Below are 56,454 nucleotides of genomic sequence, written 5' to 3' on the forward strand. Positions count from 1 at the left end.
AGGTCCTGGCCCGCTGGGGCATCAGCACGGTCGCCCAGCTCGCCGACACCGACGTCGCGGTGCTGCAGGCCGCCGTCGGCCGGGTCTCGGGGGCGCACCTGCACGACCTCGCCTGGGGGCGGGACCCGCGCCCCGTGGTCGCGGGACGCGCCGAACGGAGCATCGGTGCCGAGTCCACGTTCGGCCGGGACCTGCACGACCTCGCCGAGGTGGCGCGGCGGCTCCGCGAGCTCAGCGACCGGGTGGCGGGCCGGATGCGCCACCAGGGAGTGGTGGCGCGGACCGTCGCCCTCAAGGTGCGCACCAGCGACTTCCGGACCATGTCACGGTCCCGCACGCTCGAGGTACCGACGGACGTGGCGCAGGACGTGTACACGGTGGCTCGCGGGCTGCTCGCGGCGGTCGACCTCGAAGGGCTGCCGGTCCGTCTCGTCGGGGTGCGGGGTGAGAATCTCCGCGCCCGGGCAGAGCTCACGTCTCAGCCGTCGCTGTTCGACGACGACTCGCAGCTCGGGGCGCGACGCGACGCGGAGCTGGCGGTGGACGCCGTGCGAGAGAGGTTCGGCTCGGCCGCCATCGCCCTCGGGGCGTCGCCGACTACCGTCCAGCGCCCGGCAGGCATATCCTAGGGGCAGGCCACGAAACTACAGCGAGATCGGGGGGCCCGATGCCTCTGTCAGAGTACGAGCAGCGCGTCCTGGAGCAGATGGAGCGCGCGCTCGAGAGCGATGACCCCCGGCTGGCCACGACGCTCCAGCGTTCGCGCCATCGTTCACCGCTGCGGTACGTCCTCGCAGGGCTGTGCGTGGTGCTGGGCCTGGTGCTCCTGGTGATCGGGGTCGCATCGTCGTTGACCCTGCTGGGTGTCGCAGGATTCGTCCTGATGTTCGCGGGCGTCGTCTACGCGTTCTCGGCGCCGCGCAAGAAGGGGCCGCAGGGGGTCGTCGCTGCGGACGGCACCGTGGACCCCTCCTCTGCCGCTCACGCGGGTTCGGGCGAGCGCCGGAACCGGGCTGCGGCACCGAGCAAGGGCCCGGGCTTCCTGGCTCGCCTCGAAGAGCGCTGGGACCGCCGGCGAGACCAGGGTCGTTAGACAGGGCCGCGAGGCGCTGGGCTGACGCACCAGGCCGACGACCAGGCCGACGACCAGGCCGACGGGCTCGGCTCGGCGCGACCTACGAGGTCCGCCGGACCGGTTTGCTCACGACCTGTCGGTCAGGCGCTGGGTCACCCGCGCCGCCACCTCGGCGAGGTCCGGCTCGGTGACGTCCGGCCGGCCCGGCTCGACGTCGTCGGACGCGCCGCCGGTCATGTCGCCGCTCTGGTCTGCCGGCCCGGCGTAGCGCGCCCGTTCGACGGCCTCCGCGAGCGTGGTGAGGTCGTCGTGCACCTCCGGCACCGGCGCCCTGCCGCGCGCCCTGGTGACCGCGTCGACCACGGCCCCGGGGGCCTGTCGCGGTGTCGTGGGCGGGGGCAGCGACACCCCCTCGCGAGCCAGCGCCGCGACCACCTGCTGCCACGCCTGCTCGGCGTCGACCGGGCCTGTGTGCCGCCGTCGCCGTAGCAGCAGGAGCGCCGTCGTCCCCGCTCCCGCGAGCAGGCCCGCGGCCAGCGCCACCCAGGCCCACGCGGGCAGGGTGTCCGCGGGCTCCGGCTCGACCGCTACCGGCGGCTCGGTCGGCACCGGCTCCGTCGGCTCGCTCAGTTCAGGCTGCTCGGCGGCCGGTGGTGGCACCTCCCGCTGAGGGGCCGGGTCGGCCGGGGCGTCGATCTCGGCGGTGGTGTAGGCGGGGGCGGTCCCGGTCTGCGTCGCGGGCGTCGGTTCGAAGCGCACCCAGCCGGCACCCTCGAAGTAGAGCTCCGGCCAGGCGTGGGAGTCCTTCCCGGTCACCTGCCAGCGGGAGCCGTCGCTCGCTGCGTCGTCGACGGCCTCGCCGGGGAGGAAGCCGACCCCGAGCCGCGTGGGGATGCCCAACGTGCGAGCCATCACCGACATCGTTGTCGCGAACTGCACGCAGTACCCGGTGCGGTGCTGCAGGAAGTCCCAGACCGGGTCCCCGGTGCCGCCCCGGGGCAGCTGCGTGGAGTAGGTGAACGTGGCGGGGTCGCGCAACCACTGCTGGAGGGCGACGGCCTGCTCGTAGGCGTTGTCGGTCTCGCCGACGACCTCCACCGCAAGGGCTGCCACCTCCTGCGAGTGCTCCGTCTGCGGAACCGTGAGGTAGGCGTCCTCGGTGACGCCGGCGCCCGCGTCGCGCAGGAGCTGCGGGTCCAGGTCACGGGGACGCACGCCCATCGTGTAGACGTCGCCCACGTCGGTCCGGTCGCCGACCACCTCGTCACGCAGCGGGTCGTAGCCCCAGGTGCCGCCGGCGTCGACCCGCCGGGGCTCGATGGCGACGGGCAGCTGGTCGTCCCTCAGCGAGCCCACGGTCACCGACAGGTCCTGCCGCTCCTGCAGCCCGCCGGTGGCGAGGTCGTCCGGCCACAGCAGCTCGTCGCCGGCGAACGGCCGGCCGTCGCGCTCCTCCCCGCGCTGCCACCGCCGGCCGTCGAAGGCGGTGGCCGTGTAGGTGCGCAGCGGCCCCACGTCCTCCTCGACGCCCGTGTAGGTGAGCACCACCTCGCCCGACCGTTCGGTGAGGCTGCTCAGCACGTCGAGGTCCTCGGAGAGCTGGATGGTGTCACCCGTGGTCGTGAAGTTCTGGTACCAGGCCCCCGCGTACCCGGGCAGGCTGCTCGACGCCGCGGCCACGAGGCCGGCCGCCACCGCGACGACGAGGGCGACGGCGGTGGTGACGACGCTCCGCGCGCTCTCGGCCCGCCGCACCGCGGCCGGCGGACGTTCGGTACGCGGCCGCCGACGTTCGCCGGCCGCGACCGAGAGCAGCAGGAGCAGCGCCGCGACGACGACGACGAAGACGGCGGGAGGGACCGACCCGACGAGGACGAGCGGAGGGCACCACAGGGCGAGCAGCGGGATCCCGACTGCCGCCGGCCAGCGCAGACCTCCCGCGAGGGCGTCGCCGAGGAGCAGCACGGCGAGGGTGCCGCCAACCGTCAGCAACGTGATCGGCAGCGTTCCCGGTACGGGGGCGACCTCGGACCGGATGATCTCGCCGGCGTCCCCCAGGCGATCCACCACCCGGCCCACGGCGTCGGACCCGATGAAGAGCTGCGGCTGGGAGGTCGGAGCACCGTAGGTGGCCAGCACGTACCACGCGGCGACGGCCGCGCCGCAGAGCGTCGGGACGACGGAACCTCCCGCGGTCTCGCCGCGTCCGCGTCCGCGTGCACGCCGTTCGAGCAGGGCCCGCGTGATCCCGGTGGTGGCTGCGACCAGCGCGATGCCGACGAGTCCGGTGCGTACCCAGTCGCCCGGCAGCACGAGGGCGGTGAGCGCGAGCATGGAGGCGCCGACGGCTACCGCCACCAGGACGGTCGTGGCGATCAGCCGGGCCGTCGGGCCGGCGTACGACGGGATCATGCGACGCTCTCCGTCAGCGTCGACCACGCCCGCTCCACGGGGGTGCCGGGGGTGCACGGCGCGACGCGCCACCCGGCGGCCCGCAGGCCGTCGGCGGTCGGGCCGACGTCGTGACGCATCCCGGCGGCACGGGGGACCACGAGGAAGGCCCAGCCGACGCCGTCGGCACCGAGGGACGCGAGGGCGTGGCGCTGCGGTCCGCCGCTCCTCGGCCCGATCACGGCGACGGTGACCTCGGACCCCGTCCGGTCGGCGCGCAGCGACCGGACGGTGGTGGTGAGGGCCCGGTCGGCCTCGCTGCCGCGCAGGCCCGTGAGGTCCACGGTCGCGTCGAGCAACTGTGCGCGGCCGCTGCGGCGGCCGGCGGCGTGCTCGGTGCGTCCCGGGGTGGTCGTCGTGGCGACCAGGCGGGTCGGGTGCCCGGCCTCGAGGAACGACGTCGCCACCGAGGCGGCGAGCTCGACGGCCCATTCTCCGTCGTCGACGACGTCCCGGGCGGGCGGACGCGCTCCGGGGCGGTCGTCGGGCGGTGGGGCCAGCAGCTCGCGGTCGAGCAGCACCGTGACGGGACGCAGCCCGGCGCTCTCGTCGGCGCGGACCATCAGCCGGCCCTGGCGCGCCGAGCCGGCCCAGTGGACTCGGCGGGGGTCGTCGCCGGGGACGTACTCGCGCAGCACGGAGTCGTCGCTGGAGGCGAGGCGGGCGCCGACTGCCGCGCGGTCGACGTCTCCGAGCGCCGCGGCCCGCGCTGGCAGGGCGGTGGTCCGCGGCCAGACCGAGACGCGCGTCGCCCTGCCGAGGGGCTGGGTGGTCCGCGCCAGGCCGAAGACGTCGGTGCGGGTGGTGAGCACCGGGCCCAGCGGCCAGCGGCCGCGGCGCACGGGTGCGAGGGAGTACTGCACGTCGATGCGGTCGGGGCGGGCGCGCACGCGCGCGTGGATCCCGGACGGTCCGGCGAGCTCGTGGGCGGCCTGCTCGGACAGCCGCAGCCGGGCGAGTCTCTCGTAGGCCGCGCCGGTGCGCGCGCGGGCCCGGACGGTCAGGCGGGTGGTGGCGGGACGACCGGCGACCACGGGGTCCGGCTCGATGGCGCGCTCGACGTCGAGCGCGCCACGCCCTGCGTCGAGCCGCTGCCACCCGAGCGTGGCGCACGCGGCCGTGACCGCCAGGACCGCGGCGGCACCGAGCCCGACGACGTCGGGCAGATCGAGGACGATGCCGGTCGCCACGAGCACCGCCCCTGCCACCAGCAGCGCGCCGCCACGCCCGGTCGGTCGTACCCGGGCCAGGCGTCGGAACGCCGACCCACCTCCCTGTCCTGTCATGTCAGTGGCTCGGGTTCGCGGCCCTGCCGAGCGTCGCGCGACGCTGCGCCGCCGCGGGTGAGGTGACCCCGGCCGGGACCACGGTGCGGTCGACCACGTCGCGCACGATCTCCACCGCGCTGACGCCGGCCAGCCGTGACTCCGTGGACAGGATCAGCCGGTGCGCCAGGACCGGTACGGCGAGCGCCTGGACGTCGTCGGGCAGCACGTGCTGGCGGCCCACCATGGCCGCGTGGGCCTTGGCGACCCGGAGGAGCTGGAGGGACGCTCGCGGTGAGGCGCCGAGCCGCAGCCCGTCGTGCTCACGGGTGGCCACGACGAGGTCGATGACGTACTGCTTGACCGCGGGGGCGGCGTGCACTGCGCGGGCCCAGGCCGCGTAGCGGATCATGGCTTCCGCCGTCGTGACGGGCTCCAGGTGCGCGAACGGGTCGGTGGCCTGCTGGGAGTCGAGCATGCGCATCTCGGCGTCGTTGTCGGGGTAGCCGATCGCGAGCCGGGCCATGAAGCGGTCGCGCTGGGCCTCCGGCAGCGGGTAGGTGCCCTCCATCTCGACCGGGTTCTGCGTGGCCAGCACGAGGAACGGCCGCGGCAGGGTGTACGTGGTCCCGTCGACGGTGGTCTGGCCCTCCTCCATGCACTCGAGGAGGGCGGACTGCGTCTTGGGCGACGCACGGTTGATCTCGTCGCCGATGACCACGTTGTTGAACACCGGGCCCGGCCGGAACTCGAACTCTCCGCTCGACGAGCGGTAGATGTTGACCCCGGTGAGGTCGCTCGGCAGGAGGTCCGGGGTGAACTGCACCCGGCCGACGCGGCAGTCGATGGTCCGGGCGAGCGCCTTCGCGAGGGTGGTCTTGCCGACGCCCGGGACGTCCTCGACGAGCAGGTGACCCTCGGCCAGGAGGACGGCGACGGTCAGCCGGGCGAGGTCGGGCCGGCCCGGCACCACGGACTCGACGGACGCACGGACCCGTGCGGTGGCGGCGACCAGCTCACCGAGCCCGGCGCGCAGCGCATCGGGGCCGGTGTTGGTCTGCTGGACCGGGACAGGACCGCCGCTGACGGCGCTGGTGGCGTGGTCGGTCTGCACAGGGAGGGCCTCCGGTCGTCCGTCATGGTGCTGCGAGCAGCCTAGTCGGTCCGTGACCTGCACGTGATGTCGATCACGTGGTGGACGCCGAGGCCCTCCACCACGCTCCACCGCAGCACCGATCCGCTGACCTGCGTGGACGTTCGTCAAGTCCCGCGGATGGGTAGTTCCACCCATGTCAGACCGCGCCTGGTGGAGGAAAGTGGAGTAGCGTGGAGGGAGCGGGAGCCCGAGGGGAGGTGCGGACCGTGGCAGCAGCACTGGGGGACCAGTTCCCGGGTACGGGGCTGCTCCTCGGCACGTACACCCCTCGGCTCGACGAGAAGGGCCGGTTGATCCTCCCGGCGAAGTTCCGCGCCCGGCTCGCCGCAGGGCTCGTCATGACGCGAGGTCAGGAGCGTTGTCTGTTCCTGCTGCCGATGGACGAGTTCTCCCGCATGTACGAGCAGGTCCGGCAGGCGCCGGTCACCAGCCGGCAGGCACGCGACTACCTGCGCGTGTTCCTGTCGGGGGCGAGCGACGAGGTGCCGGACAAGCAGGGCCGCGTGGTGATACCCGCGGCGCTGCGCGAGTACGCCGGCCTCGGCCGGGACGTCGCCGTGATCGGCGCCGGTACCCGTGTCGAGGTCTGGGACGCGCAGGCGTGGGAGTCCTACCTGGCCGAGCAGGAGTCGTCGTACTCCGACGTGGCCGAGGAGATCTTCCCCGACCTGCAGTTCTGACGGCACCGGACAACAGCACAGGCACCATCGGCCCGCACGACGAGGCCTCCTCCCGCGAGGGTCTGGCGCACTTCCCCGGCGCCAGAACGACGCGGAGGGAGACCTGGTCGGGCGGGCCGCAGCGAACCGGCACGACCTCGGAGAGGGGGCAGCATGAGCACGGACGACGACGGAGCACGGCCCGCGCAGGACCGGCACGTGCCCGTGCTGCTGCAGCGCTGCGTGGACCTGCTCGCGCCGGCGCTCGCCGAGCCGGGCAGCGTGCTCGTGGACTGCACCCTCGGGATGGGCGGGCACACCGAGGCCGTCCTCGAGCAGCTCCCCGGGGTCCGCGTGCTGGGCGTCGACCGCGACAGCCAGGCCCTCGAGCTCGCGTCCGCGCGGCTGGCGCGGTTCGGCGAGCGCTTCGTGCCCGTGCACGCCGTGTACGACGAGGTCGGCGACGTCGCGGCCGACCACGCCGGCACGTCCGACGGGCTCGTCCAGGGCGTGCTGATGGATCTCGGGGTGTCGTCGCTCCAGCTCGACGAGGCCGGGCGGGGCTTCGCCTACGCCCAGGACGCGCCCCTGGACATGCGGATGGACCAGTCGCGCGGGATGACGGCGGCGGACGTGCTCAACACCTACGACGAGCGCGACCTCGCGCGGATCCTGCGGGTGTACGGCGAGGAGCGGTTCGCGCCCCGCGTCGCCCGGGCACTGGTCCGCCGGCGCGAGGAACGGCCGTGGGAGCGGACGGCGGAGCTGGCCGACGCCGTGCGTGCCGCCATCCCGGCGGCGGCACGCAAGACGGGCGGCAACCCGTCGAAGCGGACGTTCCAGGCGCTGCGCATCGAGGTGAACGGCGAGATCGAGGTGCTCGAGCGTGCAGTGCCCGCCGCGATCGAGACGCTCGCCGTCGGTGGCCGGATCGTCGTGGAGTCGTACCACTCGCTGGAGGACCGGATCGTCAAGCGGGCCATCGCCCGCGGCACCACCTCGAGTGCGCCGTCGGGGCTGCCCGTCGAGCCGGAGACGCACCGGCCCTACCTGGAGGCCCTGACCCGGGGCGCCGAGGTGGCCGACGCCGTCGAGCTCGAGCGCAACCCACGGTCGGCGTCGGTCCGCCTGCGGGCCGCGCGCCGGGTGCGTCCCACACCCGACCACCTGATCACCAGCCCGACCCGGAAGGAGCCGCGATGAGCGCCCTGCGAGCACCCGCCACGTTCCCGGAACGCCGCGGCGAGCCGACGCCGCGCCGGGCACCGCTCACCGCCGTCGAGGGCGGGGCCGGGCGCCGGCTCGACGCCGTCCGGGCGCCGCTGCAGGCGGCGTCGGGGCTGCCGTTCATGGTCCTGTGCGCCGTCGTGCTGGTCGGGGCACTGCTCTCCGCCCTGCTGCTCAACACCTCGATGGCGCGCGGATCCTACGAGATGTCGCGCCTGCAGCGTGAGGTCGGTCTCGTGGCCCAGGACGTCCAGGAGGTCCAGGCGGAGCTGCGGGAGGCCGAGTCGTCGCTGCCCCAGCAGGCCAATCGGCTGGGCATGGTCCCGGCCGAGGACATGACGATGCTCTCCGTGCTCGAGGGCGAGATCCTCGCGGGGGCCCCGGAGGGACCGTGAGCGCGACACGCCCGGCGCGGCCCCGACGATCCGGCCCGACCCGGACGCAAGATCGAGGGGTGACGAGACAACCCGCCGGCCGGAGCCGCGCGACGCGGAGCGCCGGTGCGGCCGGCCGGAAGGCCGCCACGAGCCGACGGCGGCCACCACCGTCGCCACCGGCGAAGGGGCGGACCCCTCGCCGGCGCGAGCCGGGGGACCCCGCACGCCGGCAGCGGTGGCTCATCGTCCTCGCCGCGATCGTCCTGACGGTGTTCGTCGGCAGGCTCGTGCAGGTCCAGGTGGTGCAGGGGGCGGCGCTCGCCTCCGACGCCCAGCAGGACCGGCTCGCCACGCAGGTGACGCCGGCGCACCGCGGGGACATCCTCGACCGGGACGGCACGGTCCTGGCCACGTCGGTCGACCGGTACTCGATCATCGCGGACCAGGAGTCGATCCAGAACTTCCGGGGCAACTCCCGGCACGACGCCGAGGGAGACCCGGTCCAGGACGGCGCCCTGGGCATCGCCCAGCTCCTGGGGCCCGTGCTGGGCGAGACGGAGGAGACGCTCGCCGCCAGGCTCAACGGCGAGGACCGGTACGTGAAGCTCAAGGAGGGCGTCGTGCCCGAGGTGCAGCGCGCCGTCACCGAGCTGGACCTGCGGGCGTATATCCGCACCGAGCTGAGCTCGAAGCGGACCTACCCGTCGGGCGCGGTCGCCGGGCCGATCCTGGGGTACGTGAACTCCGAGATGGACGGCCAGGGCGGGGTCGAGGCGGCGTTGGACGACGTGCTGGCCGGGACCGACGGCACGCGCACGTACGAGCGGGGGCGCGACGGTGTGCCGATCCCCGCCTCGGAGATCGAGTCCGTGGTGGCGGTGCCCGGCCAGGACGTGTGCCTGACGATCGACGCGGACGTGCAGTGGAAGGCGGAGGAGCTCCTCGACGACGCCGTCCGCGACACCGGCGCGGCGTACGCCATGGCGATCGTCCACGACCTGCGCACGGGCGAGGTCGTCGCGATGGCCGACTCGGGCGACGTCGACCCGAACGACCGCACGACCGACGCCGTCGCCGACGGCTCCCGCGCCGTGAACGTGGTCTTCGAGCCAGGTTCGACCGGCAAGGTGATCGCGATGGCCGCGGCGCTCGAGGGCGACTACTGGGAGCCCACCGACCAGTTCGAGGTGCCGGACACCTACACCGTCGACGGCGAGACCTTCAGCGACTCGCACCCGCACCCGGTCGAGCGGTGGACGCTGGCAGGGATCCTGGCGCAGTCCTCCAACACCGGCACGGTGATGATGGGCCAGGAGATCCCGTGGGCCGTGCGGTACGACTACCTGCGCAAGTTCGGCCTGGGCGAGCGGACGGCCCTGGGGCTGCCCGGCGAGAGCGCCGGGCTGCTGCCGGACGAGAACATCGACGAGATCGAGAACCGCACGCCGTACACGGTGCTCTTCGGGCAGGGCGTGGCGGTGAGCGCGATGCAGGCCACGCAGGTCTTCTCGACGATCGCCAACGACGGCGTCCGCATGCCTGCCACCGTCCTGGCGGGCACGCAGACGCCCGACGGCGTCCGTACCGACGCGGAACCGGGCGAGGGTGAGCGGGTCGTCTCGGAGCGGACGGCCGACGACGTGCTGACCATGATGGAGGCCGCGACCAGCGAGGAAGGGACCGGATCGGCCGCGCAGGTGCCTGGTTACCGGGTGGCCGGCAAGACCGGCACCTCCCAGATGTTCGAGGGCGGCGGCACCACCTACGTGGCGTCGTACATCGGCGTCGCGCCGGCGGACGACCCGCGCTACACGGTGTCCGTCTTCCTCAAGAGCCCTCGGTCGTCGATCTACGGCGGGGTGGTCGCTGCGCCGGTGTTCTCCGAGCTGATGGGCTACACGTTGCGCAAGGAGGGCGTGCCGCCCTCGACGCGTCCCGTCGACCAGTTCCCGCTGACCTGGTGACCTGTCAGCAGCAGGTAGGTTCTACCCCGTGACATCCCCGACCGATCGCATCCGTCCCACGGATCCTGTCCCGCGTCGGCTGGCCGACCTCGCCGCGGCCTTCGGGCTGACCGCCGCGTCCTCCGGACCACCCGCCGACACCGTCGTGACGGCCGTCGCCAGCGACAACCGGGCCGTGGTCCCGGGAGACCTGTTCGTCGCCCTGCCCGGTGCACGCAGCCACGGTGCGGCGTTCGCCGCGGACGCCGTGGGTCGGGGTGCGCCGGCCGTCCTGACCGATGCCGCCGGGGCCGGTCTGCTGGCCGGTCTGGACGTCCCCGTGCTGGTCGCCGCCGACGTGCGCGCCGTCCTGGGGCCCGTCGCGGCCTGGGTGCACGGCGCGCCGGCCCAGGACCTGACGACGTTCGCGGTGACGGGGACCAACGGCAAGACGACGACGACGTACCAGGTGGACCACCTGCTGCGCGCCCTCGGGCACCGTGGCGGGCTGGTCGGCACGGTCGAGACCCGCGCCGGCGACCAGGTGCTGCCGAGCAGGTTGACGACCCCGGAGGCCGCCGATCTCCAGGCGCTGCTGGCCCGGATGCGCGAGATCGGCGTCGACGCCCTGACGATGGAGGTCTCGTCGCACGCCGTGACGATGCGCCGGGTGGACGGCATCGTCTACGACGTGGCCGGCTTCACCAACTTGAGCCAGGACCACCTGGACTTCCACGGCGACCTGCCGACCTACTTCGCGGCCAAGGCCGAGCTGTTCACCCCGGCACGGTCGCGGCGCGGCGTCGTCGTCGTGGACGACGCCTGGGGCGAACGGATGGCCGCGTCGGCCGGCGTCCCGGTCGAGACGGTGCGCACCCTCCCGGCCGAGGGCGGCGCCCCCGCGGCGGACTGGACGGTCTGCGACGTCGCCCCGCACGGCACGGGGTCGGCCTTCACGCTGACGCACACCGACGGCCGCTCGCTGCGGACCTCCACGTCGCTCCCGGGCGGCTTCAACGTGGCGAACGCGGCGCTCGCCGTCGTCATGGTGCTGGCCTCCGGTGCCGCGCTGGAGGACGTCGCGACCGCACTCGACACGGCGCAGGGCCTGTCCGCCCGGGTGCCCGGCCGCATGGAGGTGGTCGGCGCCGGTGGTGCGGGGCACCCGCGCGTGGTCGTGGACTTCGCGCACAACACCGACGCGCTCGAGCTCGCGCTGGCGGCGCTGCGGCCGACGACGGCGGGCCGCCTCGTCGTGGTCTTCGGGGCCACGGGCGACCGCGACCCGGGCAAGCGGCCCGCGATGGGAGCCGCAGCCGTGGCGGGCGCCGACGTCGTCGTGCTGACGGACGACGACCCGCACGACGAGGACGCCGCGAAGATCCGCTCCGAGGTGCTCCCCGGGGCCGAGGCCGCCCGGGCGAGCGCCCGTGCGACGGGGCGCGACGTCGTCGTGCAGGAGGTCGCCCCCCGCGACGAGGCCATCCGGCGAGCCGTGCTGGAGGCAGGTCCGGACGACACCGTGCTGGTCGCCGGGCGCGGCCACGAGACCATCCAGGAGGTCCGGGGCGTCGACGTCGCCCTGGACGACCGTGTCGAGGCCCGCAGCGCCCTGCGTGCCCGTGCAGAGAGGACCCCTTCCGCATGATCGAGCTCACTGCCGCCGAGGTGGCCGACGCTACGTCCGGGACGCTGCTCGCCGAGGCCGGCGTGGCCGTGACCGGGCCCGTCGTCGTCGACTCGCGGCTGGTCGAGGCGGGGTCGCTCTTCGTCGCGGTGCCGGGGCAGAACGTCGACGGCCACGACTTCGCGGCGGCAGCCGTCGCGGCCGGTGCCGCGCTCGTGCTGGCGACCCGACCGGTCGACGGCGTCCCGTGCGTCGTCGTGGGGGACGTCCAGGTCGCGCTCGGCGAGCTCGCCCGCGTGGTGCTGGAGCGGGTGCGCGCGGCGGCGGAGGTCCGCGTGGTGGCCGTGACGGGTTCGGTCGGCAAGACGACCACGAAGGACCTGCTCGGCCAGCTCCTCGGGCCGGACGTGGGTCCGGAGGCGATCGTGGTGCCCGCCGGTTCCTTCAACAACGAGATCGGGCTGCCCCTGACCGTGCTGCGGGTCACCACCGCCACCCGGGTGCTGGTGCTGGAGATGGGCGCCGACGCGCCGGGCGACATCACCGCACTGACCCGACTGGCCCCGCCGGACGTCGGGATCGTCCTCGCGGTCGGCACGGCACACCTGGGCCGGTTCGGCGACGTCGAGACGATCGCACGCACCAAGGGCGAGATGGTCGAGGGTGTCCGCCCGGGCGGGACGACGGTCCTCAACGTGGACGACTCGCGGGTCGCCGCGATGGCCGCCCGGGCCGCCCCGACCACCGCCGTGGTCACCTTCGGCACGATCCCGGCGTCGAGCGTCCGCGCGCGCGACGTCGTGGTCGACGGCGGACGGGCACGGTTCACGCTGACCACCGCCGACGGCTCCGCCCCGGTGACGCTGCGGCTCGTCGGCGCTCACCACGTGACCAACGCGCTCGCCGCTGCGGCGGCGGCTCTCGAGCTCGGTGTGCCCCTCGACGCGGTCGCCTCGCGGCTGTCGGAGGCCGGGCCGTTGAGCCCGCACCGCATGGCCGTCGTCGAGCGGTCGGACGGGGTGACGATCGTCGACGACTCCTACAACGCGAACCCGGACTCGATGCGGGCGGCGTTGCGTACGCTGGCCGTGATGGCGGGGCGCACCCGCCGGTCGGTCGCCGTCGTCGGTGAGATGCTCGAGCTCGGCGACGCCGCGCGCGTCGAGCACGACGCCATCGGGCGGCTCGCCGTCCGGCTCAACGTCAAGCGCCTCGTCGTCGTCGGCGAGGGGGCGTACCACGTCCACGAGGGGGCCCAGCAGGAGGGCTCCTGGGGAGAGGAGTCGGTGTTCGTGCCTGATCTGGAGGCCGCGCGGGAGGTGCTCTCCGCCGAGCTGACCGAGGGCGACGTCGTCCTCGTCAAGGCGTCGCAGGGCTCCGGCCTGTGGCGGCTCGCCGACCAGCTCGTGGAGGCAGACGCGTGATCGCGGTCCTCGCAGCCGCCGGCGTCTCGTTGCTGGTCGCGCTCCTCGGCACGCCCCTGTTCATCAAGTTCCTGGTGCGTCGCAACTACGGCCAGTTCGTCCGCCAGGACGGCCCGACGGCGCACTTCACCAAGCGCGGCACGCCCACCATGGGCGGCGTGGTCATCATCGGGGCCACGCTCCTGGGGGTGGCGGCGTCGATGATCTTCGCCGGTCGGCCACCGAGCGCCTCGGCGCTGCTGGCGCTGTACCTCATGACCGGCCTGGGGCTGGTCGGGTTCCTGGACGACTTCACCAAGATCCGCAAGCAGCGGTCGCTCGGTCTGACGGCGCGGGCCAAGATCATCGGCCAGGGGTTCGTCGGCATCTCCTTCGCGGTGCTGGCCCTGGAGTTCCCCAACGCGAACTCCCGGACGCCCGCCTCGACGCGGATCTCGTTCCTGCGCGACACCAACCTGGACCTCGCCTTCGCCGGTGCGACCGTGGGCCTGCTCCTGTTCGTGATCTGGGCGAACTTCCTCATCACGGCCTGGTCGAACGCGGTGAACCTCACCGACGGTCTCGACGGGCTGGCCACCGGGTCCTCGCTCATCGTGTTCGGTGCGTACGTGCTCGTCGGGATCTGGCAGCTCAACCAGTCGTGCCAGCGGGTCGCTGCGGCCGGACCGGGCTGCTACGAGGTCCGCGACCCGCAGGACCTCGCGATCGTCGCGGCCGCGATCATGGGCGCCTGCGTGGGCTTCCTGTGGTGGAACGCGAGCCCGGCCAAGATCTTCATGGGCGACACCGGCTCGCTGGCCCTGGGTGGCGCGCTCGCCGGGCTGTCGATCCTCAGCCGTACCGAGATCCTCGCGGCGATCATCGGCGGCCTGTTCGTCATCATCGTGATGAGCGACATCATCCAGATCGGGTCGTTCAAGCTCACCGGCAAGCGGGTCTTCAAGATGGCGCCGCTGCATCACCACTTCGAGCTGTCCGGGTGGGGCGAGGTGACGATCGTCATCCGCTTCTGGCTCATCGCCGGGTTCTTCGCCGCGCTGGGGATGGGCGTCTTCTACGCCGAGTGGGTCGTCAGTTGACCGGATCGTCCGGGCCGGTGGACGGAGCGCGCGTGCTGGTGGCCGGGCTCGGGGTGACCGGGCGTGCCGTGGTCGCCGCGCTTTCCGGGCGCGCGGCGTCCGTGGTCAGGGTGGACGCCCGCGCCCAGGACGCCGACGTCGTGGGTGCCGGCGCGACGGACGCCGCGGTCGCCGAGCGGCTCGTGGCGGCGGCCGACCTCGTGGTGGCGTCGCCGGGCTGGCCCCCGTCGGCAGCGCTGCTGACTGCGGCGCGGACGGCCGGCGTGCCGGTGTGGAGCGAGGTGGAGCTGGCGTGGCGGCTGCGCGCCGGCGCCCCGTGGCTCGCGGTGACGGGCACCAACGGCAAGACCACCACCGTGCGGATGCTGGCGTCCATCCTCACCGCGGCGGGCCTGCGGACCGCCGCGGTGGGCAACGTGGGCACCCCCGTGCTGGCCGCGGCGCAGGACACCGACCTCGACGTGCTCGCCGTGGAGCTCTCCAGCTTCCAGCTGCACCACACGGTCTCGATGGAGGTCGAGGCCGGCGCCGTGCTCAACGTGGCGGCCGACCACCTCGACTGGCACGGCTCGCCGGAGGCGTACACCGCCGCCAAGGGCCGGGTCTACCGCGGGGCGCGGGTGGCGTGCGTGTACAACGTGGCGGACCCGCGCACCGAGCAGCTGGTGCGCGACGCGGACGTCGCGGAGGGAGCGCTCGCGGTCGGGTTCACCCTCGGTGCGCCCGGACCGGGACAGGTCGGCGTCGTCGAGGGGGTCCTCGTGGACCGCGCCTTCCACGCACCGGCCGACGCCCGGGACCGGTTGCGCACCGCCGCGGAGCTGGGGACCCTCGACGACCTGGCGCACCTCGGGCCCGACGGCGCGCCGCCGCACGTCGTCGCCGACGCCCTGGCCGCCGCGGCGCTCGCCCGGGCGCACGGTGTCGAGGCGCGTGCCGTGCGTGACGGCCTGCGAGCCTTCCGCCCGGACGCCCACCGTGCCGCCGTCGTCCGCCACCTCGACGGCGTGGCCTACGTCGACGACTCGAAGGCCACCAACGCGCACGCGGCCGCGGCCGCGCTGGCGGCCTGCCCGCCCGGCACCGCCGTGTGGATCGCCGGCGGGCTCGCCAAGGGCGCGTCCTTCGACGACCTGGTCGCGAGCCGCGCGGACCGGCTGCGTGCCGCCGTCGTCATCGGCACGGACCCGGCGCCGTGGACCGACGCGCTGGCCCGACACGCACCCGAGATCCCCGTCGTCGTGGTCGATCCCGGCGACACTGGCACCGTGATGTACCGGGCGGTGGGAGCCGCGCGGGAGGTCGCCGTCCCCGGCGACACCGTGCTGCTCGCCCCGGCGGGGGCGTCCATGGACCAGTTCTCGTCCTACGCCGAACGGGGTGACGCGTTCGCCGCGGCGGTGCAGGACCTGGCGTAGGGAGCACGATGGCGGTCACCCAGGGGGTGCGGCGAGGCACGGAAAGGCCGTGGCTCGGGCAGTGGAACTCCGCCGCCACCAGCTACTACCTGCTCGTGGGCGCCACCGGGCTCCTGCTGGTGATCGGGCTGATCATGGTGCTGTCGAGCACCACCGTCACGTCGATCGCCGCGGGCGACTCGCCGTACACGGCCGGCCTGGACCAGGCGCGCTTCGCGCTGATCGGCATCCCGTTCATGATCCTGGCGATGCGCCTGCCGCTGCGCTGGTACAAACGTCTCGCCTGGCCCGCCCTCGTCGCGGCGATCGCTCTCCAGTCCCTCACGCTGGTCCCGGCGCTCGGTCTCGGGGCGGGCGGCAACGTCGGCTGGGTGCGCCTGGGCGGGATCGTCGTGCAGCCCGCCGAGGTGAGCAAGCTGGCGCTGGCGCTGTGGCTCGGTGCCGTGCTCGGCCGCAAGCAGCACCTGCTGGGCTCGTGGGGGCACGCGTTCCTCCCGGCGGTCCCGGGTGCCCTCGTCCTGCTCGGCCTGGTGCTGGCCGGCCACGACCTGGGCACCATGCTCGTGATGGCCGGGCTGGTGGCAGGGGCGCTGTGGGTCGCCGGGGCGCCGTCGAAGATGCTGGTCCTCGGCGGTGCCGTCGCGACCTTCGTCGTCGTCGCGTTCTTCGTCGTCGGCAACACGAACCGCATCGGGCGCATCATGACGACCTACGGCGGCTGCACCGACCCGCAGGGTGAGTGCTACCAGTCGCTGCACGGCCTGTGGGGCCTCGGCACCGGCGGGCTCTTCGGCGTCGGGCTCGGGGCGAGCCGGGAGAAGTGGCGGTACCTGCCGGAGGCGCACAACGACTTCATCTACGCGGTCATCGGCGAGGAGCTCGGGCTGCTGGGCACCCTCCTGGTGCTCGCGCTGTTCGCCGTGCTCGGGGTGGCGATGGCCCGGGTGGTCCGCCGGCACCCCGACCCGTTCGTGAAGATCACCACGGCGGCTGTCGCCTGCTGGGTCGTGGGGCAGGCGTTCCTCAACATCGGCGTCGTCGTGGGGGTGTTCCCCGTCATCGGCGTGCCCCTGCCGCTCGTCTCGGCGGGCGGGTCGGCCCTGGTGGCGACCATGGTCGCGCTCGGGATGGTGATCAGCTTTGCGCGGTCCGAGCCCGGCGCGCCCGAGGCCTTCGCCGCCCGTGGCGGAGTGGTGCGGCGATCGCTGACGGTGCTCGGCCGGGGGCGCCGCGCGGGCCGGTAGGGTCCGGCGTGTGAACTCCTCCTCCGTACGATCCGTCGTGCTGGCCGGCGGCGGGACCGCCGGCCACGTCAACCCCCTCCTGGCCGTCGCGGACGAGCTGCGCGCACGGGAGCCCGAGGCGTCGTTCCTCGTGCTGGGCACCGCCGCCGGTCTCGAGGCCGACCTGGTCCCCGCCCGCGGCTACGAGCTGCGCGAGATCCCGCGCGTCCCGCTCCCGCGCCGTCCCAGCGTCGACCTCCTGCGCCTGCCCGGCCGGCTCGGGTCGGCCGTGAAGGCCGCCGAGGCGGCGATCGACGAGATCGGTGCCCGCGCCGTCGTCGGCTTCGGCGGGTACGTCTCGACGCCCGCCTACCTCGCGGCCCGCCGCCGCGGCGTCCCCGTGGTCATCCACGAGCAGAACGCGCGACCGGGCCTGGCGAACCGTCTCGGTGCCCGCTGGGCCGCGGCCGTGGGGACCACGTTCGCCGAGACCGCGCTGCCGGGCGCGACCTGCGTCGGGCTCCCGCTGCGGGCGGAGATCGCCGCGCTGGTCGACGAGCGCGAGCGCGACGCCGCCGCCGCGCGCCGGCGTGCGGCCGAGGCGCTCGGCCTCGACCCGACGCTGCCCACGCTCCTGGTCACCGGCGGTTCGTCGGGTGCCCTGCGCGTCAACGAGGCCGTCGCGGGCGCGGCGGACGCGCTGCTCGGCGCCGGTCTGCAGGTGCTGCACCTGACCGGCCGGGACAAGTCCACGCCCGTGCGTGCCGCGGTCGACGAGGCGGTCTCCGCCGGCGGGCATGACGCGGCGCGCTACCAGGTGCGCGAGTACCTGTCCGAGATGCACCAGGCGCTCGCGGCCTGCGATCTCGTGGTGGCACGGTCCGGGGCGGGGACGGTCTGCGAGCTGACGGCCCTGGGGCTGCCCGCCGTGTACGTCCCGCTGCCGATCGGCAACGGCGAGCAGCGGCTCAACGCCTCCGGGGTCGTGGGTGCCGGCGGCGGGCTGCTGGTCGACGACGCCGAGCTTGACGCCGCCTGGGTCGCCGCGCACGTGCCTCCGCTCGTCGGGGACCGGGAGCGCCTCGCGGCGATGTCGGCGGCCGCGGGCTCCGTCGGAGTGCGTGACGCCGCTGCCCGGATGGCGGACCTGGTGGCCGACGCCGCGGCGGGCGGCGCGCGATGAGTGGCCCGGGGTCGGGCAGCGCCCCGGTGCCCGTGACGGAGCTCGGCCGCGTGCACCTGATCGGCGTGGGCGGAGCCGGCGTCTCCGTGGTGGCGCGGCTCCTCGCGGCTCGCGGTCTCGACGTGCAGGGTTCCGACGCCGTCCGGAGCCCCGCGCTCGACGCGCTCGAGTCCGACGGGGTGCGGGTGTGGGTGGGCCATGACGCCGGCCACGTGGTCGACGCGACGGGGGCGGCGCGGGTCGACACCGTCGTGGTGTCCTCCGCGGTCCGCCCGGACAACCCGGAGCTGACGGCGGCACGAGCGGCCGGCGTGCGGGTGCTGCACCGCTCGGAGGCCCTCGCCTCCTTGATGGCCGGTCGGCGGGGGGTCGCGGTCGCCGGGGCGCACGGGAAGACCACGACGTCCGCGATGGTCGCGACCGTCCTGCGCGCCGGCGGGCTGGACCCGTCGTTCGCGATCGGCGGGACGGTGCGCGTCCGCGACGACGGCGGCGGCGAGCAGGCCGTCCCCGGCGGCCATGCCGGGGCGTCGGACCTGGTCGTCGCGGAGGCCGACGAGTCGGACGGCTCGTTCCTCAACTACGCGCCGACGGTGGCGGTCGTGACGAACGTGGAGGCCGACCACCTCGACCACTACGGCTCGCAGGAGGCGTTCGAGCAGGCGTTCGTCGACTTCGCCGCGCGGATCACGCCGGACGGGTGGCTGGTGGCCTGTGCCGACGACCCCGGCTCGGCGCGGCTCGCGGCCGCGCACCGGGAGGCCGGCGGTCGTGTCGTGACGTACGGCACCGCTGCAGGGGCCGACGTCGTCGTGCGGGACGTCGTGGTCGGTGCCGGGACGGTGCGCGCGACCGTGGGCGGAGGGCTGCTCGGCCCCGGTGAGCACGTGCTGGACCTGGCGGTGCCGGGCGCGCACAACGTCCTCAACGCCACCGCCGCCGTCGTCACCGCCGTGCTCCTCGGGGTCGCCCCCGCCGAGGCCGTGCGCGGTGCGGCGGAGTTCGTCGGCACGGGGCGGCGCTTCGAGCCCAAGGGTGCGGCGGACGGCGTCCGCGTCTTCGACAGCTACGACCACCACCCCACCGAGGTCGAGGCGCTGCTGCGTGCCGCGCGACCCGCGGCGGGGGAGGGCCGGGTGCTCGTGCTCTTCCAGCCGCACCTGTACTCGCGGACCCGGGCCTTCGCGGACCGCTTCGCGTCGGCGTTGGAGCTGGCGGACGAGGTCGTCGTGACGGGTGTCTACCGCGCCCGGGAGGACGTCGACCCGACCGTCACGGCGCGCACGATCACCGACCTGTCCGACGGCACGCTCTCGGGCGGGTCCCTGCAGCCGGTCGAGGACCGGTTCGCGGCGGCGGACGCCGTCGCCGACCTGGCGCGTCCCGGCGACCTCCTGATCACGGTCGGAGCAGGTGACGTCACCGAGCTCGCCGATGTGATCCTGGCCCGGCTCCGCGCCCGGCCCGGCGTGGCGGGTCCCGGCGGGAGGCCCGACGGCGCGACCATGGGGTGATGCGCCCGCCACCACGTCCTCGCACGTCCCAGCGTCCGTCGCGCCCGGCGGCGGGCGCCGGCTCGGCGGGGAGCCCGGCGCGCCCGAGGCCGGAGAAGGGCAAGGGGTCGGCGACCTCGCAGCCGTCGGGCCGGCCCGGGTCGGCCCGCTCGCCGGGCCGGTCCCTGGAGCGTTCGACGGGCAGCGCGGCGAGCGCCGGCAGCGCGGCGAGCCCGAGCGATGCAGGGGCGGGTGCGCCCGGCCGGGTCTCCTCGGCGATGGCCGACCGGCTCGCCGAGCGCTCGGCGATGCGACGTCACCGCTCGTGGCGCGTGGTGGTCGCGCTCGTGCTCGTGCTCGCCCTGCTCGGTGGTGCGGGGTGGGTGGCTGGTTGGTCCGACCTGCTGGCACTCGAGCGCAGCGAGGTGAGCGTGTCCGGCGAGGGGACCACGGTCGACGCGGACGCGGTCCGCGAGGTGGTCGAGGCCTCGGCCGGGACGCCGCTGCTGCGGATCGACAGCGGTGCGATGCGCCGTGAGATCCTCGGCTTGCGCGGTGTCAAGGACGTGAGCGTCGAACGCTCGTGGCCGCAGGGGATGGACGTGGTGCTCACCTCGCGCGAGCCCGTGGCGGCGGTGCCCGACGGTGGCCGCTACGTGCTGGTCGACGCGGAGGGTGTGCACGTGGGGTCGCGCCAGAAGGCTCCCCGGAGGCTGCCCGTGGTCTCGGTCCCGCTCGACGACGAGTCGGTGGGCAGCCTGCAGGCGGCGCTGGCCGTCGTCGCCGCTCTGCCGACGCACCTGGCCCGTGAGGTCGAGCAGGTCAGCGCACAGACGCAGGACGACGTGGAGACCGTCCTGCGTGACGGCGTGAGCGTGCGCTGGGGCGGGGCCGGCAGCCTCCCGCTGAAGGTGGAGGTCGTCCAGACCCTGCGCGAGGTCGCGAAGGACGCCGGGGTGATCGACGTGTCGTCGCCGGAGCTCCCGGTGACCCGGTGAGGCTGAGCGGTCGCGACACGCCGGGCCACGTCCGGCGGGCGCCGGTCCGGGCGACCTACCGTCGTCACAGCAGCAACCTGACATAACTCTCACCTTCAACTACAACCTGAAGGTTGGACGACGACGGTGGGGTCAGGACCCGGAACGACCCGAGAGGCAACGACGTGGCAACTCCGCAGAACTACCTGGCAGTGATCAAGGTGGTCGGCATCGGCGGTGGCGGCGTGAACGCCGTGAACCGCATGATCGAGGTCGGCCTCAAGGGCGTCGAGTTCATCGCCATCAACACGGACGCTCAGGCGCTGCTGATGTCGGACGCCGACGTCAAGCTCGACGTCGGGCGCGAGCTCACCCGCGGCCTGGGCGCCGGCGCCGACCCGGAGGTCGGGCGCAAGGCCGCCGAGGACCACGAGGAGGAGATCGAGGACGTCCTGCGCGGGGCCGACATGGTCTTCGTCACGGCCGGCGAGGGCGGCGGCACCGGTACCGGCGGCGCGCCCGTCGTGGCCCGGATCGCGCGCTCGCTGGGCGCGCTGACGGTCGGCGTCGTGACGCGGCCGTTCACCTTCGAGGGACGGCGCCGGTCCGTCCAGGCGGAGCAGGGGATCGAGGCGCTCCGCGAGGAGGTCGACACCCTCATCGTGATCCCCAACGACCGCCTGCTGTCCATGTCGGACAAGAGCGTCTCGGCGATCGCCGCGTTCCACTCGGCGGACCAGGTGCTGCACTCCGGCGTGCAGGGGATCACCGACCTCATCACGACGCCGGGCCTGATCAACCTCGACTTCGCCGACGTCAAGTCGGTGATGCAGGGAGCGGGCTCCGCCCTCATGGGCATCGGGTCGGCGCGCGGCGAGGACCGCGCGGTGCAGGCGGCCGAGCTGGCGATCTCCTCGCCGCTGCTCGAGGCCTCCATCGACGGCGCCCACGGGGTGCTGCTGTCCATCCAGGGCGGCAGCGACCTCGGGCTGTTCGAGGTGCACGAGGCGGCGCGCCTCGTGCAGGAGGCGGCGCACCCGGAGGCGAACATCATCTTCGGCACGGTGATCGACGACGCCCTCGGCGACGAGGTGCGGGTCACGGTCATCGCGGCCGGGTTCGACGGCGGGCTGCCGAAGTCGCGCGAGGACTCCCGCGCCCTGGGCCAGGTCGCCGGTGCGAGCTCGTCGTCAGCCGGGGACAGCGCCCGTACCGCCCCGGCGGCGTCGCCCCACGGCGGCTCGCCCGCGACCGCGCCGGTGCCCGCCGCCGAACCGGCCCACGCCCGGCCCCGGCCGATCCCGGCCGACCCCGACGACGTCCCCGCGAGCCTGCAGCCGGTGGGCTCCGGGCAGCCGCGTCCTACCTTCACCGTGGTCGAGGACGGCGCCGGCGAGGGCGTGACGGTGGAACGGCCGGTCGAGGTGCCCCGGGTGGCCGAGAGGCCCCGGCCCGAGCCGGAGCTCGACGTGCCCGACTTCCTCAAGTGACGTCGTCGGCCACCTGGGCCCAGGAGGCGCTCTTGCCCGCGGACCTCGGAGCCGGGCTGCTGCGCGTGGACCTCGGTCCGGGCGTCGTGGCCGGCTTCACCACGCGGCACGGGGGCGTGTCGCCCGCTCCGTGGTCCTCGCTCGACCTCGGCACGACGACCGGGGACGAGGAGGCCCGGGTGCGGCGCAACCGCGCGCAGGTGGCCGACTGGATCGGGGCGCCCGTCGCGTTCGCGAACCAGGTGCACGGGCCCACGGTGCTGACGCTCGGGAGTGCGGAGCGCACCGAGTGGGAGTCGTCGACGCCGCCGCTGAGCGCGGGGGAGGCCGACGGGCTCGTCACCGCCGAGGACGGGCTGGGTCTCGGCGTGCTGGTGGCGGACTGCGTCCCGGTGCTCCTCGCGGACCCCGTGGCACGTGTCGTCGGCGTCGCGCACGCCGGTCGTCGAGGGCTCGTGGCCGGCGTGGTCGACCGTGCGGTCGAGGCCATGGTCGCTCGCGGGGCGCGCCTCGACGACCTGCGGGCCGCCGTCGGACCGGCCGTGTGCGGGCCGTGCTACGAGGTGCCCGAGGACCTGCGCGACGAGGTCACCGCCGTCGTCCCGGAGGCTTGGGCCGTCACCGAGGCCGGGACCCCCGCCCTCGACCTGCCGGCCGGCGTCCGCGCCCGGCTGGCCGCGCTGGGTGTGCCCGCGAGCCGGCTGGAACGCTGCACCCGCACCGATCCCGACCTCTTCTCGCACCGGCGGGCGACGGCCGCGGGTGCGGTCACGGGCAGGCAGGCGGGTGTGATCGTGCTCGGCTGAGTCCGTGCCGTGCACGGCGTGTCGTGCGGCGCTTACCGCGCGCTGCTGGTTACCGTCAAGTCACAGACCTACCGACGAAACGGAGCAGGGCGATGGGCGGAGCGCTTCGCAAGACGATGCTGTACCTGGGGCTGGCCGACGACCAGCGCCCCGACGGGGAGTACCTCGACGAGTTCGACGAGGAGCTGGAGCCGGTGCGCGACGACGACTACCAGGCCGAGGTCACGCCTCTGCACCGGGACGGAGCACCGATGGACGCGTTCGCCGGTGGCGACCTGCGACGGATCACCACGATCCACCCCCGGTCGTACAACGACGCCCGGCTCATCGGTGAGGCCTTCCGCGGCGGCACCCCGGTGATCATGAACCTCTCCGACATGGACGACGCGGACGCCAAGCGCCTCGTCGACTTCTCGGCCGGCCTGATCTTCGGCCTCCACGGGTCGATCGAGCGTGTGACGAACAAGGTCTTCCTGCTCTCGCCCGAGCACGTGGAGATCACCGGCGAGGAGCAGGTCGCCGAGCGGCCCGACCCCCGCGCCGGCGCCTTCTACAACCAGAGCTGACACGACCACGACGCGCGGCCCGGGAACGCCCCCCGGGCCGCGCGTCGTGCGTCCGGTAAGTTGCCCTCGTGAGTGTGATCTTCGGCGTCGTCTACTTCGCCCTGTTCCTGTTCCTCGTCTGCCTCATCGTCCGGCTCGTCTTCGACTGGGTGCAGGTCTTCGCCCGGGAGTGGCGTCCGCGCGGCATCGTGCTGATCCTTGCGGAGGCGGTGTACACGGTCACCGACCCGCCCCTGCGCGCGCTGCGGCGCGTCATCCCGCCGTTGACGCTGGGCAGCGTCCGCCTCGACCTGGCGTTCCTCGTGCTGTTCTTCGCCACGTCGATCCTTTTGCGCGTGGCGGGATTCCTCTCCGCGACCGCCTGACCGGCCGGGCTCGCCGGCAACCCTTCTCCCGGTCCCGCGACACGCGGGACCAGCCCACGCCGGACCTGTGAAGACACCGTGAGCGCGGCTCCCCCGGGGGGCCGTCGCAGCGGGCGTCCGCTACCGTGGTCATCCACGGACGCTCCGGGTCCGTGCACTGGACCGCGCTACGGCAACGAGGTGACACGATGGCACTGCTGACGGCAGAGGACATCCTCAACAAGAAGTTCTCGGCGACGAAGTTCCGCGAGGGCTACGACGTCGAAGAGGTCGACGACTTCCTCGACGAGGTCGTTCGCACGCTCACGTCCGTGCAGGAGGAGAACGACGACCTGCGATCCAAGCTCGCCGCGGCCGAGCGCCGTGTGGGTGAGCTGAGCCGCAGCGAGGCCGCGCAGCAGTCCGCCGAGCAGCCAGACGTCGCGGCGCAGGTCCAGGCAGCGGCCGCCGCTGCGGCCGCTGCGCAGCCGGCCGGCGACAAGCCGCACGCAGAGCCGGAGTCGGCCACCGGCATGCTCCAGCTCGCCCAGAAGCTGCACGACGACTACGTGCGCTCGGGCCAGGAGGAGGGTGACCGCCTGATCTCCGAGGCGAAGTCGGAGGGCAGCCGCATCGTGCGCGAGGCGGAGGAGACGAGCCACCGCACGCTCTCCCAGCTCGAGCAGGAGCGTTCGCTCCTCGAGCGCAAGATCGACGAGCTCCGGCTGTTCGAGCGGGACTACCGCACGCGGCTCAAGAGCTTCCTGCAGAACCTGCTCGGTGACCTGGACGCCCGCGGCTCGGCGCTCCCGCCGCAGCGGCAGAACGCCGGCGCGGGGCGTCCGCAGGAACTCTGAGCGGACCTCCGGAGCGGTCCCTGCGCGGACCGGCCCCACCCCAGGACACGCCACCTCGGCGCGTGCTGTTGTGCGGGCCGGTCCGCGCACTTACGCTGCGGTGACCTCACGAACGGAAGGGCAGCGAATGGCCAAGCTCTCCACCTCCCAGCGAGAGACGGTCCGGGGCGAGTTCCCGAACCTCGCGCGGGACGTCAAGAAGTTCCCGGTGCGTGACGGGGAGGACCCCTGGACGCTCCAGGAGGTGTCCGAGCTCGCCTTCCTCCTGCTGGAGGACCGTGAGCGCTACACCCGGGAGCTGGCCGCAGCGGACGCCGAGCTGAGCGACCTGTTGCGCAACTCCGGGGACGGTGCGGGGGACGACCAGGCCGACTACGGCTCGAGCGCCCTCGAGCGCGAGCAGGAGCTGACGCTGGTGAACAACCTGCGTGACCTGCTGGCGCAGACGTCGCACGCGATCGGCCGGATCAGCAACGGCACCTACGCCACCTGCGAGATCACCGGGCACCCGATCGGCAAGGCGCGGTTGCAGGCCTTCCCGCGGGCGACGCTGTCGGTGGAGGCGAAGGCGCGCGAGGAGCGGCGCTGACCGTAGAATCGGGCGCGATGTCCTCCACGCCCACCGGTGCCGAGCCGGTTCCCGAGATCCCCGACGAGCCCGAGACGTCTGCACCGACGCTCCCTCCCGAGACGTCGGTGCGCCGCGGCCGGCTGGGTCGGTGGGCGTTCTTGCTGGCGGCGGTGGTCCTCGTCGTCGATCAGCTCACGAAGTGGTGGGCGCTGTCCGCGCTCACCGAGGGCGTGCGCGTCGCGCTCCTGGGTGACCTGCTCGGCCTCACCCTGGTGTTCAACCCGGGGGCGGCCCTGTCCTTCATGGCCAACGGGTACACCTGGGTCCTCACGATCGTCGTGGTGGCGGTCGTCGTGGTCATCGTGCGGGCGATGCGCCGGCTGGGTTCGGCGGGCTGGACGGTCGCGCTCGGGCTGCTGCTCGGCGGTGCCCTCGGTAACCTCGGCGACCGGTTGCTGCGCCAACCAGGGTTCGCCCGCGGTGAGGTCGTGGACATGATCGCCTACGCCGACTTCTTCGTCGGCAACGTCGCCGACATCGCGATCGTGGCCGCGGCGGGCATGATCATCGTGCTGTCGTTCCGCGGCATCGGGATCGACGGCAGCCGCGAGGCCCGGGACGCCGCCTGATGACAGTGCGCACGCTGCCGGTGCCGGACGGCCTGGCCGGAGAACGGGTCGACGTCGCTCTCGGGCGCATGCTGGGCTTCTCGCGCACGCAGGCGGCAGAGCTCGCCGCCGCCGGAGCGGTGCGTCTCGACGGCCGGGAGGTCGGCAAGTCGGACCGGGTGGCCCCCGGCGGCTGGCTGGAGGTCGACGTGCCCGAGGTGTCGTCGGCGCCGCCGGTCGTCGCCGAGCCCGTCGAGGGGATGCGGATCGCCTACGAGGACGACGACGTCGTGGTCGTCGACAAGCCGGTCGGGGTCGCAGCGCACCCGTCGCCGGGGTGGACGGGCCCGACGGTGGTCGGAGCCCTGGCGGCGGCGGGGTACCGGATCTCGACGTCGGGGGCGGCCGAGCGTCAGGGGATCGTGCACCGGCTGGACGTCGGGACCTCCGGCCTGATGGCCGTGGCCAAGAGCGAGCTGGCGTACACCGGACTGAAGCGCGCCTTCAAGGAACGCACGGTGGACAAGGTCTACCACGCGCTGGTCCAGGGCCACCCCGAGCCGACGACCGGGACCATCGACGCGCCCATCGGCCGGCACCCGCACCACGACTACCGGTTCGCCGTGGTGGCGGAGGGCAAGGCGTCGGTGACGCACTACGAGGTCCTCGAGATGCTCCCGGCGGCCTCGTTGGCGCAGGTGCACCTGGAGACGGGTCGGACGCACCAGATCCGCGTGCACTTCGCGGCGTTGCGGCACCCGCTGGTGGGTGACCTCACGTACGGCGCGGACCCGGTGCTGGCATCGAGGGTCGGGCTCGAGCGGCAGTGGCTGCACGCGATGCGGCTGGGTTTCGAGCACCCGCTGACGGGTGGCCGCGTCGAGGTGAGCAGCGAGTACCCCGACGACCTGCAGTCGGCTCTCGAGGTCGTCCGCGGCGCCTACGCCTGACGGCGCTTGTCCCGGAGGCAGCAGCGGGCTACTCTCGTGGCGACGGGTGACACGAGTCACCCGCGACCTCGACGAGGAGGACGCATGTCATCACCCCACGCAGCGGCACGAGCGAGCGCACGGCAGCCGCGCCGCCGGCTCGTGCCTGCCGTCGCCGCAGGAGCAGCTCTCGTGACCGCCATCGCCACCATGCCCGGCGCGCAGGCCGCCCGGCCCGACCTGGTCGACGCCACCGACCCGGACTTCGGCCCGCACGTGACCGTGTTCGGTCCCAGCACGCCGCAGGACGAGATCCAGGCCACGATGGACTCCCTGCACGACCGGCAGGTCGACGCCGAGATGGGTACCGACCGGCACGCCGTCTACTTCCTGCCCGGCACCTACGGCTCGGCCGAGGACCCGTTGCAGATCGACGTCGGGTACTACACCGAGGTCGCCGGTCTGGGCGCCTCGCCGTCCGACGTCACCGTCGACGGCACGATCGAGGTGCGCAACCGCTGCCTCTCGGACGACCCTGCGAACCCCAACTGCATCGCGCTGGTCAACTTCTGGCGGACCGTGTCGAACCTGTCGCTCGACGTGAACACCGCGGGCCAGGGCGACTGCGAGGCGACGACGAACTTCTGGGCGGTGTCGCAGGCTGTCTCGATGCGTCGTCTCGACGTGCGCGGCCCGCTCTCGCTCATGGACTACTGCTCGGCGGGCCCGCAGTACGCCAGCGGCGGCTTCATCGCCGACTCCCGGTTCGACACCGAGGTGACCAACGGCTCGCAGCAGCAGTGGCTCACGCGCAACAGCGAGCTCGGTGGCGGCTGGTCCAACGCGGTGTGGAACCAGGTCTTCGCCGGGGTCGAGGGTGCGCCGAACGAGCAGAACTTTCCGACGGAGCCGTACACCACGCTCGAGACGACGCCGGTGAGCCGCGAGAAGCCGTACCTGTTCGTCGACGACGAGGGGCGCTACCAGGTGCGCGTCCCCGCCGCGCAGACGGAGACCCGCGGCGTCTCGTGGGCCGACGGCCTCGCCCCCGGCCGCACGCTGCCGATCACGGACTTCTACGTCGCACGGCCCGGCGACTCCGTGGCGAGGATCAACAGTCAGCTGGCTCGCGGAAAGCACCTGCTGCTCACGCCCGGCGTCTACGACGTCGACCGGAGCATCTCCGTCAAGCGGCCGGGCACGGTCGTGCTCGGCATGGGGCACGCCACGCTCACCGCCGTCGACGGCGCGGTGCCGCTGACGGTCGCCGACACCTCCGGGGTCGTCGTGGCCGGTGTCTCCATCGACGCCGGGACCGAGGAGTCGCCGGCGCTGCTGCGCATCGGCAAGGAGCGCGGCAAGAACCACAGGTCGGACGCCGCCGACCCGATCACGTTGTCCGACGTGTACTTCCGGGTGGGCGGCCCGCACGTCGGCAAGGCGGACGTGGCTCTCGACGTGAACTCGCACGACGTGCTCATCGACCACACCTGGGTGTGGCGCGGCGACCACGGCGTCGAGGACTTCGCGACGGACGGGTCCGCGGGCGTCAACGGCGACACGGAGCGCTGGGCCACGAACGTCGGCCGCAACGGCGTGGTGGTCGACGGCGACCGCGTCACCGCCACCGGGCTCTTCGTCGAGCACTTCCAGGAGCACAACACGATCTGGAACGGCGAGGACGGCACCGTGGTCCTCTACCAGAACGAGCTGCCCTACGACCCGCCGACCCAGGCGGACTGGACGCAGCCGGACGGCACGCTCGGCTGGGAGGGGTACAAGGTCGCCGACGACGTCGAGCGGCACCGCCTGTTCGGCGCGGGCGTGTACGTGTTCAACCAGAACAACCCGGAGATCGTCACCGAGAACGGGTTCTCGGTGCCGCAGGTACCGGGGGTTCGGCTGCACCACCTCATGACGGTCAACCTCAGTGCCGGCACGATCCAGCACGTCGTCAACGGGGTGGGCGACGCGGTGCCGCCGTCGACGTCGGGGTCCCCGGAGTACGTCGTGGACTACCCGGTGCCCTGACCGGCGCCGAGCGGCGTCAGGTCGACGATCGCACGACGACGCGGGCGGGGTCGTCCGGCCAGGGCGGCCGCCCGTGCCCGTCGAGCACCGCCAGCACGCTCGCCGCCAGGTGCTCGGACTGGGCCGTCACCGGTTGGGCCACGGTGGTCAGCGGGGGCGTCGTGACCCGGGCGGCGGGGGCGTCGTCGACGCCGATCACCGCGATATCGTCGGGGACCGCCAGGCCGGCGTCCCGGGCGCCGGCGAGCAGGGCCAGGGCGACCTCGTCGTTGTACGCGGCGACGGCGGTGACGCCGCTCGCGTGCCAGGAGCGGACCGTCGCGCCGGCCGGCTCGTCCGTCCGCACGGCGGCCTGCCGGGGCTCGGGCAGCCCGCGTGCCGCGCAGGCGTCGCGGACCCCGGCGAAGCGGGCGTCGCCGAACCGGCGCAGCCGACCGTCCGTCGTCGTGGCGAACGCGACCCAGCGGTGCCCGCGGGCGGTCAGGTGGTCGACCTGGAGCACGGCGAGGTCGTGCTGCGAGCGGTCGAAGGCCCCGCCGTCGGCGGACTCGACCGACCCGACGACGGCGATCCCGGCCTGCTCCATCGCCCGCACGTCGGCGGGGAGGAACGGGGCGAGCCCGACGACGGCGCGTGGTGTCACGGCCCGCCACAGCTCGGCCAGCGCGCGCGAGTCGCGGTGGTGGTGGACCAGCACGAACAGCCCGCGCTCGGCGAGCACGTCGGTGAGGTGGTCCAGCAGCGAGTCCACGACGGGGCCGGTCGGCCAGTCGGGCAGCACGCAGACGACCAGGTCGCTGCGCCCGCGTCGCAGCGTGCGAGCGGCCGCCGACGGCGCGTACCCCAGCCGGGAGGCCGTCGCCCGGACGTGCTCGCGGGTCGCCTCGGAGACGGACGCACCAGGGGTGTCGTTGAGGACGTAGCTGACGGTGGTGCGGGAGACCCCCGCGGCGCGGGCGACGTCGGCACTCGTCACTGAGGCCACGGCTCCTCCTTCTCCGGGCGGGTGTTGGGAGCACTGTACGCGGACGGCGCGGGGCGGTGCCGGGGGTTCCGGCGAGGGGCGTCGTCGAAGGTCGGTGGCGGCTCCTAGACTCGACCCCATGCCGGACGCACCTGAGAAGAACGACGACTTCGTCCACCTCCACGTCCACACCGAGTACTCGATGCTGGACGGTGCGGCCCGGATGAACGACCTGTTCACCGAGGTGGCGCGGCTGGGCCAGAAGGCGATCGCGATCACCGACCACGGGTACCTGTTCGGGGCGTTCGACTTCTGGAGCACCGCGCAGAAGTTCGGGGTCAAGCCGATCATCGGTGTCGAGGCGTACGTCACGCCGGGCACCAGCCGGCACGACCGCACCAAGGTCCAGTGGGGCGAGCAGCACCAGCGGCGCGACGACGTCTCCGCGGGCGGCGCCTACACCCACATGACGCTGTGGTCCCGGGACAACACCGGCATGCACAACCTGTTCCGGGCGTCGTCGCTGGCGTCCCTGGACGGCCAGATGGGCAAGTGGCCGCGCATGGACCGCGAGCTGCTCGAGACCTATGCCGAGGGCCTGATGGCCACCTCGGGCTGCCCGTCCGGCGAGATCCAGACGCGCCTGCGCCTCGGCCAGTGGGACGACGCGGTCCGGGCGGCCGGGGAGTACCAGGACATCTTCGGCAAGGAGAACTACTTCGTCGAGCTCATGGACCACGGGATCGAGATCGAGTCCCGCACGTCCAAGGACCTGCTGCGCCTGGCGGAGCACATCGGGGCGCCGCTGGTCGCGACCAACGACCTGCACTACACCAAGCAGGAGGACTCCCACGCGCACGAGGTGCTGCTGGCGGTGAACTCCGGGTCCACGCTGGACGAGCCGACCTACGACCAGGGTGGTAGCCGGTTCGCGTTCAGCGGCGACAACTTCTACGTCAAGTCCGGTGCCGAGATGCGGCGGCTCTTCGCCGAGATGCCGGAGGCGGTCGACAACACGCTGCTCATCGCGGAGCGGTGCGAGGTCTCGTTCGACACCGGCGCGAACTACATGCCGAACTTCCCGGTGCCCGACGGCGAGGACGAGATCTCCTGGTTCGTCAAGGAGGTCGAGCACGGCCTGCACCGCCGCTACCCGGCGGGGGTGCCGGACGAGGTCCGTGCGCAGGCGAAGTACGAGACCGAGGTCATCATCCAGATGGGCTTCCCGGGGTACTTCCTCGTCGTCGCCGACTTCATCAACTGGGCCAAGGAGCAGGGCATCCGCGTCGGCCCGGGCCGTGGTTCGGCGGCCGGCTCGATGGTGTCCTACGTGATGGGCATCACCGAGCTCGACCCGCTCGAGCACGGGCTGATTTTCGAGCGGTTCCTCAACCCGGAACGCGTCTCCATGCCGGACGTCGACGTCGACTTCGACGAGCGCCGGCGCGCCGAGGTCATCCGCTACGTGAGCGACAAGTACGGCGACGACCGGGTGGCGATGATCGTCACCTACGGGTCGATCAAGGCCAAGCAGGCCCTCAAGGACGCCTCCCGCGTGCTCGGCTTCCCGTTCGCGATGGGGGAGAAGCTCACCAAGGCGATGCCGCCGCCCGTCATGGGCAAGGACATCCCGCTGTCCGGCATCTTCGACCCCGAGCACGAGCGCTACTCGGAGGCCTCCGAGTTCCGGCAGGTGCACGACACCGACCCCGAGGCCCAGCGCGTGGTGGAGACGGCGCGCGGCATCGAAGGGCTCAAGCGCCAGTGGGGCGTCCACGCGGCGGGCGTGATCATGTCGAGCGAGCCGCTGATCGACGTCATCCCGATCATGCGGCGCCCGCAGGACGGCGCGGTCATCACACAGTTCGACTACCCGACGTCCGAGGGTCTCGGCCTGATCAAGATGGACTTCCTCGGGCTCCGAAACCTCACGATCCTCGACGACGCGCTCGAGAACATCACCATGAACGGCAAGGACGCGGTCGAGATCGAGCACGTCCCGCTCGACGACGTCGCCACCTACGAGCTGCTCGCCCGCGGCGAGACCCTCGGAGTGTTCCAGCTCGACGGCGGCCCGATGCGCTCGCTGCTGCGTCAGATGCGCCCCGACAAGTTCGACGACCTCTCGGCCGTCATCGCGCTGTACCGACCCGGGCCGATGGGCATGAACTCGCACGTGAACTACGCGCTGCGCAAGAACGGCATGCAGAAGATCGAGCCGATCCACCGCGAGCTGGCCGAACCGTTGTCCGAGGTCCTGGACGAGACCTACGGTCTGATCGTCTACCAGGAGCAGGTGCAGCGCGCCGCGCAGATCCTCGCGGGCTACTCGCTCGGCCAGGCGGACCTCCTGCGCCGCGCCATGGGCAAGAAGAAGCCCGAGGTGCTCGCCAAGGAGTTCGTGAACTTCGAGGCCGGCTGCAAGGAGCGGGGCTACTCCGACGCTGCGATCAAGGCCGTCTGGGACGTCCTGGTGCCGTTCGCCGGCTATGCGTTCAACAAGGCGCACTCCGCCGGGTACGGGCTGGTCGCCTACTGGACGGCGTACCTCAAGGCGAAGTACCCCACGGAGTACATGGCGGGGCTCCTGCAGTCCGTGCGGGACGACAAGGACAAGATGGCGCTGTATCTCGGCGAGTGCCGCCGGATGCGCATCACCGTCCTGCCGCCGGACGTCAACGAGTCGGCCGCGAAGTTCACGGCCGTCGGTGACGACATCAGGTTCGGGCTGACGGCGGTGCGCAACGTCGGCGCGAACGTCGTCTCGGCGATCCTCGCGGCCCGCGAGGAGCACGGCGACTTCACCTCGTTCACCGACTTCCTCGACAAGGTGCCGGCCGTGGTGTGCAACAAGCGCACCATCGAGTCGCTGATCAAGGCCGGGGCGTTCGACTCCCTCGGGCACCCGCGCCGCGCGTTGCTCGTCGTCCACGAGCAGGCGGTGGACTCGGTGATCTCGGTTAAGCGCGAGGAGGCGAAGGGGCAGTTCGACCTGTTCGCCGACCTGGGCGCGGGCGACGAGAAGATGAGCTTCAGCGTCGACGTGCCGGACCTGCCGGACTGGGACAAGAAGCAGCTGCTCGCGTTCGAGCGGGAGATGCTGGGGCTGTACGTCTCGGACCACCCGTTGTCCGGCATGGAGCACGTGCTGGCGCGTGCGGCCGACACGTCCATCGCGTCGCTCATGGCCGACGAGGGCCGTCCGGACGGTTCCTCCGTCACCGTCGCCGGGCTGCTGACCTCCGTGCAGCGCAAGATGAGCAAGAACGGCAACCCGTGGGCGGCCGTGACCATCGAGGACCTGGAGGGTTCCGTCGAGGTCATGTTCTTCGGCGAGACCTACCTGGCCTACTCCACCGTCCTCGCCGAGGACCAGGTGGTGACGCTCAAGGGCCGGGTCCGTCGGCGTGACGAGCAGATGCAGCTCCAGGCGCAGGAGGTGACCCTGCCGGACACCTCGGCGGTGGCCGACTCCCCGGTGCAGGTGACCGTGCCCCACACGCGGTGCGTCGAGCCGGTGATGGTGCGGTTGCGCGAGGTGCTGACGTCGCACCCGGGACCGGCCGAGGTCCACGTGCACGTGGCCGAGCCCGGCAAGAAGACGGTGGTGCGCGCGGCCGACCGGCTGCGGGTCGAGAAGTCGCCCGCGCTCTTCGGCGACCTCAAGGCCCTGCTCGGCCCGAGCTGCCTGTCATGAGCGCCGCCTGGGACGACGGCACCGCGGGCCACCGGTTCCGCGTGGTGCCGGCCGTCTACCTGTTGCTGCGCCGCGAGGGTCAGGTGCTGCTGCAGCTGCGGTCCGGCACCGGCTTCATGGACGGGTACTGGGCGGCCGGCGCGGCGGGCCACGTCGAGGAGGGCGAGTCGGTGCTCGAGGCCGCCGTGCGGGAGGCGCGCGAAGAGCTCGGGGTGACCGTCGCACCGGCGGACCTCGAGGCGTTGACCGTGATGCACCGGGGACTGCCCGGCGGCCCGGCGCTGGAGCAGCGGGTCGACTTCTTCTTCGCGGCGAGCCGGTGGCAGGGCGACCCCGTGCTGCAGGAGCGCGACAAGGCGGCGGACCTGCGCTGGTTCCCGTTCGTGCACCTGCCGGAGCCGGTCGTGCCCCACGAGCTGGTGGTGCTGCGTGCCCTGCACGACGGCGCCGTGCCGCGCGTGACGGTCCGCGGCTTCGACGGTCCGGGACCCGCGGCCGGGGCGTAGGCTCGCGCCCGTGATCCGACTCAACCCCGAGCAGCTCGTCTTCGTCACGGAACGGCACCTCGCGACGCTGACCACGCTGCGCGCCGACGGCACGCCGCACGTGGTCCCCGTGGCCTTCACCTGGGACGCCGAGCGGGGCGTCGTGCGGATCACCGCGCGGCGCACGTCGGTCAAGGCGCGCAACGCCCGCCGTCGGGGGCCGGACGGTGAGCCGCCACGGGCTGCCGTCTGCCAGGTCGACGGCGGCCGGTGGATGACGCTCGAGGGGACGATCGCCGTCGTGGAGGACGCTGACGAGGTGGCCGAGGCGGTCCGCCGCTACGCGAAGCGGTTCCGGCAGCTCGAGCACGACCCGGACCGGATCGTGCTGCAGCTGACCCCGGACCGGGTGATGGCGTCGGCCTACATGTCGTCCTGAACGACGACGGCGGTCTCCTCGCCCTCGGGGCCGACGACCGTCACCCGTGCGCCGGCGCGCAGCTGACGCCCGCGCCGCGTCTCGGTCTCGCCGTCGACGCGGACGTCGCCGTCGGCCACGAGGTCGCGGGCGTGGTTCCCGGACTCGGCGAGGCCGGCGAGCTTGAGGAACTGGCCGAGCCGGATGGCGTCGTCGCGGATCGGGACCTCGAGGGGGTTGTCCATGCCTCGTATTGTCCCAGCGACCACCGTCCGGGACGACCGGCCGGGCCCGTAGGGCACGGCCTAGACTGGGGACGTGATCCAACGCATCGATCTTCGTGGACAGGTCCTGTCCCGCGCCGAGCTGCTGAGGGTGCTGCCGCGCCCTGAGGTCGGCGTGGAGCAGGCCGTCGACGCCGTCGCTCCGATCCTGACCGACGTCCGGACCCGTGGCGCCGCCGCGCTGCGCGACCTGGGCGAGCGTTTCGACGGGGTGCGCCCGGATCATCTGCGGGTGCCCCGGCACGCGATCGACGAGGCCCTGGCCGGCCTCGACCCGCTCGTCCGCGACGGGCTCGAGGAGGCGATCGTCCGCGTGCGAGCAGTGCACGCCGACCAGATGCCCACCGAGCACACGACCGTCCTGGCCGACGGCGCGGAGGTGCGGCAGCGCTGGATCCCCGTCGAGCGCGTGGGTCTCTACGCGCCGGGCGGCCTGGCGGTCTACCCGTCGTCGGTGATCATGAACGTCGTCGCCGCGCAGGAGGCGGGCGTGCCGTCCCTCGCGGTGGCCTCGCCCCCGCAGAAGGACTCCGGCGGCCTCCCGCACCCCACGATCCTGGCGGCGTGCGCCCTGCTCGGCGTCGACGAGGTCTACGCGGTCGGCGGTGCCCAGGCGGTGGCGATGTTCGCCTACGGCGCGCACGGGAGCGAGCCTGTCGACGGAGAGGTCCTCTGCGAGCCGGTCGACGTCGTCACCGGTCCGGGCAACGTCTACGTCGCCGCCGCCAAGCGGCTCGTGCGCGGCGTCGTCGGCATCGACGCCGAGGCCGGTCCCACGGAGATCGCCGTCCTCGCCGACCACACCGCCGACGCGGGGCACGTGGCGCTCGACCTCGTCAGCCAGGCCGAGCACGACCTGATGGCGGCCTCGGTGCTCGTGACGCCGTCGGTGGAGCTCGCAGGCGCGGTGGAGGCGAAGCTGGTGGACCTCGCGGAGGCCACGAAGCACGCCGCCCGCGTCACGACGGCGCTCGCCGGACCGCAGTCGGCGGTGGTGCTGGTGGACGACCTCGACCAAGGGTTGTCGGTGGTCGACGCCTACGGCGCCGAGCACCTGGAGATCCAGACCGAGAGGGCCGCCGAGCTCGCCGAGCGCGTCCGGTCGGCGGGGGCGATCTTCGTCGGCCCGTACTCGCCGGTCTCGCTCGGCGACTACATGGCGGGTTCGAACCACGTGCTGCCCACGGGCGGGACCGCACGCTTCGCCAGCGGGCTGGGCGTGCACGCGTTCCTGCGCTCGGTGCAGGTCGTCGACTACTCCCGGGAGGCGCTGGCGAAGGTGGCCGACCGCATCGCCGCGATCGCGGTCGACGAGGACCTTCCCGCGCACGGCGAGGCGGTGCGCGGCCGCTTCTGAGCCGGTCGTGTCAGGGCGTGGTGGGACGATGGGTCCCATGCCCGCCCCTTCCGCCCTGCCGCCCCGGCTCGACCCGCTCGTCGTCGGCGGGATCGTGGGCACCACGACGTTCCGACGCGCGCAGGGCTACCAGCGCGCGGGCATGGTCGCCTCCTGGCGGTGGGACGCCGACGGGCTCGTCCTGAGCGCGCGGGTGGCGGGCAGCGGCCCGCAGCCCTACGACTGCCGCATCTGGTTCGTGGTCGACGACGCGGGTCGCTACGCGTTCCACGCCTCGTCCTGCTCGTGCCCGGTCGCGGTCGACTGCAAGCACGTCGCGGCCACGCTGCTCCACGTCCGCCCGCACGGCGAGGAAGGCCGGAGCGGCACGGGCGGCACGGACTGGCGGGACCGTCTCGCCGCCGTCACGGGCGCTTCCGGTCCGACGGCGGCTCCGTCGTCCGGCGGAGTGCTGCCGGTCGCGCTGCGCTTCCGCCTCGACGGCGCCCTGGGGGAGGCCGCTCCCGGGCTGTCGGTCCGGCCGGTGGTCCCGTCGCGCGGCGGCGGCTGGAAGACGGCCCCTGAGGCGAGCTGGGACGCCCTGACCCGTGGCCTCTACGCGTTCGCCGGTGTCCGCGCCACACCCGTGCCGGAGGTGCGGCGCTGGTTCGCGGACCTGGGCGCCGCCCTCGAGGACCGCTCCGTGCGGTCCCGGGACGCGTGGCGTCCGCTCGACGCCGGCGGGCGCGGGCTGTGGGCGCTCCTGGCCGAGGCCGCAGACCTGCAGATCCCGTTCGTCGGCCACGGAGCCCGTGACGACGTCCACCTGGCGGGGGCGGCGACGGTCCGGCTCGAGGTCGCGGCGTCGGCCGACGGGGTGCGGTTGTCGCCCGTCGTCGCCCTGGACGGGGTCGACGCGTCCGGCGAGGCGCAGCTCGGCACCGTCGGCGACACCGGCCTGTACGCCGTCGAGACGAGAGACGGCCGGGTGGTGCTCCGGATCGGTCCGGCCCCGCAGCGACTCGGGGAGGGCGTCCGCGAGCTGGTGGCGCTCGGCCCCACCGACGTGCCGGCGTCGGACGTCGACGAGTTCTTCACCGAGCATCTGCCCGCCCTGCGCCGTGCCGCTCGCGTCGCCTCGGACGGGAGCGTGGAGCTGCCGGAGAACCCTCGGCCCCTGCTCGTCGCCACTGCCCTGTTCGGCTCGCCCGAGCACGCCGACCTGACCTGGACGTGGCGCTACCCGCGGGGAGACGGGGAGCCTCGTGCCGTCCCGCTGACGGGTGCGGTGGCGGACCCGGGCCGCGACCCGGAGACCGAGGCGGAGATCCGGGAGAAGGCCACGTCCGTGGTCCGCGGCATCGCCGGGTTCGAGCGGTTCGAGATCGACGACCACCAGCGGTTCACCGGGCTCGACGCCCTGGACCTGGCGCAGGACGTGCTGCCGGCGCTCGCGGCCGCCGAGGTGCGGGTCGAGGGCGACCCGGCGCCCGACTACCACCACCTGGACGGGCCCCCGCGCGTGGTCGTCGACGGTGCGCCGTCCGGCCGCTCCGACTGGCTCGACCTGGGCATCTCGGTGACGGTCGCCGGCAAGGAGGTGCCGTTCACGAAGCTCTTCACCGCTCTGGCGCACGGACGCAAGCGGCTGCTGCTCGTGGACGGTTCGTGGCTGCACCTGAACCAGCGCTCGCTCGGCCGGCTGCGCTCGCTCATCGAGGAGGCCACCGCGCTCAGCGACCGGCCGGGGCGCCTCAGCCTGAGCTGCTACGACACCCAGCTCTGGGGCGAGCTGGAGGAGTCCGCGGACGAGGTACGGGTCCCCGACCGGTGGCTCCGCTCGGTGGCGGACCTGCGCCGGATCGCCGACGGGGGTGGCACACCGGTGCACCTCGAGCCCCCAGAGGGGTTGCATGCTGACCTGCGTCCCTATCAGCACCAGGCGTACGAGTGGCTCACCTACCTGTGGCAGCACGGGCTCGGCGGCATCCTCGCGGACGACATGGGGCTCGGCAAGACCGTCGAGACGCTCGCCTTCCTCGCCCGCGTCCGCGCGGACGCGGCGGCCGACGGGCAGACCGCGCCACCGTTCGTCGTCGTGGCGCCCGCGTCCGTCGTCGGCAACTGGGTCGACGAGGCTGCGCGCTTCACCCCCGGCCTGGAGGTGGCCGCTCTCGCCGCCACGACCAAGAAGCTGGGCCGTCGCCTGGCCGAGGTCGTCGACGGCGCCGACGTCGTCGTCACCTCGTACGCCGTGTACAGGCTGGAGTTCGAGGCGTTCGACGCTCTCGAGTGGTCCGGCCTGATCCTGGACGAGGCCCAGTTCGCGAAGAACCCGCGCACCCGGGCGAACCAGACGGCTCGCCGGCTCGACGTCCCTTTCAAGCTGGCGATCACGGGCACGCCGCTGGAGAACAACCTCACCGAGCTGTGGGCGATGCTCGCGATCGTGGCACCGGGGCTGTACCCGTCGTTGCACCGCTTCCGGGCCGAGACGATCCGGCCGGTCGCCGCCGCCGCCCAGGACGACGACGCCGCGGTCGTCGCGGCGGGAAACCGTGCGCTGGAACGCCTCAAGCGGCGCATCCGGGTGCTGATGCTGCGACGCACCAAGGCGCAGGTCGCTCCGGAGCTGCCCGCCCGCCAGGAGCAGGTGCTGAGGGTGCCGCTCGCTCCCGACCACCGCAAGGTCTACGACACGCACCTGCAGCGTGAGCGGCAGCGGCTGCTGGGCCTGCTCAGCGACTTCGAGGCCAACCGCGCGGCGATCTTCCGCTCCCTGACGACGCTGCGGCGTCTCGCCCTGGACGCCGCACTCGTCGACGACGCTTACGCCGGGACCACCTCGACCAAGCTGGACACCGTCGTCGACCAGCTCGTCGAGCTCGCCGCCGAGGGACATCGAGCCCTGGTGTTCTCCCAGTTCACCTCGTTCTTGCGCCGCGTGGAGGAGCGGTGCGCGGAGGCCGGCCTGCCCGTGGCCTACCTGGACGGGAGCACCCGGAACCGGGCGGCGGTGATCCGCGGATTCAAACAGGGCACCGCTCCGGTGTTCCTCATCAGCCTCAAGGCGGGCGGCGTGGGCCTCAACCTCACCGAGGCGGACTACGTCTACCTGCTCGACCCCTGGTGGAACCCGGCGGCCGAGGCGCAGGCCATCGACCGCACGCACCGGATCGGCCAGACCCGCCGGGTGGTCGTCACCCGGATGGTCGCCGCCGACACCATCGAGGAGAAGGTCATGGCGCTCGCCCAGCGCAAGGCCGCGCTGTTCGACGCGGTCCTCGACGACGACGCCGGAGCGTTCGCCGGGGCGCTCGCCGCCGACGACGTGCGCGGCCTGCTCGACGGTTAGCGCACGCCGAGCACGAACGGGTGGACCGCTGCCGCGCCGGCCTGGCGCAGGAGCCGTGCCGCGACGGTGAGGGTCCACCCCGACTCGGTCCAGTCGTCCACCAGCAGCACGGTGCGACCCGGGAGGCCGGACAGTGCTGCCTCGCCGAGCTCGAGCCGCAGCCGCTGGACGACGCCGGCGAGCCGCATGGCCGAGTTCACGTCGTGCCGGCCTGGCTCCTCGGCTCCCGGCGCGGGACCGACGGCCCCGATGAGCGGGACGCCCAGGTAGGACGCCAGGCCGTTGGCCAGGTGATAGGTGAGCTGCGGCCGCGTCACGGAGCGCACGGCGACCACACCCTCGACGACGAGCCGCCGGTCGACACCGGCGTCAGGCGCGGCACCGGACCCCTCGTCGGCGCCACCAGCCGTACGGATCGCGTCCCAGGCGTCGAGCACCCGTGCCGCCGCGGTGCGGAGCGCGGTCGGTGTCTCGCCGTCCGGCGTCGTCGGCGCGAACAGCTCGCGCACAGGTCCCGACCATCCCAGCCCGTCGAACCGGGCGACGGCGCGACCGGGCTCGGCGCGCTCGGACTCCGGGATCTTGCCCTTGACGTCCAGGCCGAGCGTCGCCAGACCGGAGGGCCACATCTTGCGGGGCTCGACCCCGACGCCGGGACGGTCCATCTCCGAACGAGCCTCGGCGACCGACTCGTTGGACGGCGGGGGCGGCAGAGTCACCCCGCCGCACCGGTCGCAGCGCCCGCACGTCCAGCCGTCGGGCAACGCCGGGTCGTCCAGCTGCGCTCGCAGGAACCGCATCCTGCATCCCGTCGTGGCCACGTAGTCGAGCATCGCCTGGGCCTCCGTGCGGCGCGTCTCGGCGACACGCTCGTACCGGGCGGCGTCGTAGACCCACTCGACCCCGGTGGCCACCCAGCCGCCCTTCACGCGGCGGACCGCACCGTCGACGTCCAGGACCTTGAGCATCGACTCGAGTCGGGACCGCTTGAGGTCGACGTACGTCTCGAGGTTCGCGGTCGACATCGTCTCGCCCGTCTGGGCGAGCGCAGCGAGGGTAGCCCGGACCTGGGGCTCGGCCGGGAAGGCCTGCGACCCGAACCAGTCCCAGATCGCCTTGTCCTCGTGCCCGGGCAGCAGCACGACGACGGCGTCGTCCACGCCACGTCCTGCACGGCCGACCTGCTGGTAGTAGGCGATCGGGGACGACGGCGCCCCCAGGTGCACGACGAACGCGAGGTCCGGCTTGTCGAAGCCCATGCCGAGCGCGGACGTCGCGACCAGGGCCTTGACCCGGTTCTCCTTGAGGTCCTCCTCGAGCTGCGCACGCTGCGTCGGGTCGGTGCGCCCGGTGTACGCGGCCACGGCGAGTCCGGCGCCCCGGAGCTGGGACGCCACCTCCTCGGCGGCGGAGACGGTCAGGCAGTAGACGATCCCGGACCCGTCGATCTCCTGCAGCGCCTCGACCAGCCAGGCGACGCGGGTCGGCTGGTCCCCGAGCTCGAGCACCGCCAGGTGCAGGGACTCGCGGTCGAGGGCGCCCCGCAGCACGAGCACGTCGTCGGTCGTCGCCAGCGCGCCGTCGTCGGCGGCCATGCCCGCGCTGCGTCCGTCGGCGTGGACCGCCATCTGCTCGGCGACGTCGCGGGTCACCCGCTCGTTGGCCGTGGCCGTCGTGGCGAGCACGGGGATGCCCGGCGGCAGGTCGGCCAGCAGCGTGCGGATGCGCCGGTAGTCGGGGCGGAAGTCGTGCCCCCAGTCGGAGATGCAGTGCGCCTCGTCCACCACGACGAGCCCGGCGTCGGCCGCCAGGCGGGGCAGCACCTCGTCGCGGAACGCGGGGTTGTTGAGACGTTCGGGGGAGCACAGCAGGACGTCCACCTCGCCGGCGGCGATCTGGGCGTGCACCTGGTCCCACTCGGTGACGTTGGCGGAGTTGATCGTCACCGCGTGGATCCCTGCGCGCGCGGCGGCCGAGATCTGGTCTCGCATGAGCGCGAGCAGCGGGGAGACGATCACCGTGGGACCCGCGCCGCGGGCACGCAGCAGGCTGGTCGCCACGAAGTACACCGCGGACTTGCCCCAGCCGGTGCGCTGCACCACCAGCGCGCGGCGGTGGAACGCCACCAGCGCCTCGATCGCGCTCCACTGGTCGTCGCGGAGCTCGGCGTCGTCCCGGCCGACCAGGGCTCGCAGCGCCTCGGTCGCCTGCTCGCGCAGTGTCCCGCCCTCGCCGCCGGCGGTGTCCATCAGGCCGCGCAGCATCGCGAGCTTGGCCCGCTTGGCGGCCTCCGACCGGTCGGTGGCGGGGCGCGCAGCGGCGGCGTCGGCCGGCGGGACGAGACCGTCGTCCGGCGGCGCGTCGTCGACCGGCGGGGGGACGTCGTCGTCGGTCCAGGCGGGTACGAGGTCGGCGTACGGGTCGTCCGAGGAGGTCACCCTGCGATCGTAGGCCGAATCGGCGACAGCCCGCCGTGGCCGTCCACAGGCTCAGTGCGCGTGCTCTCGGACGAGCGCCACGGTGGAGGCCACGACGGCGACGAGCTCCGCGGCCGCGGCGACGAGCTCGTTCACCCCGACGAGCTCCGACGAGACACCGAGCAGGTCGGACGTGGCGGAGGTGATGAACGCCAGCAACGTCGCGGCGCCGAAGACGATGCCGCCCACCAGGGGCAGCCAGTGCCGCCACGTGAGCAGCAGCACGGCCAGGACCACGCCGCTGACGGCATTGACGAGGAAGAGCGGCCCCACGAGGTCGATGTCGTCGTAGCCACGGGTCCACAGCACGAGGTGCACCACGGCCGAGACCAGCACGCCGGACGCGGCCAGGGACCGCCACACCCAGGAGGGGCCGACGGCGCCTCGGCCGCGTGCCGCTGGCACCGGTCCGGTGGGGGCGTCCATGATGGACATGCTGCCACCCGGTATGGCCGACGTCACCACGAGACCTCCCAGGAGCCCGTCCCATGAACGAGTCCACCGTTTCCCAGCCTTCTCCCGGTGCCGGGTGCCGGTCACGCCGCCAGGTGCTGCGCGGCGCGGGCCTCGTGGCGGGGGCCGTGGCCGGCGGCGGCGTCCTGGTGGCGTGCGCGGAGGGGACGGGCTCGGACCGGTCGGCCGACGAGGTCAGCGCCTCTGCGGCGGGCCAGGCCGTGGTCGCCCTGGACGACGTGCCGGTCGGCGGCGCGGTGAGTGCCGAGGTCGCCGGCGTGCCGGTGCTCGTGACCAGGCCGACCGAGGACGAGGTGCACGCGTTCAGCGCGGTCTGCACCCACCAGGGCTGCACCGTCACCCCCGGCGACGGCGTCCTCGAGTGCCCTTGCCACCGTTCGGTGTTCTCGCTCACCGACGCCGCGGTGCAGGCCGGCCCGGCGCCCGAGCCACTCGGAGAGATCGCCGTCGAGATCTCCGGTGCCGACGTCGTCGTCTCCTGACGGCAAGGCGGAGCACCGCCCGGTCGCTCGTAGACTGGGTCGGTGACCACCCCTGACGCTCCCGCGCTGCCGCTGCGCCCCGAGCTCGCCGACGAGGTGCCCTACGGCGCCCCGCAGCTCGACGTGCCCGTGCGGCTCAACGTCAACGAGAACCCCTACGCGCCGTCCGACGCCGTCGTGGAGACCATCGCCGAGCGCGTCGCGCACGCGTCGCGCACGCTGAACCGCTACCCGGACCGCGACTTCGGGGACCTGCGGGCCGACCTCGCGGACTACCTGGCAGTGGAGTCGGGCGTGCGGCTCGACCCCGCACAGGTGTGGGCCGCCAACGGCTCGAACGAGATCATGCTGCACCTCCTGCAGGCCTTCGGCGGGCCCGGCCGCACCGCGGTGTCGTTCGCCCCCACGTACTCGATGTACCCCGAGTACGCGCGAGACACCCACACCCGGTGGGTGACCGGCCGCCGGGCCGAGGACTTCACCGTCGCCCCCGAAGAGGCGGTCGCGCTCATCGAGGCCGAGCAGCCGTCGGTCGTCCTGCTCGCCAGCCCCAACAACCCGACCGGCACCGCGCTGACCACCGCGACGATCGAGAAGATCCTGGACGCCGCGGCGCGGGTGCCCGCCGTGGTCGTGGTCGACGAGGCCTACGCAGAGTTCCGGCGCGAGGGCACGCCGTCGGCGCTCGCGCTCCTCGACCGGTATCCGCACCTGGCCGTGACGCGCACCATGTCCAAGGCGTTCGCGGCCGCGGGCCTGCGGCTCGGCTACCTGGCGGCGTCGTCGGAGCTCGTCGACGCGCTCCGCGTCGTCCGGCTGCCGTACCACCTGTCGGCGGTCACCCAGGCCGCGGCCCGCGCGGCGCTCGAGCACCGCGACTCGCTGCTCGCCCAGGTGGCGGACCTGCGTGCGGGGCGCGACGAGCTCGTGGCATGGTTGCGCCAGCAGCACGTCGACGGCCGGCCGCTCCAGGTCGCCGAGACCGACGCGAACTTCGTCCTCTTCGGCGTGCTCGACGACCGGCACGCCGTCTGGCAGCAGCTGTTGGACCGCGGCGTGCTCATCCGTGAGACCGGCCCCGAGGGCTGGTTGCGGGTCTCGGTGGGAACGCCCGACGAGACGCAGGCGTTCAAGGACGCGTTGACCGACGTGATCGGCGAGAAGGAGCAGTGATGGCAGACCGCACCGCGCGCGTGGAGCGCACCACGAGCGAGTCGAGCGTCGTCGTCGAGCTGGACCTCGACGGCACCGGTCGGACCGACATCTCCACCACCGTGCCGTTCTACGACCACATGCTCACCGCCCTGGGCAAGCACTCCTTGATCGACCTGACCGTCCGGGCCACGGGGGACACCCACATCGACGCCCACCACACGGTCGAGGACACCGCGATCGTGCTCGGCGAGGCGCTCAAGCAAGCCCTGGGCGACAAGAAGGGGATCGCGCGGTTCGGCGACGCCCTCGTCCCCCTCGACGAGGCGCTCGCCCAGGCCGTCGTCGACGTGTCGGGACGGCCCTACCTGGTGCACTCCGGCGAGCCCGCCGGGCAGGAGTACCACCTCATCGGTGGCCACTTCACCGGGTCCCTCACCCGGCACGTCCTGGAGTCGGTCGCCCACCACGCCGACATCTGCCTCCACGTCCGGGTCCTGGCAGGCCGTGACCCGCACCACATCGTCGAGGCCCAGTTCAAGGCCCTGGCCCGCGCGCTGCGGGCCGCCGTCGCCCGCGACCCGCGCGTCGAGGGCATCCCATCGACCAAGGGAGCGCTGTAGGGTGCCCAGTCCCTCCACACCTGACCAGCCCGGGCACCAGGAGCTGCCCGACGTGCCCGGAGACATCGAGATCCCCGACGACCTGTCGGGCCTCACGGGAGCACGCAGGGCGCCCGAGCTCGCGGTCCTGATCACCCAGGTCGCCGAGGCGGAGCCGCTCGCGGCCGCGTGCGCGCTGGCGGACATCGACGTCGACGTCGTCCCGACGCCGGTCGGTGCGCTCGGCGTGCTGCGCGACACCTCGGACGACCTGCCGAACCGCGCCGCCGTCTCGATCTCCCAGCTCGTCGCGGGCGTCCCGCTCGTGCTCGTCACCCGCTGGGGCGAGCAGCTCACCTGCGTGCGCTACGTCGACGGGACGGACGACGGTGAGCTGCCGCCCGGGCTCGTGCTCGGCGGCGCGCCCGACGCGCTCGAGGACCTCCTGACCGGACACCTCACGCTCGCCGACCTGCCCGGTGTGGTCTCGTCGACAGGCATCGGCCGGCTCAAGGCGGTGCGGATGCTCTCGCAGGTGGCCCGCAAGGGACGGAAGAAGAAGCGATGACGGCCGCTCCCGGCCTGCTGCCCGACGACGGCGCCGCCGCCGAGCTCAACGCGCGGCCCGCGCCTCACGGTGCCCCGACGACGCGTCCTCGCGTCGTGGTGCTCGACTACGGGTTCGGCAACGTGCGGTCCGCCGTGCGCGCCCTCGAGCGGGTCGGGGCCGACGTCGAGCTGACGGCCGACCGGCACGCCGCCGCGGAGGCGGACGGCCTGGTGGTCCCGGGCGTCGGAGCGTTCGCAGCCTGCATGGAAGCCCTCCGGGCGGTTCGCGGCGACCAGATCGTCGACCGTCGGCTCGCCGGCGGCAGGCCCGTGCTCGGAGTCTGCGTCGGCATGCAGGTGATGTTCGATGCGGGCGTCGAGCACGGCGTCCGGGCCGACGGCATGGGGGAGTGGCGCGGCGTCGTCGACCGGCTGGAGGCACCCGTGGTGCCGCACATGGGCTGGTCGGGCGTCGAGGCGGCGCCGGGATCCACCCTGTTCGCCGGGGTCGAGCAGGAGCGGTTCTACTTCGTGCACTCCTACGCGGCCCAGACGTTCACCCAGGGGCACGACGACGCCGCCGACCCGCGCTACGTCCCTCCGCGCGTCACGTGGTCCTCCCACGGTCCGGCCGGGGAGCCCGCCCGGTTCGTCGCGGCCGTCGAGGACGGCCCGCTGTCCGCGACGCAGTTCCACCCCGAGAAGTCCGGCGACGCCGGCGCCACCCTGCTCGAGAACTGGGTGCGGTCGCTGTGAGACGCTCCGGCCGCCCCGCCACCCCTCACGACTGGAGTCCTGACGCATGACCGAACGCCTCGTCCTGCTGCCCGCCGTCGACGTCGCCGACGGCCAGGCCGTCCGCCTGGTCCAGGGAGAGGCCGGCTCGGAGACCTCGTACGGCGACCCGCGTGCCGCCGCTCTCGACTGGCAGACCGGCGGCGCGGAGTGGATCCACCTGGTGGACCTCGACGCCGCGTTCGGGCGCGGCTCCAACGCGGAGCTGCTCGCGAGCGTCGTGGCCGAGGTCGACGTCCAGGTCGAGCTCTCCGGCGGCATCCGGGACGACGCGTCGTTGGAGCGTGCCCTCGCGACGGGCGCGCGCCGCGTCAACATCGGCACCGCGGCCCTCGAGGATCCCGAGTGGACGGCACGAGTCATCGCCGAGCACGGGGACAAGGTCGCCGTCGGCCTGGACGTGCGCGGCACGACGCTCGCCGCGCGGGGCTGGACGCAGGAGGGTGGCGACCTCTGGGAGGTCCTCGCGCGTCTCGACGACGCCGGCTGCTCCCGGTATGTCGTCACCGACGTCACCAAGGACGGCACGCTCCGCGGCCCGAACGTGCAGCTCCTGCGTGAGGTCGCGGCCAAGACGCCGGCCAAGGTCGTCGCCTCCGGGGGCATCTCCTCGCTGGACGACCTGGTCGCGTTGCGTGCACTGACCGGTGACGGCGTCGAGGGCGCCGTCGTGGGCAAGGCGCTCTACGCGGGCGCGTTCACGCTCCCCGAGGCGCTCGACGTCGCGGGGCGCCCATGAGGTCCATCCAGCCGACCAGCCAGTTCGCCGGCGACGACGGCTCGGCCGACCCCGAGCTCGTGCGCCGGCTCGACGGCCTGCAGGCCGGCACCACCCCGCTGCGGGACGTCGTCGCACGTCTGGCGCAGACCCGCGTGCTCGTCCCGGTGCTCGCCGAGGTGGAGGCGACCGGCACGGTCGAGCACGACGGTGTCGAGCACACGGTCGACAAGGAGGCGTCCTCGGGCGTCGTGGCGCTCGAGTCCGCCGACGGACGGCGGGCCCTGCCGGTCTTCACGTCGGTCGCGTCGATGCGGGCCTGGCGCGCGGACGCACGTCCCGTCCCGGTCGAGGCGACGCGCGCGGCACTGTCCGCGGTCAACGAGAAGTGGTCGCTGCTCGTCGTCGACCCGGAAGGCCCGGTGACCGCGCTCGTGCCCCGACCCGCCGTCTGGGCACTGGCCCAGGGGATCGAGTGGCGTCCCGCCCTGGTGCCGACGGACGACGGGCTGGAGGTCGACGCCGAGGTGGCTCGCGCCATCGTCGACGCGGCCGCGCCCGTCCAGCACGTCGTGCGCGCCTCCGCCGAGCCGGGCCGCAAGGCCGAGGTCGCCGTCGTCCTGGCACTGGACCCGGGCCTGGACCGCGCGGGGCTGGACACCGTGCTCGGGCAGGTCAACGCGCGGCTGGCCGCGGCGAAGGTGGTCGCGGACCGGGTGGACTCGCTCGAGCTGCGCATCGCCGCGGCACGCTGACGCCGGCGCCTCAGCAGGGCACGAGCTCGGTGAACGACGCGGAGTCGTCGAGCATCTCGCGCAGCGTCGACTGCGGGACGAGCAACGACCGTCCGTCCGTCGTCTTCGCGTAGACGACGCCGATGACCTCGCCGTCGTCGTCCAGGGCCGCCGAGCCGGACGACCCGGGCTCCACGGGCGCGTCCGTGACCAGGACCTCGCCGAGGTTCTCGTGCAGAGGGTCCCTCGTGGTGCCGATGACCTGCCCGGCCGTCACGGTCAGGCGGCCGCCCGCCGGATAGCCCACGACCGTCACGTCGTCGCCCTGCTCGGGGTCGTCGTCGGCGATCCGCGGGTAGGACGGCAAGGGCTCCTCGGTGCGGACGACGGCGAGGTCCGCCAGCGCCGCGGTGCTCGCCGCCGACACGTCGAGGTCGCGGCCGTCGTAGGTGCTTACCTGCAGGGAGGCTGAGTCTGCGACCACGTGCCGGTTCGTGATGAGGGTGTGCTCGTCGACGGCGAACCCGGACCCGGTCGACAGGCTGCTGCATCCGACGTTCCGGATCCGCACGGCCATGCGCTGGACGGCGTCGAACCCGTCGGGGGAGAGCTGGTCCGACCCCTCGGCGGACAGCGTCGGTGCCGCGACCGACGGGACGATGTCCTCGGGCACAGGCGGCGGCATGTCGGGGACCTCTGCGCACGACGTGACGACCGCCGTGAGCAGGACGGCGGCGAGCCCGGCCGGTCTCCGAGCCGGCCGACTCACTGCGCGAGCTCCTGCTGGAGCTGGGTGTTCGCGTCGTTGGCCTCCGCGCACAGCGCCTCGACGTCGGCCGCGAACCGCTCCAGGTCGGCCGGGTCGTAGGCGTCACGGTCCTCCAGGTAGCCGATGAGCTGGAACTGGGCGGCCGTGCACTGGCCCAGGGCGGTGGCGACCACGCCGGCCGCCTCGCTCACACGCCGTTGGTAGTCGAGGTACTGCTGGCTGGCGACGTTCTCGTCGCCGAGCTGAGCCTTCTCGTCGGCCAGGTCGGTGATCCGCGCGGTCGCCGTGTCGAGCTGCTCACGCGCCGAGACGAGCTCGGCGGTCACACCGTCCAGCTCGGCCTGCAGCGACGCGACCTCCTCGGCGTAGCCGTGCGCCTCCGACTCCCACCGGCTGGCGTGGTCCTCCCAGGCGGACGTCGTCCGCCACAGGTAACCCACGGCGACGAGAGCCGCCACCAGCAGCACGGCGAGCACGACGGCGGTGATCTTCGCGGTCCGGCCGCGCCGGCGTGCGCGCCCCGGCCGCGCGGGATCGTCCGGCGCGGCGACGCTGGACGCGACCGGCGCCGTCGACGGCTCCCACGGGCCCGAGGACTGCGACATGTCAGACGACGGAGCCCGTGTACTTCTCGCCCGGCCCTTCGCCCGGCTCGTCCGGGACGACGGACGCCTCGCGGAAGGCGAGCTGGAGGGAGCGCAGACCGTCGCGCAACGACCGGGCGTGCTGGTTGCCGATGTCCGGTGCGGCGGCGGTCACCAGCGCGGCGAGCGCCGTGATGAGCTTGCGGGCCTCGTCGAGGTCGAGGTGCTCGGCCGAGTCCTCCTCCGCCAGACCGCACTTGACGGCGGCGGCGCTCATGAGGTGGACGGCAGCGGTGGTGATGACCTCGACGGCGGCCACGTCGGCGATGTCGCGCGTCGCCGTGCCGGCGTTCGGGACGGCACCGGGATCGGGGGTATGACTCATGAGGTCCATCTTGGCACCTTCAGGGACCGGACAGACCCGAGGCCGGGCCCGCAGGAGCGGGCCCGGCCTCGGACGGCGTGCGGCGGGCGGGTGCCTCGTGCCTCGGCCCCCACCCTGTGCTGCGCTCCGGCTCAGCCGGCGGTGTCATGGCCGGCCGAGCCTGCGCTCCGCGGCGGGCGGGTGCCTCGTGCCTCGGCCCCCACCCTGTGCTGCGCTCCGGCTCAGCCGGCGGCGACCTCGGCGCGGAGCTTGGCGCCCAGCTCGGCGTCGACGTTCGTCCAGTACTGGAAGAACCGCTCGCGGATCTCGTCGATGGTGATCGACCGGCCCTGCCCGGTGAGGGTCTCGAGGAAGCGTGCCTTGGCTGCGTCGTCGAAGACCTCCCGGTACAGGGTGCCCGCCTGGCCGAAGTCGTCGTCCTCGGAGTGCAGAGTCTGCGCAGAGCGCATCAGCTCGCCGTCCGTCTCCCATGCCGCCTCGACGCCGCGCACCGGGTCGGCCACGGGGCCACCGGCGGCGCCGAACGAGTTCGGCGTGTAGACGCGGTGCTCCGGGCCGTTGAAGTGGTACTGCATGTTGCCCTGGTGCATGTAGTTCGCGACGGGGGCGGCGTGCGGCTGGTTGACCGGCAGCTGGTTGAAGTTGGTGCCGATGCGGTGGCGCTGCGCGTCCGGGTACGAGAAGACCCGAGCCATGAGCATCTTGTCGGGCGAGATGCCGGTGCCGGGCACCTGGTTGCCCGGCGAGAAGGCCGCCTGCTCGATCTCTGCGAAGAAGTTGCGCGGGTTGCGGTTCAGCGTGAACGTGCCGACCTTGATGCGCGGGTAATCCTTCTTCGACCAGGTCTTCGTCATGTCGAACGGGTTGAAGCGGTACGACTTCGCGTCCTCGTACGGCATGACCTGGACGTAGACGTCCCACGAGGGGAACTCGCCGCGGTCGATGGCCTCGTACAGGTCGCGACGGTAGTAGTCGGCGTCCTCGCCGGCGATGCGCTCGGCGTCCTCGGCCGACATGTTCACCACACCCTGCTGGGACAGGAAGTGGTACTGCACCCAGAAGCGCTCGCCCTCGGCGTTCACCCACTGGTAGGTGTGCGAGCCGTATCCGTTGAGGTGCCGCCACGACTTCGACAGGCCGCGGTCACCCATGACGTAGGTGACCTGGTGGGCCGACTCCGGGGACAGGGTCCAGAAGTCCCACTGCATGTCGGCGTCGCGAAGACCCGAGGCGCCGAGGCGCTTCTGGGAGTGGATGAAGTCGGGGAACTTCATCGCGTCGCGCAGGAAGAACGTGGGCGTGTTGTTGCCGACGACGTCGAGGTTGCCCTCGGTGGTGTAGAAGCGCAGCGAGAAGCCGCGGACGTCGCGCCAGGTGTCGGGGGAGCCCTGCTCGCCGGCCACGGACGAGAACCGCAGGAGGGTCTCGGCCTTGGCGCCCGGCTGGAAGACGGCGGCGCTGGTGTACTGCGACACGTCCTCGGTGACCTCGAACTCACCGAAGGCGCCGCCGCCCTTCGCGTGCGGGTTCCGCTCCGGGACCCGCTCACGGTTGAACGACGCGAGCTTCTCGACGAGGTAGCGATCGTGGAGGACGGTGGGACCGTCGGACCCGACGGTCAGGGAGTGCTGGTCGCTCGCGACCGGCGTACCGGTCTGCGTCGTCGTGAAGGGGGTCGTCATAGAACGTCCTTTCTCAGGGCTTTCTCAGGGTTCGGGGACTTGCGCAAGGGGAGGTGGAGGGGGATCAGCGCGCCTCGGCGCACCGGGAGCACGTGCCCCAGAAGGTGACCTCGGCGAGATCGACGGTGAACCCGTGGGTGTCGCTCGGTGTCAGGCAGGGTGCGTGGCCCACGGTGCAGTCCACGTCGGCCACGAGGCCGCAGCCGCGGCACACCACGTGGTGGTGGTTGTCGCCGACGCGGCGCTCGTACCGGGCGGGGTGGCCGGCAGGTTCCATCCGCCGCAGCAGGCCCGCCGTGGACAGGGTGTTCAACGAGTCGTAGACGGCCTGCACCGAGGCGGTGCCGAGGTCGGTGCGCACGGCACGGATGACGTCGTCGGCCGTCGAGTGCTCGTGCCCGTCGAGCGCACGCAGCACCGCGAGCCGCACACCGGTCACCCGGAGACCGGCGGCACGCAAGAGCTCGTGCTCCGCGGTCGCCGTGTCGGCGGGGGTGGTGTGGGCCATGTCCGCAGCCTACGACGTTGTCTGGAATGATTCCAATCTGGCCGCGTGACGTACGTGACACGGTGGGGCTGTTCAGGTGCTGGCCGGTCCGGGGGTGGCTCGTGCTAGTCTCGTGTGCTGACCGACCCGACCGTTCTCGACGGCCGGGTGCAGCAAGTGGAGATCATCCCACCCGAGCACCGACGGGCGCCGTGCCGCGAGGCAGCGCCGACAGGGGCCGGGTCCGGTCGGACGGCACGCGTCGTCCTGCCTCCGGTCGTCGGCGTTCTGCGCTCGACGTCACCGGACGATGGCCTCCACCTGTTCGCTCAGGGCGGGGGCCTTCCTTCGTTCCTGGCGGTCTCACGACGACTTCTAGGAGCATCACCATCAGCGAGCCTCGCATCAACGACCGGATCCGCGTCCCCGAGGTCCGGCTCATCGGCCCGGGCGGGGAACAGGTCGGCGTGGTCGCCACAGGGGTCGCCCTCAAGCTGGCGCAGGACGCCGACCTCGACCTCGTCGAGGTGGCGCCGGACGCCCGGCCGCCCGTGGCCAAGCTCATGGACTTCGGCAAGTTCAAGTACGAGTCGGACATGAAGGCGCGTGAGGCGCGTCGCAAGCAGGCGAACACCCTCCTCAAGGAGATCCGGTTCCGCCTGAAGATCGACCCGCACGACTACGCCACCAAGAAGGGCCACGTCGAGCGCTTCCTGTCCGCCGGCGACAAGGTCAAGGTCATGATCATGTTCCGTGGCCGTGAGCAGTCGCGCCCCGAGATGGGCGTGCGGCTGCTGCAGCGGCTCGCGGACGACGTGGCGGAGCTCGGCTTCGTCGAGTCGATGCCCAAGCAGGACGGGCGCAACATGACCATGGTCCTCGGGCCGGTCAAGAAGAAGGCCGACGCCAAGAGCGAGCAGCGCAAGCGCTCCGCCGAGGTGGACGCCCAGCGCAAGACCAAGTCCGAGGTCAAGGCCGAGGCTCGCGCCAAGGCCGCCTCGCAGGAGCAGCCTGCCGCACCGGCCGAGAAGCCCGCCGAGGCCTCGGCTCCGGAGCAGGACGAGTCGACGTCGGCGCCGCGGCCCGCACCCAAGCCGAGCCAGCGGTCCAGCTGACGGCTCGACAGACCACCTGACACCGGGCCGGCGCACCGGCCGCGGTCAGCATCACGTCTCCTGCCCTCGGGCGGGTGACCGACACGAGGAGAGACGGCAGTCATGCCGAAGAACAAGACGCACTCCGGCTCCAAGAAGCGCTTCCGGGTGACCGGCAAGGGCAAGCTCATGCGCGAGCAGACCAACGCTCGCCACTACCTCGAGCACAAGTCGAGCCGCCGTACGCGTCGGCTCGCCGTGGACCAGGACGTCGCACCCGCCGACGTCAAGCGAATCAAGAAGCTGCTCGGCAAGTGAGCCTCGCCGGCGGCCGATCCCGCCGGTAGCCATCTTCCGACCCAAACTGCAAGGAGCATCACGTGGCACGCGTGAAGCGGGCGGTCAACGCCCACAAGAAGCGTCGTACGACCCTCGAGCGCGCCAGCGGCTACCGCGGCCAGCGCTCGCGCCTGTACCGGAAGGCCAAGGAGCAGGTCACCCACTCCTTCGTCTACTCGTACCGCGACCGGAAGGCCAAGAAGGGCGACTTCCGCAAGCTCTGGATCCAGCGCATCAACGCTGCGTCCCGCGCGCAGGGCATGACCTACAACCGCTTCGTCCAGGGCCTCAAGGCCGCGGGCGTCGAGGTCGACCGTCGGATGCTCGCCGAGCTCGCGGTCAACGACATCGCCGCGTTCAACGCGCTGGTCCAGGTCGCGAAGGACGCCCTCCCCACGGACGTCAACGCGCCCAAGGCCGCCTGAGCCTGCGCCGCACCACCCGGACGCCCGGACAGCCCACCTGCCGATGCCTCGCATCCCCGACGTGACCCTCGCCAACCCGCGAGCGGCGCGCGTCAAGCAGGTCAGGGCACTGTCCGGGCGTCCTGCGCGTTCGCAGCACGGTCAGCTGCTCGTCGAGGGTCCGCAGGGCGTCCGCGAGGCGGTCCGGCACGCCCCGGCCGCGGTACGCGACGTCTACCTCACGGAGGCCGCGGCGCAGCGCTACGCCGAGATCCTGGACGCCGCCCTCGAGGCGGCCCTGTACGTCCACGTCGGCACTCCCGAGGTCCTGGCGGCCATGAGCCCGGACGCCCAGGGGGTGCTGGCCGTCGTGCGTGCGGAGCGACCGACGCTCCAGGCGGCGCTCGGGACGCTGGCCGAGGGCCGCCGTCGTCCCCTGCTGGTCGCCGTGCTGGCGACCGTGCGCGACCCGGGCAACGCGGGCACCGTGATCCGGGCGGCCGACGCCGCCGGTGCCGACCTCGTCGTCCTCGCCGGGGACAGCGTCGACGTGCACAACCCGAAGGTCGTGCGCTCCACCGCGGGCTCGCTCTTCCACCTGCCGGTCGTGTCCGGCGTCCCGCTCGCCGACGTGGTCGACGCCGTCCGCGCGGCCGGGTGCACCGTGCTCGCCGCCGACGGCGCGGGCGACCACGACCTCGACGACCTCCTGGACGTCGCCGGGCCGACGGCGGAGCGCCCCGCGGGGGTGCCGGACCTGGCGGAGTCCTCGGCCTGGGTCTTCGGCAACGAGGCGTGGGGCCTGCCGGCGGCGGACCGCGAGCTGGCCGACGCCGTCGTCCGCGTGCCGATCCGCGGCCGTGCCGAGTCGCTGAACCTGGCGACGGCCGCGACCGTCTGCCTGTACGCCTCCGGTCGCGCCCAGCGCTGATCGCGTCGGACCCGGGGCCTAAGATCGCCGGGTGCGACTCTTCACCGCGGTCTATCCCCCGGCCGACGCCTCGACGCACCTCGACCTGGCCCTCGGCGGCGTCAGGGCCTCCGCCGAGCCGGAGCCCGGCGTACGCCTGCGCTGGATCGTCCCCGAGCAGCGGCACGTCACCCTCGCGTTCCACGGGAGGGTGCCCGACGGCGCGGTGCCCGGCTACGTGGACTCGCTGCGGGAGGCGCTGGCCCAGGTTGAGCCGTTCCGGCTGTCCCTGGCCGGCAGCGGGACGTTCGGCGGACGGACCCTGTGGGTGGGGGTGCGCGACGGCGTGCCGACGCTGCGCCGTCTCACCGACGTCGTGACCGACGTCGCGGCGGCCGAGGGCGTCCCGGCGGAGGACCGGGTGGGCGGCCGTCCGCACCTCACGGTGGCCCGGGCCTCCGTCCAGCGCGGCGCGGTCGAGCGCCGCGGCGGGGGACGCGAGCGGCGACGCCCCACCGACGCCTCGCCCTTCGGGTCGTGGGCCCGCGCCCTGGCGGTCTACGCCGGTCCGCGCTGGCAGGTCGGCAGCGTGCACGTGGTCGCGTCCGAGCTCGGCGCCGGCCGGTCGGGCGGCCCGGCACACTCCGACGTCGCGGTCCTGCCGATCGGCCGCGACGAACCGGTCGACGGGAGTGCCCCGGACGGGCACATAGACTGAGCCCGCCGCCACGCTCAACTCCAGGAAGGCCCGCATGTCTGCGCCCGAACCGCTGCCCGACCCGCTGGACGTCGCCGCCCTCGACACCGCCGTCGAGGCGGCCCTGGCCGACATCGCCGCGGCACCCGACCTCGACGCGCTGAAGGCCGTCCGCACGCGGCACACCGGCGACCGGAGCACCCTGGCGCTGGCCAACCGTGCCATCGGTGCCCTGCCCGGGCCGGACAAGTCCGCCGCCGGCAAGAACGTGGGACCGCGGCGGGGTCGCCTCAACCAGGCGCTGTCCGCCCGCCAGGTCGAGCTGGAGGCCGAACGCGACGCCAGGGTCCTGGCCGACGAGGCGGTCGACGTCACGCTGCCGACCGACCGCGCCCCGCGAGGTGCGCGACACCCGATCGAGTCGATCCAGGAGCGCATCGCCGACTTCTTCGTCGGGCTCGGCTGGGAGATCGCCGACGGACCCGAGGTCGAGACCGAGTGGTTCAACTTCGACGCGCTCAACTTCGGACCCGACCACCCCGCCCGGCAGATGCAGGACACGTTCTACGTGGCGGGCACCGAGGTCCTTGACGGTGCGCCGGACCAGGACCCGCCGAACCTCGTGCTGCGTACCCACACGTCGCCGGTGCAGGCCCGGTCCTTGCTGGAGCGCGGGGTGCCCCTGTACATCGCGTGCCCCGGCAAGACGTTCCGCACCGACGCCCTGGACGCGACCCACACGCCGGTGTTCCACCAGGTCGAGGGTCTCGCGGTCGACAAGGGTCTGACGATGGCGAACCTGGTGGGCACGCTGGACGCGTTCGCACGCGCGATGTTCGGGCCCGAGGCTCGCACGCGGCTGCGCCCGAGCTTCTTCCCCTTCACCGAGCCCAGCGCCGAGATGGACCTGTGGTTCCCGCAGAAGAAGGGCGGCCCGGGCTGGATCGAGTGGGGCGGCTGCGGCATGGTTCACCCGAACGTGCTGCGCGCCACCGGCGTGGACCCCGAGGAGTACTCGGGCTTCGCCTTCGGCATGGGGATCGAGCGCACGCTCATGCTGCGGCACTCCATCGCTGACATGCACGACATGGTGGAGGGCGACGTGCGCTTCTCCACCCAGTTCGGGACGGAGATCTGATGCCCCGCATCGTTGCTGACTGGCTCGCCGACCACGTCGACCTGCCCGGCGGCCTGACGACGGAACAGCTGGCGGCCGACCTGGTGCGGGTCGGTCTCGAGGAGGAGGAGATCCACCCGGCCGCCGTGTCGGGGCCCCTCGTCGTCGGCCGGGTGCTCGAGCTGACGGGGGAGCCGCAGAAGAACGGCAAGACCATCAACTGGTGCCGGGTCGACGTCGGCCCGGAGCACAACGACGACGACGGCGCCCGGGGGATCGTGTGCGGCGCGCACAACTTCGGCGTCGGTGACCTCGTCGTCGTCTCGCTGCCGGGGACGGTGCTGCCCGGAGGTTTCGAGATCGCGGCGCGCAAGACATACGGTCACGTCTCGGACGGCATGATCTGCTCCACGAAGGAGCTGGGGCTCGGTGACGACCACGACGGCATCCTCGTGCTCACCCAGGCGGGCTTCGACGCCGCCGAGCTGGCCCCGGGTCAGGACGCGATCGAGCTGCTCGGCCTGGGCGACGAGGTCCTCGAGATCAACGTCACCCCGGACCGCGGCTACGCCTTCAGCTACCGCGGCGTGGCGCGGGAGTACGCGCACTCCACCGGTGCCGCCTTCACCGACCGGGGCCTTCCCGACGCGTTGCCGACGCCGCCGCCGGCGGCGACCGAGGACGG

The 56,454-nt window shown here is 73.3% G+C and carries 54 protein-coding genes (2 of these 54 running past the window's edge); 42 read left to right on the forward strand and 12 right to left on the reverse strand.

Annotated features, from left to right (window positions below; translation table 11 throughout):
• Together dinB and ACWAT2_RS10110 are read left to right on the forward strand one after the other, a co-directional pair.
• Positions 1 to 629, forward strand: partial view of a DNA polymerase IV gene (gene dinB, locus ACWAT2_RS10105; RefSeq protein ID WP_402375245.1) — the 3' portion only. Its footprint begins 619 nt before the window's first position; 629 of the gene's 1,248 nt are visible here — the last part of the coding sequence; the start codon falls outside the window, past its left edge; the stop codon is at positions 627 to 629.
• 38 nt (positions 630 to 667) lie between these two features.
• Positions 668 to 1,093: a DUF3040 domain-containing protein gene (locus ACWAT2_RS10110; RefSeq protein ID WP_402375243.1), complete on the forward strand. Its 426-nt coding sequence runs from the start codon at positions 668 to 670 to the stop codon at positions 1,091 to 1,093.
• Positions 1,094 to 1,201: 108 nt separating this feature from the next.
• Here ACWAT2_RS10110 and ACWAT2_RS10115 read toward each other — a convergent pair whose 3' ends face one another.
• Genes ACWAT2_RS10115 through ACWAT2_RS10125 form a run of 3 tightly spaced genes read right to left on the reverse strand, consistent with a single transcriptional unit; the run spans position 1,202 to position 5,827 of the window.
• Complete coding sequence (locus ACWAT2_RS10115) at positions 1,202 to 3,514, reverse strand: transglutaminase TgpA family protein (protein WP_480048895.1); 2,313 nt, start codon at positions 3,512 to 3,514, stop codon at positions 1,202 to 1,204.
• Complete coding sequence (locus tag ACWAT2_RS10120) at positions 3,484 to 4,812, reverse strand: DUF58 domain-containing protein (protein ID WP_402375239.1); 1,329 nt, start codon at positions 4,810 to 4,812, stop codon at positions 3,484 to 3,486. The genes ACWAT2_RS10115 and ACWAT2_RS10120 overlap by 31 nt, the downstream gene beginning before the upstream one ends.
• A 1-nt stretch (position 4,813) precedes the next feature.
• On the reverse strand, positions 4,814 to 5,827 hold the full coding sequence (locus tag ACWAT2_RS10125; protein ID WP_402375548.1) for an AAA family ATPase: 1,014 nt from the start codon (positions 5,825 to 5,827) through the stop codon (positions 4,814 to 4,816).
• A 326-nt stretch (positions 5,828 to 6,153) separates the two neighbouring features.
• On the opposite strand from ACWAT2_RS10125, the gene mraZ reads away from it, so the two are divergent.
• The 21 genes from mraZ (at position 6,154) to ACWAT2_RS10230 (ending at position 28,779) form a co-directional block, all read left to right on the forward strand.
• Complete coding sequence (gene mraZ / locus ACWAT2_RS10130) at positions 6,154 to 6,627, forward strand: division/cell wall cluster transcriptional repressor MraZ (RefSeq protein ID WP_402375237.1); 474 nt, start codon at positions 6,154 to 6,156, stop codon at positions 6,625 to 6,627.
• Between the two features lie 153 nt (positions 6,628 to 6,780).
• Positions 6,781 to 7,809 carry a 16S rRNA (cytosine(1402)-N(4))-methyltransferase RsmH gene (gene rsmH, locus ACWAT2_RS10135; protein WP_402375235.1) on the forward strand — a complete coding sequence of 343 codons (1,029 nt, stop codon included), beginning with the start codon at positions 6,781 to 6,783 and terminating at the stop codon, positions 7,807 to 7,809.
• The gene (ftsL, locus tag ACWAT2_RS10140) at positions 7,806 to 8,228 is read left to right on the forward strand and encodes a cell division protein FtsL (RefSeq protein WP_402375233.1); all 423 of its coding nucleotides are present in this window, start codon (positions 7,806 to 7,808) and stop codon (positions 8,226 to 8,228) included. The genes rsmH and ftsL overlap by 4 nt, the downstream gene beginning before the upstream one ends.
• A 59-nt stretch (positions 8,229 to 8,287) precedes the next feature.
• Positions 8,288 to 10,174, forward strand: coding sequence for a peptidoglycan D,D-transpeptidase FtsI family protein (locus ACWAT2_RS10145; protein WP_402375231.1), 1,887 nt, complete (start codon positions 8,288 to 8,290; stop codon positions 10,172 to 10,174).
• Positions 10,175 to 10,202: 28 nt separating this feature from the next.
• Positions 10,203 to 11,801, forward strand: a complete 1,599-nt coding sequence (locus ACWAT2_RS10150; protein WP_402375230.1) for a UDP-N-acetylmuramoyl-L-alanyl-D-glutamate--2,6-diaminopimelate ligase — start codon at positions 10,203 to 10,205, stop codon at positions 11,799 to 11,801.
• A complete protein-coding gene (locus ACWAT2_RS10155; RefSeq protein ID WP_402375228.1) occupies positions 11,798 to 13,204 on the forward strand; it encodes a UDP-N-acetylmuramoyl-tripeptide--D-alanyl-D-alanine ligase in 1,407 nt (468 codons plus the stop codon). The genes ACWAT2_RS10150 and ACWAT2_RS10155 overlap by 4 nt, the downstream gene beginning before the upstream one ends.
• On the forward strand, positions 13,201 to 14,283 hold the full coding sequence (mraY, locus tag ACWAT2_RS10160; protein WP_402375226.1) for a phospho-N-acetylmuramoyl-pentapeptide-transferase: 1,083 nt from the start codon (positions 13,201 to 13,203) through the stop codon (positions 14,281 to 14,283). Before ACWAT2_RS10155 ends, mraY begins: the two co-directional genes overlap by 4 nt.
• A gap of 17 nt (positions 14,284 to 14,300) precedes the next feature.
• Positions 14,301 to 15,701: a UDP-N-acetylmuramoyl-L-alanine--D-glutamate ligase gene (gene murD / locus ACWAT2_RS10165; RefSeq protein ID WP_402375224.1), complete on the forward strand. Its 1,401-nt coding sequence runs from the start codon at positions 14,301 to 14,303 to the stop codon at positions 15,699 to 15,701.
• An 8-nt stretch (positions 15,702 to 15,709) separates the two neighbouring features.
• Positions 15,710 to 16,945 carry an FtsW/RodA/SpoVE family cell cycle protein gene (locus ACWAT2_RS10170; protein ID WP_402375222.1) on the forward strand — a complete coding sequence of 412 codons (1,236 nt, stop codon included), beginning with the start codon at positions 15,710 to 15,712 and terminating at the stop codon, positions 16,943 to 16,945.
• 10 nt (positions 16,946 to 16,955) lie between these two features.
• On the forward strand, positions 16,956 to 18,107 hold the full coding sequence (gene murG / locus ACWAT2_RS10175) for an undecaprenyldiphospho-muramoylpentapeptide beta-N-acetylglucosaminyltransferase (protein WP_402375220.1): 1,152 nt from the start codon (positions 16,956 to 16,958) through the stop codon (positions 18,105 to 18,107).
• The gene (murC, locus tag ACWAT2_RS10180; RefSeq protein WP_402375218.1) at positions 18,104 to 19,621 is read left to right on the forward strand and encodes a UDP-N-acetylmuramate--L-alanine ligase; all 1,518 of its coding nucleotides are present in this window, start codon (positions 18,104 to 18,106) and stop codon (positions 19,619 to 19,621) included. Before murG ends, murC begins: the two co-directional genes overlap by 4 nt.
• Positions 19,621 to 20,598, forward strand: a complete 978-nt coding sequence (locus ACWAT2_RS10185) for a cell division protein FtsQ/DivIB (RefSeq protein WP_402375216.1) — start codon at positions 19,621 to 19,623, stop codon at positions 20,596 to 20,598. Before murC ends, ACWAT2_RS10185 begins: the two co-directional genes overlap by 1 nt.
• 164 nt (positions 20,599 to 20,762) lie before the next feature.
• Positions 20,763 to 22,067 (forward strand): cell division protein FtsZ, encoded by a 1,305-nt coding sequence (ftsZ, locus tag ACWAT2_RS10190; protein WP_402375214.1) that lies wholly within the window; start codon positions 20,763 to 20,765, stop codon positions 22,065 to 22,067.
• Positions 22,064 to 22,873 (forward strand): peptidoglycan editing factor PgeF, encoded by an 810-nt coding sequence (gene pgeF / locus ACWAT2_RS10195; protein ID WP_402375212.1) that lies wholly within the window; start codon positions 22,064 to 22,066, stop codon positions 22,871 to 22,873. Before ftsZ ends, pgeF begins: the two co-directional genes overlap by 4 nt.
• 92 nt (positions 22,874 to 22,965) lie before the next feature.
• On the forward strand, positions 22,966 to 23,439 hold the full coding sequence (locus ACWAT2_RS10200; protein WP_106267961.1) for a cell division protein SepF: 474 nt from the start codon (positions 22,966 to 22,968) through the stop codon (positions 23,437 to 23,439).
• Positions 23,440 to 23,507: 68 nt separating this feature from the next.
• Complete coding sequence (locus ACWAT2_RS10205) at positions 23,508 to 23,804, forward strand: YggT family protein (RefSeq protein ID WP_402375210.1); 297 nt, start codon at positions 23,508 to 23,510, stop codon at positions 23,802 to 23,804.
• Between the two features lie 188 nt (positions 23,805 to 23,992).
• Positions 23,993 to 24,640, forward strand: coding sequence for a DivIVA domain-containing protein (locus ACWAT2_RS10210; protein ID WP_402375208.1), 648 nt, complete (start codon positions 23,993 to 23,995; stop codon positions 24,638 to 24,640).
• A 127-nt stretch (positions 24,641 to 24,767) separates the two neighbouring features.
• Entirely contained in the window at positions 24,768 to 25,229 is a 462-nt protein-coding gene (locus tag ACWAT2_RS10215) for a TraR/DksA family transcriptional regulator (RefSeq protein ID WP_402375547.1), read from the forward strand.
• Between the two features lie 17 nt (positions 25,230 to 25,246).
• Positions 25,247 to 25,840 (forward strand): signal peptidase II, encoded by a 594-nt coding sequence (locus tag ACWAT2_RS10220; RefSeq protein ID WP_402375206.1) that lies wholly within the window; start codon positions 25,247 to 25,249, stop codon positions 25,838 to 25,840.
• Complete coding sequence (locus ACWAT2_RS10225; RefSeq protein ID WP_402375204.1) at positions 25,840 to 26,769, forward strand: RluA family pseudouridine synthase; 930 nt, start codon at positions 25,840 to 25,842, stop codon at positions 26,767 to 26,769. The genes ACWAT2_RS10220 and ACWAT2_RS10225 overlap by 1 nt, the downstream gene beginning before the upstream one ends.
• Positions 26,770 to 26,853: 84 nt before the next feature.
• Positions 26,854 to 28,779, forward strand: a complete 1,926-nt coding sequence (locus ACWAT2_RS10230) for a glycosyl hydrolase family 28-related protein (RefSeq protein ID WP_402375202.1) — start codon at positions 26,854 to 26,856, stop codon at positions 28,777 to 28,779.
• Between the two features lie 16 nt (positions 28,780 to 28,795).
• Here the strand turns inward: ACWAT2_RS10230 and ACWAT2_RS10235 are convergent, their stop codons facing one another.
• Positions 28,796 to 29,764 carry a LacI family DNA-binding transcriptional regulator gene (locus ACWAT2_RS10235; protein ID WP_402375200.1) on the reverse strand — a complete coding sequence of 323 codons (969 nt, stop codon included), beginning with the start codon at positions 29,762 to 29,764 and terminating at the stop codon, positions 28,796 to 28,798.
• 118 nt (positions 29,765 to 29,882) lie between these two features.
• On the opposite strand from ACWAT2_RS10235, the gene dnaE reads away from it, so the two are divergent.
• From dnaE to ACWAT2_RS10250, 3 genes are read left to right on the forward strand one after another with little or no spacing between them, the layout of a single operon-like run.
• Positions 29,883 to 33,440 (forward strand): DNA polymerase III subunit alpha, encoded by a 3,558-nt coding sequence (dnaE, locus tag ACWAT2_RS10240; RefSeq protein ID WP_402375198.1) that lies wholly within the window; start codon positions 29,883 to 29,885, stop codon positions 33,438 to 33,440.
• Positions 33,437 to 33,946 carry an NUDIX hydrolase gene (locus tag ACWAT2_RS10245; RefSeq protein WP_402375196.1) on the forward strand — a complete coding sequence of 170 codons (510 nt, stop codon included), beginning with the start codon at positions 33,437 to 33,439 and terminating at the stop codon, positions 33,944 to 33,946. The genes dnaE and ACWAT2_RS10245 overlap by 4 nt, the downstream gene beginning before the upstream one ends.
• Before the next feature lie 10 nt (positions 33,947 to 33,956).
• Positions 33,957 to 34,364, forward strand: a complete 408-nt coding sequence (locus tag ACWAT2_RS10250; protein ID WP_402375194.1) for a pyridoxamine 5'-phosphate oxidase family protein — start codon at positions 33,957 to 33,959, stop codon at positions 34,362 to 34,364.
• Here ACWAT2_RS10250 and ACWAT2_RS10255 read toward each other — a convergent pair.
• Positions 34,349 to 34,588 carry an RNA-binding S4 domain-containing protein gene (locus ACWAT2_RS10255; RefSeq protein ID WP_402375192.1) on the reverse strand — a complete coding sequence of 80 codons (240 nt, stop codon included), beginning with the start codon at positions 34,586 to 34,588 and terminating at the stop codon, positions 34,349 to 34,351. The two genes, ACWAT2_RS10250 and ACWAT2_RS10255, sit on opposite strands and share 16 nt — an antisense overlap.
• Before the next feature lie 73 nt (positions 34,589 to 34,661).
• On the opposite strand from ACWAT2_RS10255, the gene hisD reads away from it, so the two are divergent.
• Positions 34,662 to 35,984 (forward strand): histidinol dehydrogenase, encoded by a 1,323-nt coding sequence (gene hisD / locus ACWAT2_RS10260; RefSeq protein WP_402375190.1) that lies wholly within the window; start codon positions 34,662 to 34,664, stop codon positions 35,982 to 35,984.
• A 37-nt stretch (positions 35,985 to 36,021) separates the two neighbouring features.
• Complete coding sequence (locus ACWAT2_RS10265; RefSeq protein WP_402375188.1) at positions 36,022 to 39,318, forward strand: DEAD/DEAH box helicase; 3,297 nt, start codon at positions 36,022 to 36,024, stop codon at positions 39,316 to 39,318.
• Here ACWAT2_RS10265 and ACWAT2_RS10270 read toward each other — a convergent pair.
• Both ACWAT2_RS10270 and ACWAT2_RS10275 read right to left on the reverse strand, forming a co-directional pair.
• On the reverse strand, positions 39,315 to 41,582 hold the full coding sequence (locus ACWAT2_RS10270; protein ID WP_402375545.1) for a RecQ family ATP-dependent DNA helicase: 2,268 nt from the start codon (positions 41,580 to 41,582) through the stop codon (positions 39,315 to 39,317). The genes ACWAT2_RS10265 and ACWAT2_RS10270 overlap by 4 nt on opposite strands.
• A 225-nt stretch (positions 41,583 to 41,807) precedes the next feature.
• The gene (locus ACWAT2_RS10275) at positions 41,808 to 42,221 is read right to left on the reverse strand and encodes a hypothetical protein (protein WP_402375186.1); all 414 of its coding nucleotides are present in this window, start codon (positions 42,219 to 42,221) and stop codon (positions 41,808 to 41,810) included.
• 62 nt (positions 42,222 to 42,283) lie between these two features.
• Here ACWAT2_RS10275 and ACWAT2_RS10280 point away from each other — a divergent pair, with 62 nt between their 5' ends.
• The 7 genes from ACWAT2_RS10280 to ACWAT2_RS10310 are packed head-to-tail and all read left to right on the forward strand — an operon-like array spanning position 42,284 to position 47,322.
• Positions 42,284 to 42,751 carry a Rieske (2Fe-2S) protein gene (locus tag ACWAT2_RS10280; RefSeq protein ID WP_402375184.1) on the forward strand — a complete coding sequence of 156 codons (468 nt, stop codon included), beginning with the start codon at positions 42,284 to 42,286 and terminating at the stop codon, positions 42,749 to 42,751.
• Positions 42,752 to 42,793: 42 nt separating this feature from the next.
• A complete protein-coding gene (locus ACWAT2_RS10285; RefSeq protein WP_402375182.1) occupies positions 42,794 to 43,924 on the forward strand; it encodes a histidinol-phosphate transaminase in 1,131 nt (376 codons plus the stop codon).
• Positions 43,924 to 44,526: an imidazoleglycerol-phosphate dehydratase HisB gene (gene hisB, locus ACWAT2_RS10290; protein ID WP_402375180.1), complete on the forward strand. Its 603-nt coding sequence runs from the start codon at positions 43,924 to 43,926 to the stop codon at positions 44,524 to 44,526. The genes ACWAT2_RS10285 and hisB overlap by 1 nt, the downstream gene beginning before the upstream one ends.
• Position 44,527: 1 nt before the next feature.
• Entirely contained in the window at positions 44,528 to 45,073 is a 546-nt protein-coding gene (locus tag ACWAT2_RS10295; RefSeq protein ID WP_402375178.1) for a hypothetical protein, read from the forward strand.
• Positions 45,070 to 45,810 (forward strand): imidazole glycerol phosphate synthase subunit HisH, encoded by a 741-nt coding sequence (gene hisH, locus ACWAT2_RS10300; RefSeq protein WP_402375177.1) that lies wholly within the window; start codon positions 45,070 to 45,072, stop codon positions 45,808 to 45,810. Before ACWAT2_RS10295 ends, hisH begins: the two co-directional genes overlap by 4 nt.
• A gap of 46 nt (positions 45,811 to 45,856) precedes the next feature.
• Entirely contained in the window at positions 45,857 to 46,588 is a 732-nt protein-coding gene (priA, locus tag ACWAT2_RS10305; protein ID WP_402375175.1) for a bifunctional 1-(5-phosphoribosyl)-5-((5-phosphoribosylamino)methylideneamino)imidazole-4-carboxamide isomerase/phosphoribosylanthranilate isomerase PriA, read from the forward strand.
• Entirely contained in the window at positions 46,585 to 47,322 is a 738-nt protein-coding gene (locus ACWAT2_RS10310; RefSeq protein WP_402375174.1) for an SseB family protein, read from the forward strand. Before priA ends, ACWAT2_RS10310 begins: the two co-directional genes overlap by 4 nt.
• Before the next feature lie 10 nt (positions 47,323 to 47,332).
• Here the strand turns inward: ACWAT2_RS10310 and ACWAT2_RS10315 are convergent, their stop codons facing one another.
• From ACWAT2_RS10315 to ACWAT2_RS10335, 5 genes are all read right to left on the reverse strand, one after another.
• Positions 47,333 to 47,986, reverse strand: a complete 654-nt coding sequence (locus tag ACWAT2_RS10315) for a S1C family serine protease (RefSeq protein WP_402375172.1) — start codon at positions 47,984 to 47,986, stop codon at positions 47,333 to 47,335.
• Positions 47,987 to 48,066: 80 nt separating this feature from the next.
• Positions 48,067 to 48,675 carry a hypothetical protein gene (locus ACWAT2_RS10320; protein WP_402375170.1) on the reverse strand — a complete coding sequence of 203 codons (609 nt, stop codon included), beginning with the start codon at positions 48,673 to 48,675 and terminating at the stop codon, positions 48,067 to 48,069.
• Between the two features lies 1 nt (position 48,676).
• Entirely contained in the window at positions 48,677 to 49,039 is a 363-nt protein-coding gene (locus ACWAT2_RS10325) for a DUF1844 domain-containing protein (protein WP_402375543.1), read from the reverse strand.
• Between the two features lie 221 nt (positions 49,040 to 49,260).
• Positions 49,261 to 50,721 (reverse strand): catalase, encoded by a 1,461-nt coding sequence (locus ACWAT2_RS10330; RefSeq protein WP_402375168.1) that lies wholly within the window; start codon positions 50,719 to 50,721, stop codon positions 49,261 to 49,263.
• 64 nt (positions 50,722 to 50,785) lie between these two features.
• Positions 50,786 to 51,229 carry a Fur family transcriptional regulator gene (locus tag ACWAT2_RS10335; RefSeq protein ID WP_402375167.1) on the reverse strand — a complete coding sequence of 148 codons (444 nt, stop codon included), beginning with the start codon at positions 51,227 to 51,229 and terminating at the stop codon, positions 50,786 to 50,788.
• A 419-nt stretch (positions 51,230 to 51,648) separates the two neighbouring features.
• On the opposite strand from ACWAT2_RS10335, the gene infC reads away from it, so the two are divergent.
• The 7 genes from infC to pheT form a co-directional block, all read left to right on the forward strand.
• Complete coding sequence (infC, locus tag ACWAT2_RS10340) at positions 51,649 to 52,323, forward strand: translation initiation factor IF-3 (RefSeq protein ID WP_480048907.1); 675 nt, start codon at positions 51,649 to 51,651, stop codon at positions 52,321 to 52,323.
• A gap of 102 nt (positions 52,324 to 52,425) precedes the next feature.
• Entirely contained in the window at positions 52,426 to 52,620 is a 195-nt protein-coding gene (gene rpmI, locus ACWAT2_RS10345) for a 50S ribosomal protein L35 (protein ID WP_106267914.1), read from the forward strand.
• A 62-nt stretch (positions 52,621 to 52,682) separates the two neighbouring features.
• Positions 52,683 to 53,066, forward strand: coding sequence for a 50S ribosomal protein L20 (gene rplT, locus ACWAT2_RS10350; RefSeq protein ID WP_106267912.1), 384 nt, complete (start codon positions 52,683 to 52,685; stop codon positions 53,064 to 53,066).
• Between the two features lie 43 nt (positions 53,067 to 53,109).
• On the forward strand, positions 53,110 to 53,976 hold the full coding sequence (locus ACWAT2_RS10355; protein WP_402375165.1) for a TrmH family RNA methyltransferase: 867 nt from the start codon (positions 53,110 to 53,112) through the stop codon (positions 53,974 to 53,976).
• A 31-nt stretch (positions 53,977 to 54,007) separates the two neighbouring features.
• Complete coding sequence (gene thpR, locus ACWAT2_RS10360; protein ID WP_402375163.1) at positions 54,008 to 54,673, forward strand: RNA 2',3'-cyclic phosphodiesterase; 666 nt, start codon at positions 54,008 to 54,010, stop codon at positions 54,671 to 54,673.
• 34 nt (positions 54,674 to 54,707) lie between these two features.
• Complete coding sequence (gene pheS, locus ACWAT2_RS10365; protein WP_402375160.1) at positions 54,708 to 55,790, forward strand: phenylalanine--tRNA ligase subunit alpha; 1,083 nt, start codon at positions 54,708 to 54,710, stop codon at positions 55,788 to 55,790.
• Positions 55,790 to 56,454, forward strand: partial view of a phenylalanine--tRNA ligase subunit beta gene (gene pheT, locus ACWAT2_RS10370; RefSeq protein ID WP_402375158.1) — the start only. 1,912 nt of this gene lie beyond the right edge of the window; only the first 665 of its 2,577 coding nucleotides appear in the window; it begins with the start codon at positions 55,790 to 55,792; its stop codon lies beyond the right edge, outside the window. The genes pheS and pheT overlap by 1 nt, the downstream gene beginning before the upstream one ends.

Source organism: Isoptericola sp. GX10416, assembly GCF_056590155.1.

Coding starts and splice junctions, on each gene's coding strand:
- ACWAT2_RS10120 (WP_402375239.1), bottom strand. CDS start 4,812: ATGACAGGACAGGGAGGTGGGTCGGCGTTCCGACGCCTGGCCCGGGTA.
- ACWAT2_RS10185 (WP_402375216.1), top strand. CDS start 19,621: ATGCGCCCGCCACCACGTCCTCGCACGTCCCAGCGTCCGTCGCGCCCG.
- ACWAT2_RS10210 (WP_402375208.1), top strand. CDS start 23,993: ATGGCACTGCTGACGGCAGAGGACATCCTCAACAAGAAGTTCTCGGCG.
- ACWAT2_RS10320 (WP_402375170.1), bottom strand. CDS start 48,675: ATGTCGCAGTCCTCGGGCCCGTGGGAGCCGTCGACGGCGCCGGTCGCG.
- ACWAT2_RS10110 (WP_402375243.1), top strand. CDS start 668: ATGCCTCTGTCAGAGTACGAGCAGCGCGTCCTGGAGCAGATGGAGCGC.
- ACWAT2_RS10325 (WP_402375543.1), bottom strand. CDS start 49,039: ATGAGTCATACCCCCGATCCCGGTGCCGTCCCGAACGCCGGCACGGCG.
- ACWAT2_RS10215 (WP_402375547.1), top strand. CDS start 24,768: ATGGCCAAGCTCTCCACCTCCCAGCGAGAGACGGTCCGGGGCGAGTTC.
- ACWAT2_RS10255 (WP_402375192.1), bottom strand. CDS start 34,588: ATGGACAACCCCCTCGAGGTCCCGATCCGCGACGACGCCATCCGGCTC.
- ACWAT2_RS10330 (WP_402375168.1), bottom strand. CDS start 50,721: ATGACGACCCCCTTCACGACGACGCAGACCGGTACGCCGGTCGCGAGC.
- pheS (WP_402375160.1), top strand. CDS start 54,708: ATGTCTGCGCCCGAACCGCTGCCCGACCCGCTGGACGTCGCCGCCCTC.
- ACWAT2_RS10310 (WP_402375174.1), top strand. CDS start 46,585: ATGAGGTCCATCCAGCCGACCAGCCAGTTCGCCGGCGACGACGGCTCG.
- ACWAT2_RS10170 (WP_402375222.1), top strand. CDS start 15,710: ATGGCGGTCACCCAGGGGGTGCGGCGAGGCACGGAAAGGCCGTGGCTC.
- ACWAT2_RS10280 (WP_402375184.1), top strand. CDS start 42,284: ATGAACGAGTCCACCGTTTCCCAGCCTTCTCCCGGTGCCGGGTGCCGG.
- dnaE (WP_402375198.1), top strand. CDS start 29,883: ATGCCGGACGCACCTGAGAAGAACGACGACTTCGTCCACCTCCACGTC.
- rpmI (WP_106267914.1), top strand. CDS start 52,426: ATGCCGAAGAACAAGACGCACTCCGGCTCCAAGAAGCGCTTCCGGGTG.
- ACWAT2_RS10225 (WP_402375204.1), top strand. CDS start 25,840: ATGACAGTGCGCACGCTGCCGGTGCCGGACGGCCTGGCCGGAGAACGG.
- ACWAT2_RS10220 (WP_402375206.1), top strand. CDS start 25,247: ATGTCCTCCACGCCCACCGGTGCCGAGCCGGTTCCCGAGATCCCCGAC.
- ACWAT2_RS10270 (WP_402375545.1), bottom strand. CDS start 41,582: ATGCTGCGCGGCCTGATGGACACCGCCGGCGGCGAGGGCGGGACACTG.
- ACWAT2_RS10155 (WP_402375228.1), top strand. CDS start 11,798: ATGATCGAGCTCACTGCCGCCGAGGTGGCCGACGCTACGTCCGGGACG.
- ACWAT2_RS10200 (WP_106267961.1), top strand. CDS start 22,966: ATGGGCGGAGCGCTTCGCAAGACGATGCTGTACCTGGGGCTGGCCGAC.
- rsmH (WP_402375235.1), top strand. CDS start 6,781: ATGAGCACGGACGACGACGGAGCACGGCCCGCGCAGGACCGGCACGTG.
- ACWAT2_RS10335 (WP_402375167.1), bottom strand. CDS start 51,229: ATGGCCCACACCACCCCCGCCGACACGGCGACCGCGGAGCACGAGCTC.
- hisH (WP_402375177.1), top strand. CDS start 45,070: ATGACGGCCGCTCCCGGCCTGCTGCCCGACGACGGCGCCGCCGCCGAG.
- ACWAT2_RS10265 (WP_402375188.1), top strand. CDS start 36,022: ATGCCCGCCCCTTCCGCCCTGCCGCCCCGGCTCGACCCGCTCGTCGTC.
- hisB (WP_402375180.1), top strand. CDS start 43,924: ATGGCAGACCGCACCGCGCGCGTGGAGCGCACCACGAGCGAGTCGAGC.
- ACWAT2_RS10355 (WP_402375165.1), top strand. CDS start 53,110: ATGCCTCGCATCCCCGACGTGACCCTCGCCAACCCGCGAGCGGCGCGC.
- ACWAT2_RS10230 (WP_402375202.1), top strand. CDS start 26,854: ATGTCATCACCCCACGCAGCGGCACGAGCGAGCGCACGGCAGCCGCGC.
- ACWAT2_RS10275 (WP_402375186.1), bottom strand. CDS start 42,221: ATGGACGCCCCCACCGGACCGGTGCCAGCGGCACGCGGCCGAGGCGCC.
- ftsL (WP_402375233.1), top strand. CDS start 7,806: ATGAGCGCCCTGCGAGCACCCGCCACGTTCCCGGAACGCCGCGGCGAG.
- ACWAT2_RS10245 (WP_402375196.1), top strand. CDS start 33,437: ATGAGCGCCGCCTGGGACGACGGCACCGCGGGCCACCGGTTCCGCGTG.
- ACWAT2_RS10315 (WP_402375172.1), bottom strand. CDS start 47,986: ATGCCGCCGCCTGTGCCCGAGGACATCGTCCCGTCGGTCGCGGCACCG.
- priA (WP_402375175.1), top strand. CDS start 45,857: ATGACCGAACGCCTCGTCCTGCTGCCCGCCGTCGACGTCGCCGACGGC.
- murC (WP_402375218.1), top strand. CDS start 18,104: ATGAGTGGCCCGGGGTCGGGCAGCGCCCCGGTGCCCGTGACGGAGCTC.